Here is a 57,671-nt window from a genome sequence, read left to right as displayed (position 1 = left end):
TATAAAAAGTGACTAACGATGCAATATTGAGCCAATTAGCAGAAGCCATTGTAGATCTCAATGAGAACGATGGTCTTAAACTGATTGAGCAGGGTCTGGCAGCAGGCCTTGATCCCGTTATAATAATCGAAAAAGGCCTGTCAATAGGAATGCTGGAAGTAGGCAACCGTTTTGAAGATGGTGAGATCTTCCTCCCACAGGTAATGATGGCATCATCCCTGATGACCAAACTCGTGGCAAAGGTACAGGAGCATATCCCCGCAGGACAAAAAGCCGCAAGTACCGGAAAAGTTGTTATCGGAACTGTTGAGGGAGACGTGCATGACATTGGTAAGAACATTGTTAAAGTCCTCCTTCAGGCAAACGGTTTTGAAGTATTCGATCTGGGCAGGGATGCGCCTCTTACTTCTTTTGTAGATAAGGCCAAGGAAATTGATGCAAATGTGGTTGCATCCTCTGCTTTGATGACCGGAACCATGCAGTTTCAGGCCACACTTGAACAAATGCTTAAAGATGCAGGGCTGCGCTGCAAGGTCAAGACAATGGTCGGAGGAGCACCATGCACCGAGCACTGGAGAGAGAAGATCGGAGCAGATGCATACGCCGAAAATGCCAGTGAAGCCGTCCAGAAAGTCCGTCAACTGGTGAGCAACTAATCCCTGAGAGGTTATAGCGATGTCAAAGATCTATACTAGAATGGGTGACGGCAGGCGTGTTGAAATGACACGTGAAGAGCTGAGAGTTGAAATCGAGGATGGCGCCAACAACGGTGCAACCAAAGGAAAGGTGCCCGGCCTTACTGATGATGAACTTGACCATCTTCTGGACATATTTGTTACTCCTGAAAGAGTTGTAAGTGTCAGTCCTGAGGATCTTATTGTTATGAGCACAGATGTAGCACCTGATACCATCATAATGAACTTTAGCGAATATGGTGGTGTGGGAGTTCCTGCAGACACTGTAACAGCAAATATGATAGCAGAAAGGGTTACTGGTCTTGATTGTGTCCAGAATGCGTTCCGTGGAGGAAATGCAAAAGGGCAAAGCGTTTCAGCAATGCAGATCCAGCAGGAAATAGAATCACTATTGATGAACTCCATCAACCCGCTCTTTTATATCGTTATGCCAAACTTCGGTGCATACTACAAACCTGATGGTCCTTTCGAGAATTGTGGTGACCTCATGGCAGCTGGGAAAATAGAGGAAGCAAGACAAACCTACGAGAATATAGTCCCAAGTTCAATCAAAGACATCACTTTTGTAGCTAGAAATGCGGCAACGGTTGGAGCAGATGCCCTTAACATCGATACAACTGCAGCCGCTGGAGATGCGGAGTTTCTTGCTGTGCTTAAGGCAACTGAGAAAATAAAAGAAGAAACTGATATGGGAGTGGCAATTAACATGGCAAACCATTTTGTTCTAGGTATGCACGGAGAACTTGAGTATGATGGTAAAATACTTGCCGGAATGATGCCTCACGATCAGGTAAAGGTTACAGAAAAGGCCGGAGCAAGCATTTGTGGTCCTGTTGTGAATACCAGCACCAAGAAATCTGTCGCATGGAACGTAGCAAAGACAGTGGCTGTCATGAAGGAGTGCTCCAAACAGTCAAATATTCCAATACACCCCAACCTCGGTATGGGTGTATGTGGTGCACCAATGGTAGAGATACCACCTATCGATGCGGTTTCCAGAGCAGCAAAGGCCCTTGTAGAAGTTGGCCGTGCTGATGGTATATAGTGCGGGCTTGGAGACCCAGTGGGTTTCCTCATAACCAATGAGATGTCTGTCGGAATGCACGGAATAAGAACTGCTGGTGACCTTGTAATGAGGATGCAGCTCAAAGGTATGCGCCTGAAGGAAGCAAAAGAATACGTAGCCAAGAAGCTTGGAACGGATGTATTCACGCTTTCAGACGAATATGCAATGAAAGAAATCAGGGAGGAACTTGGCATTGGAACAATCAATGCTGTCCCTGGTCAGCCAAAGGGCCTCAAGGCTAAAGCAAAGATTGCTGAACTGCTCGACATCAAGATTCCTAGTGTCGACTTGCTTAGGTAAACCGGAGGTTAACCTAACTCAATATTGTCTGATATAATGAATAATGCCGTGATTCGGGGAATATGCACATCTTTCCATACTCCACACTTCCCTAACATAAAACCACCTCCTGTGTCTGGATATGCACGTTCTCCGGATTACGACCGATTTTGAATGAGGTAATTATTATGGTAAACTTGAATGAACTTATCCAAAAAGAAAGTAAGAACAGAATCAAATGGGGTTTCCTTATAGGAATAATCTGTGCTGTTCTTTGGGGACTGGCATACGTAGCTTTAACGGTAGTGTGGATGGTACCTCCTTTTGATACTATGTCGGCATTTCCGGAAGGTGCAATGGGTATGCTGGTGGCAGCCGCTGCAATGATGACAGTTCAGATAACGATCGCATTTATTATATTGAGTCTATTCTACCTTGGTGGAACTGGTAAACTTGCAGATCTCCCAAGAACAATTCGCACTACTAAGATTTCCAAATGGTATGCTTTTGCAGGAGCTCTTGGTGGACCATTTGCGATTTATGGTAGTGTATTGGCTGTAGGATATGTTGGTGCAGCATTTTCAGCTTCTGCCGCACTTCTTACAGCTGTAGTCGGTGCTTTTGTTGCCAAGCTATGGTATGGCGAAAATATCACCAAGAGGGCATGGATGGGTATTGGAATCATGGTTATTGGTGGTATTTTTATACTGAATCCTATCCAGACCCTTGCAGAGATCACAAACCCATCAGCTCCTGAAGGAATGTGGCTCGGTTATTTCGGTGCTTTTGCAGCGACAATCGGATGGGGCCTTGAAGGAGCAATTGCCGGTCGCGTTATTGATCTTACAGATTCAGATACAGGCCTGCATACTCGTTTCGTAGGTGAGGTTCTTGTATGGAGCGTTGTCATCTGGCCTATCTACATGTTGCTTCTTGGTCCGGGTGTAGTAATTACGGCCCTTGCTGCAACCATATCAAGTCCTTCCTTCCTCATATGGGCTGCAATTATCGGCCTGACTGCTAATTTTTCATATGTGTTCATGTGGAAGACCTATCCTTTAATTGGTGTTGGACGTGGAATGAGCATTTCTACACTTTATGTGCTCTTTGCCATCATCGGATTGTACGTTTTCATGGGAATTCCAACTGCATGGTGGATCATCGTTGGTGCAGGTCTTGCAATGGCTGGAATATTTGTTATGTATGGCGACAGTGGTGAATCACTGATGGAGTCTACCCGTTAAGATTGAAATTAGAATATTTAAAGAGGTGATAATGTGACAACTCTACCTATGAAAACAAGGCTTATTCAACTTCTTAATGAAGGCGGCGAGTCATGGGACTATGAACTCATAGATAAACTTCTTGCAGAGTACGGCAAGTCTGGCGACTACTGGAAATGGATGGTTCGCTTCTGGATGGTTGAGCTTTCCTGCGGCGGTATATTCAATATCGTTAAAGCGGAAGCAGACGATGGCAGTCACTTTGCAAAAGGTAAGGTGCTGTACAGATACGATATAAGTGACTTTGGAAAGGCACGTATTGAAGAATTACTGGAGGCCTGAACTATGTTCCATATTGAAGGCATATGGGCATTTGCAGGAGCTGACTACGTATATCTCGTACTGATTCTGTTACTTGACCTGCTGGCTCTCTACATCGGACGTACTTTTACAAAAAAGATATGACTGGAGTTGGAGGATGAACTCAAATTCATTCTCTATATTTTGGAGGTAGAAAGTATGGTCGATAATATAGAGGAAATTATAAGAAGTGAGAACAAAAGCCGTGTAAAATGGGGCTTTATCTGGGCATTTACCTGTGCAGTGCTCTGGGGTCTTGGATATGTGGCAATTTCGATGTTATGGATTGTTCCACCGATCGGTGATTTTTCGATTTTCCCCGACGGAAGTGCAGGATTCCTCGTTGCAACCATCTGCATAACTACTGCAATGGCCATAGCATTCAGCATAGTTCTTGCAATTGTATGGTCCGGAAGTCTGGGTAAACTCGCAGATATTCCACGGACGCTTCGAGCTTATAAGATATCCAAATGGTATGTTTTTGCTGCTGCTTTTGGTGGCCCGATAGCAATATTTGGTTCTACTCTTGCAGTTGGCTACATCGGTGCTGCTTTTTCAGCATCTGCTGCTCTGCTCTGTAGTGTTGTGGGTGCCTTTGCTGCAAAAGTTTGGTATAGCGAGAACATCACGAGGAGGGTCTGGATAGGTATCGGATTGATCCTTTTTGGTGGTATCTTCATCTGGAATCCTTCACAGATGATGGCTGAGATAATGAACCCTGCATCTCCAGATGGAGTATGGCTTGGCTACCTTGGAGGTATCATGTCTGCCATAGGTTGGGGTCTTGAAGGTGCTATTGCTGCTCGTGTGCTGGACATGACTGATGCAGACACAGGTCTTGTTGTGAGGTTCATATCCGAGGCACTGATCTGGTCCCTTATACTTGTTCCTGTTTCGATGTTCTTATTTGGCTTTGATGTGATGACAACAGCATTGGTGGGCACATTTACAAGTCCTTCTTTCCTTATATGGTTGACAATTGCGGCTTTGTCACTTGGTGTTTGTTATATAGCTTTGTACAAGGCTTATCCCCTCATTGGAGTAGGACGTGGCCTGAGCATTGGTACACTCTACGTTGTCTTTGCAATCCTCAGTCTATCTATTTTCATGGGAGTTCCCATTGGGTGGGGAATTATCGTTGGTGCAAGCATTGCGGTTATTGGTACATTTGTCATGTATTGGGATAGCGGATGCGATTCCGCGATGGAATGTACTCGTGACTGTGCGCCGGCTGTTGAAGGAATTGGAAGGGTGGATTAATAGCAATTCAAATTTATGGACGGGATTTACGGTGGAGTATGAAAAACACGCTCCACTTTCAACGTAAACAGTCTGAAGGCTGAAATCAAGTTGATAGCTCGGCATTATCCGGGCTTATCGTTGCTTAGCATTAGCTGAGTACATATTTAAAAAACTTAAAACAATAGAGGTGAAAATTTGACTAATGGAATTAAATTCGAACTCTTCGACAAAGAGGACATTGAAGCCATTCATCAGACAACACTTAAAGTGCTGGCTGATCCAGGAATTAGGATTTCGCACGACTATGCGAGGAAAGTTCTCAAGGAAAATGGCTGTGACGTGAACGAAGAGACAAGAGTTGTCAGGTTCCCGGAAGAACTTGTGATGAAAGCAATAAAAACAGCTCCTTCATCATACACTATTTATGGCCGTGACGAAAAATATAATGCTACTCTGACAAGCGACGGAAAAGAAGTAAGATGGACTAATTTTGGTATCGGAACCAAAGTGGCTGATTATAGAGGACCTAATGATTATCATGTAAGGGACAGCACTCTACAGGATCTTGCAAATATCTCTAAAGTTGTGGACTGGGCACCTAATATAAGTTATCTTTGCTCTCCTGTCTCTGCAATAGATATAGCCACCCAGCCGGTCTCCAGGACCATGCATGAAGTGCTGGCAGTTATGGAGAATTGTTCAAAACATATTATGGTAGACCCTGAGCCCGAGAAAATGCCATATTACTTTGAATTAGTCAAGGCTGTCTATGGTGGAGATGAGGAAGAGGCCGTGAAAAAGCCACTGCTTACAGTCGGTTCTTGTCCAACAAGTCCTCTGGAACTGGACTATGCTATATGTGAGATGGCGCTCCAGGCTACGAAGTATGGTATACCAATGATGGTTCTGAGCATGGCTATGAGTGCGGCATCATCTCCAGTACACATAGCAGGAACACTTGTGACCCATAATGCCGAAGTGCTTGCCGGTGTGGTTTTGACCCAACTTTTCAAACCTGGGCATCCCACTCAATATGGCAGTTCCACAACTGCATTTGACATAAAAGGCGGTACAGCCCCTGTAGGTTCTCCAGAACTTGCAATGATAAGCGCAGGGGTTGCAAAGCTGGCACAGTATTATGGTCTGCCTTGCATTGTAGCAGGCTCGTAGGCAGACTCGAAGCTACCTGATGCCCAGGCTGGACATGAGAAAACCATTACCGGCCTTATTCCCGCATATGCAGGTGCCAGTGTGATATATGGTGCAGGTATGCTTGAGCTCGGTATGACCTTTTCGCTTGAACAGCTTGTGATGGACAATGATTTCATAGGTATGATAATGAAATCCAGGGACGGTGTCCCTGTGACAGAAGACACACTTGCCTACAAGGCTATCAGGGATACAGGATTTGGCGGCCACTTCCTTGCGCACAAGACGACACTGAAGAACATCAGTCTCCCCTCCCATCCCTCTGTAATTAACAGGCAGATGATCGGGGACTGGCAGAGAGCGGGTTCAAAGGATCTGGCAAGTGCGGCGCATGACAAAGTAACAGACATACTGCAGAACCATCAGGTCAAGCCTATAGATGCTGATATCCTCAAGGATATGAAGGCTATCGTTAAGAAAATAGACAAAATGGTTGCAGGAAACTAACGGATCGTTAACTGGTAAAACGAGGTAATATTATGGTTACAAAAGAAGAGATCATTGCGAAAGCAAAAGAAGCGATTATGGAATTTGATGATGAAATGGCAACAGAGGTTGCTGAGGAAGCACTTGCTGCGGGAATTAATCCTGCCGAGCTCATAGAGGAAGGTTTCACAGCAGCAATGACGGATGTTGGTGAGAGGTTCGGGGCAGGAGGGCTGTTTCTCCCTCACGTTATTGCAGCAGCTGATGCAATGCAGGCAGCGATTACCATTCTAACACCTGAACTTGAGAAAACCAGTGCTCAAACTAAGTCCAGGGGTACAATTGTCATTGGAACAATTGAAGGTGATATACACTCCATTGGAAAGGACATTGTGGCAACAATGCTCAAGATAGCAGGATTCAAGATTGTGGACCTTGGAAGGGATGTCCCGATAAAATCCTATGTCGAGAAGGCAAAGGAAACTAAAGCAGATGTTGTAGCTTCATCAGCACTCATGACAACCACTATGGTCAGTCAGATACAGATCGAAGAACAGCTGAAAGAGGCAGGCTTCCGCTACAATGTCAAGACCATGGTTGGCGGTGCACCTGTGACCCAGGACTGGGCAAAGAAGATCGGTGCAGACATCTATGCTGAGAACGCAGGGGATGCTGTGAACAAGATCAATGCATTGTTTGCATAAGACACTTGTTCGGAATGCTAAACACCTTTTTGAGGGGTAAATCTACCCCTCTCCTCCTCTGTCAAAGTGGCGAAACTAACATATTTAAATTAACGGCCTGATTAAAGGAGTGTAAAATGGTTCTGATCGAATCTACGGAGTTACTTGAGAATTTGTCCTTCTTGCTAAAAGTATCACAGGAGTTCAAGCTCCATGAAACATCCAAAGCTTATGAGGATATCATTCGCCATATAAGGAGTATGGAAAACGAGATTCTTCTGGAAGAAGGATGTTTTGAGCACTTCCGTTCACCTAAAAAATGCAAATGCATGGCGGATTAGTTTGTGGTAATTGGGGGTGGGGATTTGCTGTTTCATTTAAAAGGCCACTTTCGTCTTCCTTCTAAGATTATTATTTTCAGTGTTAATAGCTCTTTCCACTAGTTTTACTCCTTATAATTGATTCTTTTCCAACCATAGAAAAATAAATCGTTGACTCTGTTCGCACTGTTTCTTGTCAGAGGTCGTAGGTGTTGAGTGAGATAGGAAATACGAGGCTGTGGAGCGGTGTGGATGTCATGATGCCAGAAAAAACGACATATTTTTGATAAAATGGGCACTACATGAAACTCATATGTATGTAACTATGGTGGATTGAATTAAAAAAGGGCACCCAAAGCAGAGCCGTAATGAAATTATAACTATTTTCTTGCCACGAATTAAGATGAAGATGTGAATGAAGTTCAGAGAAATTTCTGATGAGAAATGGCAGGTTATGTTGAGGGGTGCAGTTTTAAAACAACTCATCAAAAAACAGAGTCTAGCGAGGACTATCTAAAGTTTTTAAGTGGGCCTAACCGGATTCGAACCGGTGACCGCTCGGTTATGAGCCGAGCGCTCTAACCTGGCTAAGCTACAGGCCCGTTATGAAAAAAGATTTAGAGCGCCGCAAACAGGGCTCGAACCTGTGACATTCTGGTTAACAGCCAGACACTCTACCAACTGAGTTATTGCGGCTTTTCGGTGGCGCCAACGCGCGAATCCTCTTAATGCACTTATTGTTTTTAAAGGTTTTGATTGATGGCATGTTTTTCCTGTTTTTTCAGGCACATTCTCGCAATACCCTGCAATAAATGCTGACTGTCACATCATGATAATGATGATAATCATATATCTTACAGAATATATGTTCCACCGGAAACAAAGGGGTATGGCTGAAAGTAACTATTTTATCCTGTAACAGGTGACATTGTAATTTCTGTCAAACTGGACATTATCAACATGTTTTTGCATCGCCTGCATCCTCTTCAAAGATGCATATGTCCTTTCCGCAATTAGGACAGGCCTTGTCATCTGTGATATTGTACTCTTCCATGTCGAACACACCTCTTTTTATCAGCAGCTGGTTGCACTCAGGACAGAAAGTGCTCTCCTTCCCACTGCCCGGCACATTACCGATGTAGATATAGTGCAGTCCCTCCTCCTTTGCAATATCATATGCCATCTCAAGGGTTTTCAATGGGGTTGGAGGCACGTCGGTGAGCTGGTAGTACGGATGGAAGCGCGTGAAGTGTATGGGTGTATCAGCTCCGAGGTTCTCGTAAATCCATCTTGACATAGCCCGAAGCTCCCCGGGGTCATCATTGTGGGTGGGTATCACAAGGTTGACCACTTCAATATGCATCCCCAGCCCGTGCGCCATCTTTGTAGCCTCAAGCACTGGCTCAAGCCTAGCACTGGCCATCTTCCTGTAGAACTCATTGTTAAAAGCCTTGAAATCCACCCTGAAGGCATCCAGGTATGGCGATATCTTCTCCAGCGCTTCGGGTGTGATATAGCCGTTCGTAACATAGATCGTGGCAAGCCCGGCTTCCTTTGCAAGTCTCGCACAGTCGTAGGTGTACTCGTACCATATGGTCGGCTCATTGTACGTCCAGGCGATGGACCTTGCTCCGTACTGCAGCGCCCTTGACACTGCGGTCTCAGGGCTCATTTCCACAGAGCGGGACGTATCTATCTCTACCTGGGATATGGTCCAGTTCTGGCAGTGCCTGCACCTGAAATTGCAGCCAATGCTCCCAAGGGAATAGACCGCAGAACCCGGATAGAAATGGAAGAGTGGTTTTTTCTCGATGGGATCAAGAGCCTCGCTGGAAACAACATTGTAGTTCAGGGTGTATAAAGTACCGTCCCTGTTCTCCCTGACCCTGCAGAATCCTCTCTTCCCCGGAGAGATCGTGCAGCTCTGGGCACACACTTTGCAGTGGACCTTCTTATCGTCCAGCTTCTCATAAAGCATTGCTTCTCTGATCATTAAATCCCCAATGAGAAGATAGGCCCACATGTATAAGGGACTGTTGGAAGGGGAGGCGGCCCCACTCTGTCTGCCAGTATTCTTTCAATCTCCCTGCACCCATCGGAGTCTCGATGTTCACAAGAGGTCCGTGGAGCTGAAGGTCGTAGGCAGGGAGTTCCCTCCTTGGCTTTACAATACCCGATATCCTTTTCTTGATATCGGCATAGAACGAGTTGTCCTTCAATGTAGCTTCTACTTCTGTAAGCTCTTTGTCCCATACTAGTGCAACCACTGTGCCGGATGCGGTATGTTCATATCGTGGCTCATTAATTATTATGAAGTATGTTATATAAAAATAAGTGAACCTTTATGCAAGGGACATGACCGGAACAGAAAAGTGAAAAGAAGGCCGGAAATAAGTAAAAAAGGAGACCCGTAAAACTCAGTCGGGTCCTTTCAGTTTCCCGAAATGCTCTTCATATCTGTCCTTCATCTTTTCCCAGGATGGCAGGTCTGTCTGGCAGCCAATGCTCTGCACTGCAAAGGAGGCCACAGTTGCACCTATCCTGCCGCAGGTCTCAAGAGGGAAGTTGCGGGTGAAGGCCAGCAGAAAACCAGCCCTGTATGCATCGCCGGCCCCTGTCGGATCTAGTGCCTTCACAGGAACTATCGGAATGTTGATCACTTCTCCTGCATGATGTATCACACTGCCCCTGGCATCATATGTCACAACCACGGTATCTATCATGCAAAGTATCTCCTCGAATGACTTCCCTGTCATATCGCATACACGCTGTATCTCATGCCTGTTGGTGAAAAGGATATTCGTGTTCTCCAGGATGCTCTCAAGTTTCTCCCTGGAATAGGTTATAAGGTCCTGGCCGGGATCGAAGGAAACGAATCTTGCCTTTTTCGCAACTCTTGCATTGAATGTCGAGTCTGACGTTGCGAGGTGAACGAAATCGATCGTCGGGGCTTCCAGTTCCTGCAGGTGCACGGATGCGCCCCAGTCGAAGTATGTGCTCTGGCGGTGTTCCCTGTCAGTGAACACAAAGGCCCTTGTGCATTTCTCATCCGGATACCGGTACAGGAGCGAGAGATCTACCCTGTGGTCCTGCAATTCCTTTTCATAGCCGCTTGATGAGAAATCCCCTCCCACTGCAGCTATGAGCTGGCAGCTCCCGCCAAGTCTTGCTATCCCTATGGCAATGTTGGCAGCGCCTCCGCCAAAATACTCGTGGTACTCTGTTATGGGCTGTGATTCGTCGTGCACAGCGATGTTCTCCACATCGAAGAGAAGGTCTATGGCTGCGTGTCCGACGATGGTGATAACACTTTCCATTTTTTGGCCTGCCCCTTATTCGAACTCTTCAACATCAACAACATCGAGGGGCACATCACGTAATGCCCTGCCGATGACGGATTTAGCTATCCTTGCTGCATGCTCCTTACTTTCCGCATCGAATACTTTCATCTCAAGGACAAGTCCCACAATGGCTGTGTTGGCTGCAACGAAAACGCTGCTGAAAGGTTCATTGCACGAGGGGCAGAATGTGGTGCCGATGTCCACTTCCACATAATCCAGTTTAGGGTTCAGGCGCTTGCCTGCCTCGGAAATTGCAACACCGATGGCATCATCACCGGATTTTACGTCTCTTACCAACCAGGCAGCTTCAAGCGTAACATGATAATTCGTCATAGTTTCTCTCCGATTCACGTCTCTTCTTCTTCAGTTATTAATCGATACTAATCGTTCAAATGGTAAATAGGACATCGTCGTCCACATTGAACAGGCCAAGCCGTGCACCGGCATCCAGCCAGGCATGCCCGTAGCTGAAACATACCAGTGCGTTCACCGGATCGTCATTTTCCATGAAATGCAGCCCGTCATTGTAGTACGATGCAGCCATGGTGCGGTAGTCCGTAGCCACAGTGTACATGTGGGACCTGTCAATGGGCGCGATAACGGCTTTCTCAAGCGCAGCCCTCAATAGTCCCTCATATCTCTTAACCTTTTCATTCAGTTCCGCAGCCATCTCATATCGCCAGATATCTTTATTTCATTTACCGCTGCCGAATATTCTTGTGAACAGTTTGCCTCCCTCATTCCTTGGAGGGCGTGAGGGCTGTCTCTTCGGGGGCGGGCTGGTAGGTTGTTCCTGCTCCTGGACAGGCGGAGCTTCCACTTGCACCGGGGGCTTTGCAGTAACAGGTGTCGTCGGCACATGGGTTGTTGGCACGTGGGTCTCCCGGGCCTTGGCGACCGGGACCTTTGTTGCAACTTCGGGCGCTGGTGCCGGGCCTTTTGCCTTCGCCGCCTTGAGCACGTTCACGGATTCTCCTCCATGCTTTGACTTCCTTATCCTGATATCGACAAGTATGGGTCTCTCGATGTCATTGCTCACAAGCATGGCAACACCCGGGGGAAGCCGCATAAGCTCGTCCTCCACATATGAGCTCACGCCCTCGAGACCCTTACTGATGGCCTTGAGGTCGTTGGGGTTTGTGACCTTCATGATGATCTGGGTGCCGCACTGGGAGAGGACGTTCTTGTCGACCCTTGCAGGGCGCTGGGATATCACCATCATGCCAAGACCGAATTTCCTGCCCTCGGATGCAATGGTCCTGAGGATATCGGTACTGGCAGTCTTGCTGAAACCCTTTTCAGGCGCATAGTTGTGGGCTTCCTCCACAACCAGCATTCCGGGGGGCACGCGGTCCAGTTTTCTTGCCTCGAACAGTGCCGAGCAGATCTGGGACACTATCATGCTCTGCATGTCCGGAGGCACTCCCTTGAAGTCAAGTATGGCAGCCCTGCCCTTTCGTACAAGCGCCTCTATTGGTGTGGGATTTGGCGAGAGGATGCCTGTCTCGTTAATGCTCTCAAGCATGCTGATGACATTCCACCTAGCCTTGCTCTTGTCGTTGCTTACCGCGAAGATGATGTCTTCAAGCGTGTAGGTTTCCATCTCGGCCCGCAGCTTCTGTATAGCCTCGTAGAGTATTCCGGTATGTGTGGTGTTGAAGTTCTCCGGGAAGATGGAGGTCAGGTCCTTTACTGTGAGGTTGATGCCATTGAGCCTGAAAAGCTCATCAGCACCGGGGTTTATTGCCTTGCTGGCGGGGGTGTACACTGTAACTCTGTCAGCATAGGACTTCGAGGTCACGCCGAACTTCTTGAAAGCTTCTGCATCCTCGGGCGCTTCGACCTTGAGGGACGCATATTCGCTGTGCGGGTCTAATATAAGGAGTGGTATGTCACGGTCAAGCAGCTCTTCCAGCAGCACGGCGGCAGTATAGGACTTACCGCTTCCTGTCTTGGCAAGTATGCTGCAGTGTTTCTGCACAAGGCTGTTGACGCTTAACTGGACTCTGATGCTAGTGCCTTCCAGCAGGCCGATGTTCATATCCTCGCCCGAGAGTCCCAGTACTGAGCGTATGAGCCCCTCGTCGGCAACATATATAAGGTCGCCGGGGCTGAAAGGAATAACAGGGGACCTGAGCATGCCTTCGCTGTCACGGGTGCCGATAACCGTGGCCTCTGCCACTATCCTGTCATCGCTCTTGTCCTTACGCTGTCCGCTCTTTGCTTCCTCCAGTGTGAAGGAATCGCTTGAACGTGTGATAGATAACACCTGCGCGAGTACCCAGCCGTCGGTCTCGTGCCAGGCTTTGATATATGCGCCTCTGTGGACCGCTGTACTGTCTGAGACAAGCAACTTGAAATCAAGGGTTCCTGTCTCTCCAAAGATAACGCCTACTGAACCTCGAACCATTTTTCATCCCTCATTCTTGGTCTTTATTATATGATTCACACGTATTATTATATTTTCCCCGGATGCAGGGTTCATGTTCTTCCATAAGCTCTGCTTCTCAGTCATTGCTCTCTTCCATTAGCGAAGAGGGAGCACCTGCAAGCTTGACAAGGGCTTCTGCTTCGATAAAATGCAGTGACGCAGGAATAACAAGTATATGCAGCGGACTGCCGAAATCGCTCTCCCTGAGCATTTGTGCGTAGCCAGCCTTCACTACTGGCCCTGGGGAGCCTGCCCTGGCGATACCTACCGCAAGTGCATTGTTCATTACTCCTTCCTTTCTTTTGTCCTCCACCTTCAATAACAGCTCAAGTGCCTGGTTCACTGTCATGTACCCTTTTTCCTTATCGATGTCCAGGAATACCAATGTATGAAGATTATGCTGCTTGTTGAGCTTTATTGTCTCATAGGGTGTTTCGGAAATGACTGTAACGCCTCTGCTGCTGGTATATGGATGGGGTATGGTCGAAGCTTTCCCGAAGCGATAATTCTGCAGCCCGGAAAGCCCGCAGATAGCTGATGTGATGGATGCCCCATGGATGAGCCTGGTGGTGATGCCTTTGTCCTGTGCCCTCAGGCGCAGGTCAACGTGGGTGGTCGATACCATGGTGTCACCGCCTGTAAGGAACACGACATCCTGCTCCTGTGCCTGGTCAAGCCAGTGAGGATCCTGCTCCACTTCTTCCCTCAAGAGGACATGGACCTTCTTCCCGTAGAGCTTCTCAAGTTTTTCCACGGTGGCGCCCATGAGCACAGAGGTGTAGAACTCCGCAAAAACAATGTCTGCCTGTTCTATGGCCTCGAGACCTTTTAGAGAGATATCCTTTTCATCGAAAAGACCCAGTCCTATGAAAGTAAGCATGGTCTGGATAACAACCATTTATATGTTAAATGTTTTGAATTCCCTGCGATATGATAAGTAGCCGAAACATTTTTATAGAACCACATACAGTTAGTTTCACTCATAGATTACGTAATTACGATCATATCAATTCTGTTGATTGGAGGTTTGGAAGCATGGCAGGACAATATGGCGGTCAGCCCGTTATTATCATAGATCCAAGTAAAGAGCGCACCACTGGGAAAGATGCATTATCAGTCAATATCGCATCAGCTAAAGCCGTTGCAAGCATAGTCAAATCGACCCTTGGCCCGAAAGGCATGGACAAGATGCTTGTCAATGTGATAGGCGACATCACTCTCACCAACGATGGCGCAACCATCTTGCAGGAAATGGACATCGAGCATCCCACGGCAAAAATGATCGTGGAAGTAGCCAGCACCCAGGAGAAGTCAGCCGGGGACGGTACGACCAGTGCAGTGGTCATGGCAGGCGCCCTGCTTGAAAAAGCGCAGGAGCTTGTAGGTCTGGGAGTTCACCCGACGGTTATTGTCAAAGGGTTCAGCATGGCATCAGAAAAGTCTTTGCAGGTCCTCAAGGACTATGCCATCAAGGTAGATAGGAATGACAGGGAGGCGCTGAAGAGAATCGCAATGACATCCATCACCGGTAAGGCATCCGAGATGGCAAATGATCACCTTGCAGGCATATGCGTGGATGCCATACTTGCAATAGAGCAGGATGGCAAGGTCAACATAGATGATGACATTGTGATCGCAAAGGAAGTGGGCGGTACCATCGATGACACCGAGCTCATAAACGGCATATCCATAAGGCAGGAGGCACTCCATCCCGAGATGCCCCACCGCATAGAGAATGCGAAGATCGCGCTTATCGACACCGAGCTTAATTTCGGCAAGACCTCGACCAAGTCCAAGCTTATGGTTGACCGGGCTGAACAGCTCCAGGAATTCAAGGAGCAGGAGAGGGCCAATTTCAGGAACACTATACAGAAGATCATTGATACCGGCGCCAACGTCGTGTTCTGTTCCAAGGCCATGGACGATTATGCACTGCACTTCTTCAAGGAAGCAGGCGTGTACGCCACGAGACGTGTCAGGGAAGAGGATATGCTCAAACTCACACGCTCAACAGGTGCATCCCTTGTGAGGAATGTCCAGGAAATGACCGCTGATGACCTCGGATATGCCGAACTTGTGGAGCAGGAGGATCTGTATGAGGAAAAGACCTATATCAAGGGCTTCAGGGATGCAAAGACCATGACCATCCTCATCAAAGGCGGCTCCGAGCATGTGACCGACAATATCGAGCGTGTCTTTGACGATGCACTGCGTGTTGTAAAATGCGTTTTCGAGGACGGTACAATAGTCCCCGGCGGAGGAGCATCCGAGATAGAGGTTGCACAGAAGCTGCGCGCATACGCTTCAAGCGTGGAGGGCCGCGAGCAGATGGCCATCAACGCCTTCGCATCAGCCGTGGAGGAGATCCCAAGGACCATAGCAGAGAACTGTGGCTTTGATGCGATCGATATCCTGCTTAAGCTGCGTGCCAGTCACGGCTCAATGAAGCATGCAGGCCTCAATGTGGAGACCGGCGACGCTTCCAACATGTACGAAATGGGCATCACCGACCCTCTCAGGGTGAAGACCCAGGCCATCAAGTCAGCTACCGAAGTGGCAACCATGGTCCTGCGCGTCGACGACATGCTCCGTGCCAGGGAAAAGGCCATGATGGATGTAGCTCCCGAGCACAACATCCACAATTACGATATGAGCGGAATGGGAATGTAAGAGGCGTGGCCTCTTATCATTTCCTGTCCCTTCCAACTTGTTTTTTCATGAACATTTCCAGGTTATCCTGCATGCCGTAGAAGTTCCTGTAATCCCTGATGACGTTCTCTGCCTGTTTTGGGTAACGTCCGAACATGAACCTGATGAACTCCTCCTTGGATATGCACTCCTTAACGATATCTATGAGTTCAGATGCATGCAGTTTTGAGAGGGAATTATCCTTCTGTATCTCAAATGTCAGGCACAGGGCCTGCGGCGGGAAGTATTTCCTGCGGATAAAGGGGCCCACGGAGCCCAGCAGCACGTCATGGTCCAGCCTGCTGAAAGGGGGCACACCCGAGATATTCAGCCTGTCAGGATCGGTAAGGGCTGCGAGGTTCTTTGCAGAGTATGAATGCAGCTCGATATAAATACAGGGGCGCAGCCCTTCAACTGCTTCTATGATCGGCTGGCCGATGCCTGTAAAATACGTGTCGTCCAGGGTTGACACGTAGTTGCCTTTGCTTACTACAGGGATCACTGCCAGAGTCCCTTCCTTCGGCGCCCGGATATTTTCAAGTATGTCAGATGTATCCTTCCATTCGCTGCCATGGAGGCCGGCTACAAGAAGTCTTACCGGCTCTCCATTTCCAAGTATCCTGTATGTCATGCTCCTCTTCAGGTATCCGTTTTCTCGGCTATGATGTAGATCTCCATCTGCTCCGGGTCTATTACTTCGAGTATCCTGAACCCGCCAGCCCCCACCATCTCAATGAAAGGCCCACTGTCTTCCTTGTCCGATATCTTGATGACCAGCAGGAGCTTACCGCCGATTTTGAGCAGGGGTGATACTCTCTCCAGGGCCTGGACCGAATCAAGGGGCTCGAGTGTCATATCAATAAGCAGGACATCCACCTGATCCGGGGAGAGTTCCCTTAGTGGAGCCCGGAACACGTCTGCAAATACGATAGAAACGTTTTCTCTCTCATGTTCTATCTTTTTGAGCTCGGTCCTGAAATCCCTGCTGAACTCAACGCCCCGCACCCTGGCAGCTATCTCCGAGGCAAAGGTAACAAATCCTCCGGCACTTGATCCAAGATCAAGCACGCTGTCTCCCTCACTGATGATCCCGGTGGCCTCCTGTATCCTTTTGAGCTTGAAGTATCCCTTTGGCATGTCCAGGCCTTCCTCTACAAGGACGACTTCACCGGCACTTATGTCCTTTGAGGGTTTTTTTACAATAGTGCCGCCTACGCAGACATTTCCTTCAAGTATCGCGGCCTTTGCCCTTGCACGGGATTTGAAATGCCCGGTCTCCACAAGATATGCATCCAGTCTCATAAGAAAAGTAATATGGGAATCTAGTATTTTAGACTTTACTATTTATATTATGACATCATGATGTCCCTGAAACGCGATAAACTACAGCCGGGGATAAACAAGTGCTAAAAGCAGTCATATTTGACATGGACGGAGTATTGACCGACTCAATGCCATACCACGCACGGGCGATGGAAAATGTGTTCAATGAGCTTGGTATTTCCATCGATCCGCAGGACATCTACGAGAGGGAAGGCGAAAAGACCGGGGATGTTGTCAGGTTCCTGCTGGAAAAGGAGACTAACGAACCCTCAAAATATGACGTCGGCTCTATTGTAGAAAAGTACGTAGGAGAGTTCAGGCGCATTGCAGAGCTCAGGGTGTTCGGGGGAATGGAGGCTTGCCTCCACCAACTTAAGAAGAAGTTCCTGCTTGCTGTGGTATCGGGTTCGGATAAGCCTATAGTTTACGATATAATGGAGAGTAAGTTCCCGGGGGTCTTTGATGTAATTGTCACAGGAGATGACGTGAGGCACGGCAAGCCTGCTCCTGATCCATATCTCAAAGCTGTCGCTATGCTGAAAATAGGCAAGGATGAGTGCTTCGTTGTGGAAAATGCGCCAATGGGCGTGGATTCGGCCTTAAGTGCCGGACTCTGCTGTGTCGGAGTACCTACTTACCTGGAATCCGGGAAGCTTAAAAGAGCAGATCTCCTCTTCCGGGACCACCGGGAGCTGGTGGACCGTCTCATGAGACTTGAGCCGGAAGACAATATCTGCATTCAGGCTTAAGCCTCAGTCTTTGAAGTATTTGCATCTGATGCCGCTGCTGTCCGAGCATAGGTTACATGAAACGCATTTTGCCTTTTCGGTCTGCCCGTTCTTCAGCTTTATAACCAGATCCGGCTCAGCGATGAAAGGTCTGCTCAGGGATACCATATCAGCGTATTCCTGTTCAAGCAGCATCTCCATGACTGCCCTGGACCTGATGCCACCTACAAGTATCACAGGGATATCCACCGCTTCCTTAAGCATCCTGGAATATTCCCTGTAGTAAGCTTCTTCATCCGGCGAACTTATTTTAGTCCTGAACATCTCGTCCCCTGCATCTGCAATACCCCCGCTGACCTCGATGGCGCAAACACCGCCTTCTGCAAGTATCTTTGCTATCTCTACAGATTCGGGGACATCAAGGGAATTGCCCCTGGATCCTTTTGGAAAGTCGTCGGTGACATTCAGTTTTATCATTATCGGATAGTTTCCTGCCAATTCCCTGGCTCTGTTGATGATATCAAGGATCACCTGTGTGCGCTTTACAGTGCTGCCTCCCCATCTGTCCTTCCTGCGGTTGGTGTATGGCGAGATGAAATTGCTCAGCAGGAACCCGTGTGCACAATGCAGTTGCACGGCATCGAACCCTGCTTCTTTTGCTCTCCTTACTGCCTGTGCGAAGTCTTCTATTGTTTCCAGGATATCATGCTCGCTCATTTCTTCAGGTGTGATTCCGGTTCCTTTCACAGTAACAGCAGAAGGGGCAAGAGCATAGGGATTTTCGGCGCCTATCATAGTCTGCCTGCCGCCGTGGACCACCTGGAGCACTATCCTGCCGCCCTGTGCATGGACCCTGGAAACAATGTCCCTGTAAGGCCCGATGAACCTGTCGTCATATATTCCCTGCTGGAAATTGTCGCTCTTTCCTTTTGGGTTTACATATGCGTAGCCTGTGATGATAAGACCCGTCTCGTTCCTGGCAAGCTCTTCATACATGTCGCCTATCCTGGGGGTGGGCGTCCCGTCAGCTTCGGCCATCCATTCGTGGGTCGCAGAGCGTACAAAATGATTGCGGGTCCCGAATCCGCATAAGTTCATCGGTTCGAACAACATGACGAGGTATTGAAGCCAGTGATTTATATCTTTTTCTTCAGACGCACCGGATGATATCCTGCATGTATACGCGGCTATTCATACTGTGCCCGCAACTCTTCCCGGAGTTCCTCATTGCGGACCCTGTATGCAAGCAGTGTGACAAAGAGCATGAAGAACGCAAGAATGTTAACAAGCAGGGTCAACTGGAGACTTGTACCTTCAAGCCCTCCTCCGGAGCCTCCATATGCAGAGGAGCCGAACATCAATGGGTGTGTGGAGCGCCAGAGGCGGATGGAAAGGAAGCTCAGTGGCACGGAAACAAAACCGGCTATGCCGAAAACAGCGGCAAGCCTGGCTCTCTTCTCAGGCTCCCCGATAGCCTGGCGCAGCATCAGGTACGCGAGATAGACCAGCAGAAGCACAAGGGAGGTGGTAAGCCTGGGCTCCCAGACCCAGTACCAGCCCCAGGTCGCCTTTGCCCAGATGGAACCTGTGAGCAATACCAGAAAGGCGAAAACGACACCGACCTCCGCGGCGGAGAGTGCTGTCATGTCCCATCTGCTGCTGTTCTGGCTGAGCTGCATGATGCTTGCAATGAACACGATAATGAAAGAGAAGTATGCCATGAATGCGATGGGAAGATGGAAATAGAATATATTGAAGCTGCTGTCCAGCACCTGGCCCGTGCCGCTTCTCATTTCCGGCAGGTAGAATAATATCATCCCCACAGCAAGTGCCATAAGGGCTGCAGTGGCGATTGCAAGTGCTTTCTCTGTATTCTTTCTTAAGAACATGCTGTCTCCTGTGAAATTACCGATACCCTACCTTTTATATAAAGGCTTTTGAATTGCCTGTTCTTTCAGTCCTGTATGGTGAACTCGAATACAAGATGGCCCACTGTAAAGAAGATCAGGTCGTAGACTATCAGGAGCTGCAGTTCATTATATATGTCGCCGATATCGCTGCCAGTGAGAAGTTTTCCGGTTGCCGTCACGACCGGGATAAGGACCGGTATCACCAGGGGCAGCAGCATTATCGGGAGCATGATCTCCCTTGCGCGGGTGTTGACAGTCAGGGCGGAGAGCAGCGTTCCGACCACTATGAACCCAAGGGTTCCAAGAACTATCACCAGTGAAAGGCCTGCAAGACCGCTGATATCGTAATTGAACAAGACCACAAATACCGGGATTGTCACTGCCTCGACAAGGAACATGATGATCGCACTTGAGATAGTTTTACCCGTGTAGATGACCCCACGGTCCACAGGGCACAGTTTCAGTCCTTCCAGGCAACCGTTGTCCATTTCAGAGCCGAAGGCCCGTGAAAGCCCCACGGTCCCGGCAAAAATGAAGGATACCCAGAGCACTGCAGGAGCAAGCCTGTCAATGATATCGGTCCGGCTAAGCAGATCTCCGAGGGCTATACTGAATATCACTATCACAAGCAGGGAGAATATGAACATGGAATTGATCATCTGTTTGGTCCTGAACTCTGACCTCAGATCCTTCGCTGCTATATGGATGCTTTTGATCATTCATATCTCCTGTATCACTGGAGGTTGGTAATTCCCTCAGCATCCGTATCCCCGCATACGAGCGACATATAGGTGTGCCTGAAATCCTCTGTTCCTGAGAACACCGTACTCGGGGAATCGTGCACGATCTTTCCGTTGTCCATTATGATAGCCCGGTCGCTGAGCTGCAGGGCCCTTTCAATATTATGGGACACCATTACCTTTGTTACCTGATCCGTATCCAGACGACCCATCACGCTCTCAAAAGTTTCTGCAGCCTTCTGGTCAAGCCCGGTATAGGGCTCATCCATCAGCAGTACGGAAGGCTTGTGCATCAGTGCCCTTGCAATGGACAGGCGCTGTTTCATGCCCCGTGAGAAGGAGCCCACCCTGTCGTCCCCGCGCTTAAGAAGGTCCACATTGGCCAGCAGCTCATCCGTACGCTCTTCAAGTTCGCCTTTTGCAAGGCCGTACATCCTGCCAAAGAATCTCAGGTTCTCCCTTGCCGTGAGTTCATCATAAAGATAGCTCTCGTGCGAGATCACGCCTATCATTCGTCTGACCTCTGCAGGTTTCTTCTTGATGTCGATACCGTCCATGATCACAGTGCCCCCTGTGGGCATCATGACAGTGGACAGTATCTTCAGAAAAGTTGTCTTGCCGGCTCCGTTGGGGCCGAAAATGACCACGGACTGCCCCCTTTTCACTTCAAGGTCGATACTCTTCAATGCCACGCGGTCACCAAAGCTCTTCCTTAATCCGCTGGCTGATATGATAGGGTCCATCGGGAGTATATTGACCATAGTATAAATTAACGTTTTGTTATGGGGCCAATTAACAGGAAAGAGTCGGTTAATATAATAAAGGGTAAGGCCGCACTTAGTTTGCTCATTTGATGTTTGCCAGTATCTCCAGGCCTTTTTCTGTCAGGAAATACTTGCCTTCCAGCATGCTCAGAAGGTCGCCGTTTATAAGGAATTCCGTGTGGTACCTGAACACCTTCTCGTCAACATCCACAGCCTTCAGGATATCATCTTTTGTTGCACCGAAGGCGCCTATCTCCCTTACGATCTGCCGGCGGATAGGGTGAGAAGCAGCTTTATGCATATACTCATGCTCCATTTTCACACGTTCGCGCTCTGAGGGCTTTCCTGTAAGCAAACTGTCTAGGTCGTCATTTTCCAGCATGTTCCACTCCTTTTCCCGGGAGATCGTTTGATTCCCATTACTATTTAGGTATCTTTGTTATTTAAGCTGTACCAGTCCCATTGCCTGGGGAGACCTGCATTAAAAAGATGTTGGGAAGAAATAATATAAATGTTGGCATTGTGAAAGCAAACTTATTATCGTTTGTATAGGATTGTTGTACATTATATCTGAGGGGAGTATTGTCTGCCAACATTTATATTAATGTGATAGAACCATCGGCAGAAGCATTTGAAGCTTCGTTTTAGATGGTTGTATAATCATCGTTCTGATCTGACTGTAACGGATAATTACGGTGAACACATATATAAGCAATCTGTGATGTTTTGTCCGAGTATGTACATGAAAAGTTATTTCATGCGGGTTACACAGGATGTTGTGTCCATCGTCTAAGCCATCCTCTCAAACCCGCATTTGATCTTCAGTATTTGCCAAGGGAACGTGCAACGAATCGATGGAATCCATGCATGCTTGCGCCTTTCCCGAGGTACATCATCGGACACCGTCCGGTTATTATACTAAGTTCCGGATCAGCCGTCAGATGCTCCACGTCACAGGTATCAGTCTTCCAGTGCACCCAGAAATTCCTTATGCCCTTGGATGCAAGCTTTTCAATGATCCTTGCAGGCTCGGTCTTTGTGACACCAATGATGGCATTCTCTGCGCCTCCCGGTAATTGGGCGACATCCTTGAATGTGTCTTGGGCTGGCTTGTCAGAGAGGTCAACTACATGCACTTTCTTTCCTCTTTTTTTCAGTTCGTCAATGGTCCATTTCATAGCCGGTTTTGTGCCATCGGTAACGACTACGAAATTATCTTTCTTCCAGTATTCTTCCTGTTTGGTAACCATGCTTTTCCTCTTTTGATCCTCTTATATGAATCAAATCCTTGTTCGTTTATATCACTTTCTAAATATGCTGGTGGCTCTATTCTCTGAAAGCTGCATAATGGCAGTACGGATTTAAAGATTAAGACCAGAGATGGATATATGTCCATTATCTCAAAGTACGACCGCTTCTCTCATGTGTACGACCTTATGGAAACACCTATGGAACTGATGAGATATGGCGACTGGAGGCGGGAAGTTTTCGCCGGCCTGAAGGGAAGGGTGCTTGAGGTAGGCGTGGGAACCGGAAAGAACATCCCTTATTATCCGGACGACTGCGAGATGGTGGGGATTGACATAAGCAGTAAAATGCTCGCCCGTGCAAAAAGGAGGGCGGCAGGAAAAAAGAACGTTTCCCTTCTCTTAATGGATGCTGAGCATCTGGGGTTTATAGATGACTGCTTTGACTACGTCATAACCACATTCGTACTGTGTTCCATTCCTGATCCTGCTGCTGCCTTAAAGGAAATGGGGCGTGTATGCAAGCCTCAAGGCACTGTCATCACTCTGGAGCACATGAGAAGCCGTAACAAAATAATAGCATCAGTTGAAGACCTTCTCAATCCTGTCACCACTGGCCTGACAGGAGTCAACATCAACCGTGAAACAGTTGAAAACATCAGGAAAGCAGGTCTTACTGTTGCTGAAGAAAAGAACCTTGCCCTGAAGGATGTTTTCAGACTGATAAGGTCAAAACCATAGTCCAGGGACTTGTCTGTTTGGCGCCCGGCTGTGAGAAAATTCATTCGAATATCTTCATGAGATCATCAATTCCGATTCTGACATCAAAGTCTTTCAGTTTAAAGAACTTCTTTGCTCTCATGTCATTGTCCTCAAGCCGGAGGTCACTTTCAACAAATCCCGCATTCTCCAGCCGTTTCAGGTGCAACTGTACGACCTGGCGCGAAAGGTTAAGGTCCTTTGCCAGGTCGTATACATACCTCTCTCTCTCTGAGAGCAGGTATAGCAACTTTAAACGGACAGGGTGCGATATAGCCTCGCCTATATCCGTGATCTGCTGAAGCGTCTTTGTCATCGTGCCACTTTTCCGGATCAATGAAGACAGCTCAGATCTCATCGAGCTTTTCCTTTATGGCCTGCACTGTCCTCTTGATCTCGTCCACATCTTTTTCAAGCCTTGCCAGCCGTTCGTTATTCCCGGAACTTACGAACTCGGACCTGTTCAATAGCAGGACCACTATTCCTACGATTAATAGAATGACGAAGATATTCACTAGTATGCCCCAGAAGGAATATGCACCATACATGCCGCTGCCCATCATAAAGTTCACCTCTCATAAACTATTTTTAAAAAGGTATATGGTGGAGGTCCATATTATATTTGCTATTGTTCGCTATAGAATCTGATGCCTATTGCTTTATCTGTTATAATATGCACCGCAGTATCCGCCACCATATCCGCCGCCACGCATCATCCCACGGCCATTCTGGTACTGTCCCTGGTTTGCGGAGCCTGCATAGAAGTCCTCTATGACCTCACCTGTATATGCGTCGATACGTCCCTGCTTGATGGTGCCTTCATCATCCGCATAGCTGAACACCCACCATCTTCCCATCTGGTAGACGTTATCTTCCGAGATGTCCTGGCCGGTCTCTGCCTCTGCGACTGTTATGGCTTCTTCGATCGTTGAAACCTCAAGCTCAACTGTATTGTTGCCATCGTTCACATAGGACTGGTAGAACGGGCATCCGCCGTAACCATACTGGTTCATCCTGTTGGCCGCCCACTGGTGCATGGAACCAAAGTAACCTGAATTGCCTGTCTGTCCGTTAGCTGCGGCCACGATTCCCACTCCTGCTGTAACTGCAATAAGCATTCCTGCAAGGAGTATTGCTGTTATTTTCTTCACTTTTACACCTTCCTTGTTTGCAGGATTCTTTCATACCTGCATATGTAGTGTCTACACTACATATGTAGTGTGCTTCTATATTTAAACCTTAGCTTGTACTTCTGTTTTCGCCAGGTTTTATGCAGTACTCTAATATTCTACTACTGTTGCACAATGTGCCTGCTCCTCTTGGACACAGGCTTAGTCCTTTGGTACCCAGTTCCCCTTCGAGTCCTTTTCGTACTCGTTCTTCACGGCACTCCATGCAACCCTGTGAGCAGTCTCTTCCCTGGAAGTGCCTTCCCTTCTTTCCGAAGGGTCCTTGTATTGTTCCCATGCACTGTTAAAGGCTTTCCTGTAGATATCCTGACCATGCTCGGGAACCTTATCCCTGACTGTTTCCGGCAATTCTGAGTTCTTACTGTATGGCATTGTTCTCCCCAATTTAATAGTATGGGCTCGTTTTTTAAAACCCTTTTGAAGAAATATCCGCAGCAGTGAATAAGAAAGAGCCTGCCATAAGCGAAAAGTCTTTTACATATCCGATTCCATCATATCATTGTAACAGGTCATCCAGAAGGTCACAAGTATGAGGGAAAAGAGAACATATGGCGTTCCGGCACTGCTGTCATTTTTCGTACCCGGGCTGGGGCAGATCGTAAAAGGCCAGGTTATTAAAGCCATACTGATATGGATAGCACTTGGCGTCAGCTGGCTCCTCCAGTTCGTCCTGATAGGATTCATACTGCTGCCTATTATATGGCTATGGCAGATATACGATGCCTATAATAACTGATCTGAGTTTACACTTGCTATTTTCATTCAGATCCATGTTTTCTCAATCTTCTTTGCGATACGGATCTGCGCGGATGAACACGGATTTAAGGAGTACTGGGTTCAGGAACCAGTCTGATATCCTCTGATTGAAGAAGGTCCCGGAAACATTCCTCGATAACGGTTTTTACAGGACGGACGACAACAAATAAAGGTACGTTTCCACAACGAAACCCGAAAAGACCGGGATCGCAAGGTTATCGTCGATGTGAACGAACAGGGTTTCAACTAATGTTGCAGTAAGTGCCATCAGTATCGCAAGAGGCAGGCTTGAGAGGAAGATGTAGCCTATGAAAAGGTCCACAATGAACTCAGCAGCGCATCCTTCCAGTGATTTTGCACCACCGGCTACCTTAGTTTTACCCATCTTCCGGCCAACAAGTGCTGCACTCATGTCGCCGAAGGTGGTCATCAGAAGAGCGGCATAAGCCACATCCTCACTGAACACTGCCACTGCAGCAAGTGCTCCAAGTGTGAAGAATACATGGGACCCTACAGCTGAAAGCTCTTTCTGGCGGAAGAGACAATTAACAAAAGGAAGCTTCAGGCCCCTGTCAAGTCGCATGTGCTCGATCACCAGTATGATCACAAGGTAGGTGATAAGCAGAGCAAGCACAGCCTGTTTGCCAAAGAGTGCGTAAACCAGCACTATGATTATGGAAGTAAGATGAATGCCTTTGCGCAGAATCTCATTGACAAAGGAGTAGTAGGCCATGCAGGCTATAATGCACTCCGGATATATATAAAATAATCATAGGAACAATGTCCCATGTGAAAGCCTTAAATCTTGAGATAGCCATTTACTGCCAGAACAGCACTACTTCTAGAAGCACGGAGATCTTAATTTACCTCTAATGATAGTCATATCCGGGGCAATGAGCACATCCAGGTGTGCATTGCCATTATTTTGCTTTTCAGGGGATGTTTGATACGACAACCAAGATAGATTACTCCTTACTTGAAGGAATGGACTTCACGTGCCTGGAAAACTGCGGCTTTTGCTGTACTTTCCCGGCTGAGGTGAGAGAATGCGAGCCCAGTTTCAAAGAAATACTGAATATTGACAGTAACGGCCTTAAAAAATGGGAAACGGACGACCCATATTTCTGTAATGTCTACACGATGAGACAGCATCAGGACAGGGGAGCCTGCATGTTCCTGAAAGATGACCGAAGATGCGGGATCTATACCGTGCGCTCGCTCTTGTGCAGGATATTCCCGATAAAGATCTTCTTCGGGCACAGGGTCCAGCTCTATACCAGCCAGATATGCAGGGGCTTTTCGCATGATGCTGATTCGGGCCTGCGCCGCACCGGAGAAGAAATAATGCAGCAGCTGCCAGCTCAGATGAAGGAGGAAATGATGAACAAGGGCAGGGAGATGTATGGTTCATTGCCGGGGAAGCTGCTCGACTACATACCACCCGGGATCCTGCAGGCCAAGCTGCTTGACCATGTAAATGCTATGGACCTGAGTAATGCATCGATCTCTGAGAAGAGCAAGGCTGCTTTCATATCCCAGCTCTCGTCAGAGGAGTTCATCGACCTGCCCACCTACCTCACAGAAGACATGCAGTGGCTTGTTTTCAGGCTGGACGAAGGGATTGTGGAGAGGATGAGACTGGAGCGCACAGGTGAGGTCGGGATTACGGCCAGTATTGACTGGCCGGGCTTCCACACAAGGCCTCTGGCGGAGGATAGCATCGAGGTACTGAGGGACTATCTTAGAAAGATAGTTCAAAGGGACCATTTTGCAGGTGTTGCATACCTGCGTGCACTGAACCCTGAAAATAAGAAGCCTCTTATCGGACTGGCACTTGAATATCTGGAAGATATAGCTGCATCGCTCCTGCTGAGGGCAAACCTGCTGGCATCGTTCGAAGAAGTCGAACGCATCGATGCCCGTATTATCATGGAGACCATCATCTTCTCTGACGGGTACCTGGCAACAGAGCCGAGTTATGGACTTATATTGTAAGCAAAAGATAATCTAAAGCTGTTGAAATCCCATGGACAGAAAATATTCTTCTGACAGACTGACCGAAGGACCGATAATGAGGTCGCTTATCGCATTGGCGGTCCCGATCATATTTGCAAACGTGCTTCAGACAGCCTATCAGCTTGTGGACACCTTCTGGGTAGGGAGGCTTGGACATGAGGCAGTGGCTGCGGTCTCTTTGAGCTTCCCCTTCATATTCCTCCTTATATCACTTGGCGGAGGGCTCGCGATAGCGGGGACGATACTTGTGGCCCAGTATCAAGGAAAAGGAGAGAAGAAGAGTGTGGACCACATTGCATCGCAGACCTTGTTGATGATGTTCATCGTATCATTGCTACTATCCGTGATCGGGTACTACCTGTCCCCCGGCCTGATGACACTCATGGGAGCGGAACCGGATGTGTTCGATGATGCGGTTTCCTACCTTCAGATATCTTTCCTGGGGCTTGTGTTCATGTTCGCATATTTTGTGTACCAGTCCCTCATGAGAGGCGTCGGGGATGTGAAGACTCCCATGTACCTGGTGCTGTGCACTGTGCTGCTGAACCTTATATTTGACCCTCTTTTTATATTCGGATACGGCCCCATTCCAGGCTATGGGGTCACAGGTGCCGCCATAGCCACCATCGGAACCCAGGGAATAGCTTCAGTTATCGGAGTCTCGATGCTGATAAGTGGCAGGTATGGCGTCCAGGTCCATACAAAGGACCTGAAGCCTGATGCAGAGCTTATCAGAAAGATGTTCAGGCTGGGTCTTCCGTCCTCAGTAGAACAGTCCACCCGCTCCCTGGGGATAGCAGTACTTACCCTGCTTGTAGCAAGCTTTGGCACTATCACTGTCGCAGCATATGGTATCGGAAGCAGGGTGCTCAGTTTCGTCATAATTCCTGCCCTTGGCCTGTCCATGGCCACCTCTACGCTGGTGGGACAGAACATAGGTGCGGGAAAGACAGAGAGGGCTGTGAGGATTACTAAAATGAGTACCCGGATAGGCTTTATCTCACTCACGCTGGCAGGTATCGTTATCTTCTTCCTGGCTGAGCCGCTTTCTGCGTTCTTTATTCCTGGAGAGACAGAAGCTATCCGGTCCAGTGCGACGTTCATCAGGATAATGGCCCTTACATTCGGTTTCATGGGTATGCAGCAGGTGCTCACGGGAGCATTCAGGGGAGCCGGCGACACTTTTGTAGCCATGGTGCTCGCTATTGTCACACTCTGGATGCTGCAGTTCCCCCTCTCCTATGTCCTGTCAAAGCACACTACGCTCGCCGAGAATGGAATATGGTGGGCTTTCCCTGTGACAAATATCATTGCAGCAGCCATATCTGTTGCATACTTCCACAAGGGCGGCTGGAAAGAGCGCAGTATGACCGAGGAGATCAGGATCACAGAACAGATAACCGAGGAATCGATCATAGAAGAAGGCATTATGTGATGCTGGAGCCAACCTGAAAAATATAAAATAGGATAATTCCCATTAAATCCTTTATCTCAGGGGAATAACATTGCTAAAGAAAAACAATTTCAGGAACCTCGAGCTACAAAAAGCAGCCAGTTATCTCGTACCGATAGCCATTTTTGCGCTTTCACTGGCTTTCCTTAGCAGTCAGTTGCAATTGGTGCACCTGCAGGAAGTGCCATCTGTTTTTACAGAACTTGCATCCGGGAGCATACTGCTGGCACTTTTATTCACTTTCCTGAGCTATATGGCATTGATGGGCTATGATTTCCTGGCAATGCGCTACATAGGACAGTCGGTCTCCTACAGGGAAATCGCAAAATCCTCTTTCACGAGCACATCTATAAGTAATAATATCGGTTTTCATCTTTCCACAGGAGGCTATCTCCGCTACAGGTCATACTCGGCCTATGGGCTTACAGCGATACAGATCGGGAAGGTCATAACTTTCTGCAGTATCACCTTCTGGGCCGGCATATGCTTTGTTGGGGGATTGCTGCTTGCCTTCTATCCGGCAGGTCTTCCCTCTGCCCCTTTCCTAAGTCCTCTCCTCTTGAAGATACTTGGAGGCAGCCTGCTAGTAGCACTGTCTTTTTATCTTGCTCTTTGCCTGAAGAAGAAGGTCTTTGTCATAAAGGGGGAGGAAGTGAAGTTCCCGGATATCAGGACTGCACTGCTCCAGATACTTATATCATCTCTTGATTCCATCTTTGCAGGAAGCGCACTCTATTTCCTTCTCTCCCAGTATGGGGAGGTCTCTTTCACATATCTGCTTGCAATGTTCCTTGTGGCGCAGACAGTTGCCTATGCAAGTACTGTGCCTGGAGGCATCGGTGTATTTGAGGCTATCATGCTCTTCACCCTTGCCCCTTATGCAGGAGTATCAGATGTCATTGTATCGCTTCTAGTGTTCAGGGCAGTATACTATCTTACTCCGCTGCTTGTCGGAATTGCTATCCTCTCATATACTGAGTTCAATGCGAGGAAAAAGGTCCTGATAAGGCTGCATAAGAAGACGCTGAAACTATCGGCTTTCACTCCCCAGGTATTTTCCGTGCTCGTCTTCTTTGCAGGAGTAATACTGCTCTTTTCTGAGGCCCTCCCTCCCCAGATAGAAAGTATCCGCATCCTTACAAGGATAATTCCCCTGTCGCTAGTGGAGTGGTCAAGTCTCCTGAGCAGCATTATAGGCGTCATGCTCCTGATACTTGCCAACGGGCTCTGGAAGAGAGTTGACGGTGCTTACCTGCTATCGGTCTCGATACTTCTCCTGGGAAGCATACTTTCGATCCTTAAAGGCTTCGATTATACCGAGTCCATTATCCTGTTCATTATTTTCCTGCTGTTGCTGCCTAACAGGAAATACTTCTACAGGAAATCGTCCCTTCTGGACCAGTCCTTTAGCAGCGACAATATCATTGCGATAGCCGTGGTGGTCATCAGTTTTATCTGGATCGGGCTCTTTGCGCACGAACATATCGAATATTCACAAAGCCTTTTGTGGCAGTTCGGCACCGACCTGCATGTGCCAAGATTCCTGAGATCAGTTGTGGCCGCCCTTTTCATACTGTCTGTAATAGGACTCATGAAACTGCTGGGTGGCTCCAGCAAGAGCCTTGAACTACCGGATGAAGACGAAATGGCCAGAGCAAAAGCGATATCTCAAGACAGCAAGGATACAAACGGCTACCTGGCACTGCTGAAGGACAAGTACCTGATGTTCAACGAGCCCGGGAGTGCATTCCTCATGTACGGAGTTTCAGGCAAGAGCTGGATATGTATGGGCGATCCTATTGGGAAATGTGAGCGCATGAAGGAGCTTATATGGGATTTCCATGAAATGGCAAACCTGCATCAGGGATGGACCGTTTTCTATGAGATCAGTGAAAAGTTCATTCCATATTATCTGGACATTGGCCTGACCCTTATTAAGATAGGAGAGGAAGGCAAGGTCCCGCTCTCATCCTTTTCCCTCGAAGGGAGTGCAGGAAAGGATTTTCGCTATTCTGTGAAGCGAATGGAGGAGAAGGAAGGCTACCACTTTGAGATAATTCAGCCAGAAGATGTGGCAAAGCATGAGGGTGAGCTGAAAAGCATATCTGATGCCTGGCTGGAGACTAAAAACACCAAGGAAAAAGGCTTCTCTATGGGTTCCTTCGATATAGGATACCTGAGTCATTTCCCTCTAGCAGTTGTAAAAAAGGGAGAGCAGATAGCAGCTTTTGCAAATATATGGATCGGAGCTGAAAAAGAAGAGCTCGCCATTGACCTTATGCGCTTCGACCCCGGAATATCAAACACAACGATGGAATATCTCTTCGTGAAGCTGATGCTCTGGGGCAAGGAGAACGGCTACAGGTACTTCTCCCTTGGCATGTCGCCGCTGTCCGGCCTGGAGAACAGGACTCTGGCACCCCTCTGGAACAAGATCGGGGCAACTATATTCACTCACGGGGAATATTTCTACAATTTCAAGGGGCTGCGCGCCTATAAAGAGAAGTTCAACCCCGTCTGGGAGCCCAGGTATATAGCCTTGCCAAAAGGTTTCAAGCAGATGTTCGTGCTCAAGGACGTGGCGCTGCTCATAGCGGGCGGGACGAAGGAAATATTCTCAAAGTAAGCCTGCTATCTTCATGACATCGATGGAAACATTTAATTTGTAACATTGCCTGGGAAAGTCTTCATGAGCACAATATTCGCTGACAGGATGGAGAATACCCGCAAGTCCTTCATCAGGGAGATACTGAAAGTCACCCAGCAGCCGGAGGTCATATCCTTTGCAGGCGGACTGCCAAACCCCGGTCTTTTCCCGGTGGATGAGGTAGCAGCGGCCGCTGCGAAGGTCCTGTCAGAGGAGGGAAGGAATGCCCTTCAGTACAGTACCACTGAGGGATACCTGCCTTTGAGAGAGTTCATCGCACAAAGATATCTCCTAAAAAGCGGGCTGAAGATCGACCCTGATGAGATTCTTATAACGAACGGCTCCCAGCAGAGCATCGACCTTATCGGAAAGGTCTTCCTGAATAAAGGAGACAGGGTTGTCATTGAAAGTCCCGGTTATCTTGGAGCGATCCAGGCGTTTTCCATCTTCGAGCCGGAATTTGTGGAAGTTCCCCTGCTGGAAGACGGTATAGACACCGACCAGCTTGACAGGATCCTGGCCGGAAGCAGTGGAAAGCTTTTCTATACGGTCCCCACCTTCCAGAACCCATCCGGCATTACGTACTCCAGGCAGAAAAGAGAAGAGACAGCCAAGATCCTCCAAAGGCATAACATTGTCTGTGTAGAGGATAATGCATACTGGGAACTGAGATTCGCAGGCGAGGATCTGCCCACAATCAGGAACTTTTCCGATAACACTATCCTGCTGGGCTCATTTTCAAAGATAATAGCTCCCGGGATCAGAATGGGATGGATATGCGCCCAGGGAGAGACCATGGAGAAACTGCTCATAGCAAAACAGGCTGCTGACCTGCATTCAAATTATCTTTCCCAGCGCATCATCTACCAATACCTCCTGGATAACGATATCGATGAACATATACTGAAAATAAAGGACGCCTATGGAAAACGCCGTGACCTGATGATCGGGCTGATGGAAGAGCATTTTCCGGAGGGCATCGGCTACACAAAGCCAGAAGGCGGGATGTTTGTATGGGTGACGCTGCCTGAAGGGATATCGTCAATGGATCTGTTCGAGCTTGCAATTAAGGAAAATGTTGCCTTTGTCCCAGGCAGTCCATTCTATACCCGGGACGGTATGGGAATCAACACGCTACGGCTGAACTTTTCCAACTCGGACTTCGATAAGATAGAAGAAGGAATCAAAAGGCTGGCGGGATGCCTGCGGGAACTTAATTCGGATTAAACTACTGGTTGCAGGATACGGAAATCAACTAAAAAGGAAAAAAGAAAGATGGTCCGATAAAGATCATCACTTTTTTGCCGGATTTTCGAGTAAGATCTTTCACATGCGGCTGTTTCTACCCATCAGATATACTGCTGCCATTAGCCCTATAACTGCAGCAATACCTTCAAACCCCGGAGTCTGTTGCTCATCGGTTTCATTAGCCCCGGTTTCTGACGGGGCCTCTGTAGTTTGCGGTCGGTCTGCAGGGTCTCCCGGTAAGGTCAGGGCATTGATTTCCTCTATATTCGTGAATCCATCTTCATCTGAGTCAAGTGCCTCAATTGATGAAAAGTCTCTTCCGCTTTCTGAATAGTCACTTGCATAAGAGTTAATTGATTCTTTCTCGGTATCTGTATGACAGATATTGCATGAATCAAGCCTGGTGCCGTTGGTATCGTACTGCTGGTTGAAAGACTCCAGGTAACTGGGTATGGCTGATACCACAGATATCCCAGGCACAATAAGCAGTACTGAAAGCACCATCAAAAATAATCTATATTTCATATCATCACCCGACTCCCATTAAGTAATAGCTGTTGACCAGATATTTAAACACTGCAAATCAGAATTCAGTATAAATGTTACATCTGGGCATTTTAAAGATAAATACTGCAGACAAATGATCGTTGTCAGGGGATTCCCTGTGGAAACTTCAAAGGCAGGACAAAGCGAATCTATTGCCCTTATCCAGTCCACTCTCCCCGGATGTGACCTTCCTGCGCATTGCTGCAATTTTTATGATAATGAACAGGCCAGGACCGTTTTTCCAGAGGTGACCGGCCTTATCCTGCAAGGAGCGGGTTACACGGCGTAAAAGCCCCTGAATTGCTGATGGTGAGCAGCCTGGATAGTCCTGTAAACAGACATGAACAGGCGGACTCAGAAAGGTTGAACCCGGTGAAGGAAATGAGACTGATCACCGATGTAGCTCATCCCTTCAAGGAACCAGGCACATCAGAAAGGTAATCAGACTCGGTAAATGATTCGGCAAGTATCCGGAGCTATTGGACAATAATATCTCTGGCTGTTGAGTTTAGTTGATCTTATTACTAATTATACGGGTTTTTATTATTATGCCTTCTCTTTCGTCAACACGGATAAGAAATTCCCTGCCGGGTCTTTGAACCATGCGATATCAGGACCCTCTTCAGCAGATTTACTGCGGGCTATGCCTTTTTCATCGGTCTGCAGCTTGCCCCCATACTTCTCAAAAACGACACCGCGGGCTTTCAATTCGTCTACCGCCCTGTCGATGTCGTCAACCAGGAAGTTCAAAATCGTAAACGTTGCCGGTTGGTGGTCTTCTTTTGGATAGACGAAGATCCACATACCGCCTGCAATGTGAAGTTTCAGTCCCATGCCCATTTCTTCGGTCACTTCAAGGCCAAGCGTTTCACCATAAAAGGCTTTAGCTTTTGCCAAGTCGTCAACAGAAAAACTGCTGAATGCTTTCGTGTCTTTAAACATAGCTTCTCCTTCCTTTCTCGTTCTATCAATCATCATGTTTTTCTGTTTTAATATCTTGGAATAGTGATGAGGTCCGCATCTGTGGATGAAGTGTGATCCTGCTTTACCATGTGTCACTCACCCTTTTTGGTCAACTGTATATCCATCCAAGGCACCCAGGCAGAATTGCCATTGAGCCTCTCCCAGGTGCCCGTTAAAGTTTTACCATCACTGCCGAACATGCCCGTAAACCGCTCCGTTCTCCCCCAAATATTCCATCTTTTGTCCTGCAGGGTGGCCCGGTAAATGAGAAAGTTTCCCTTGCTATCAAAAGTCTGTGTCAGGTAAGTCTGACCCGAGGGATCATATCCAATTATTTCAATACCCTCAGAGTTGTCACCGTCCATCTGCGCTTCCCAGCGATGAAGGAGGAAAAAGCCTCCCCGGAGCCACTCGTAAGTGTCTGCAGCACTCAGCCGGGCTATAACCAGACCGGAGGCATCTTTTATTTCTCCCTCTGTGATCCATTTGCCCACGAATATGTCCAGGGCTTTGAGCGCAGGATCAGGTTCAATCGCTGCAACATTTTCGGCATTCATGAAAGTCGCTTTCAAGGGCAGGCGTCAATGTATGTTTCATAGTCTGTGCACAGTCTTTACCATAACAACTGTCATCCAGATATTACCCACATTACCTTTTTGGAAAGGCACCACAATTTTAGTCGGGGATTATGAAATAAATATTTGTCGAATTATGGGAACTTGATCCAGAATTCATTTTATGTGAATGGTATTCCGGACGTGTAATATGTTCCCTTATTCAAACCTAACGCAACAAAGAAATACACTCAGCAGCTCCATGAAATATTGCCGGAACTGGAAGACAGGTTCAAGGTTAGGTCTCTTGCTGTTTTCGGTTCTTATGTAAGGGGAGAGCAGACAGATGCCAGTGATCTTGATGTATTGATCGAGTTCAATGAAGCCCCTGGCCTTCTTGAATTCATCGGACTTGAGAATTATCTTTCTGACACTTTGGAAATCAAGGTGGATCTGGTGTTAAAAGTGCCTTGAAGCCCAATATGGGAAAAACATACTGAATGAGCAGTACCGGTATGAATAATGAAAATAAGATTTAGAAAGTGAAGATGAACTTCACTTCTCGACAACCTTCTTGTACAATCTTGCCTGGAAGCCATGATACTTCGCATAGCCCTCGGCGTCCTTCTGGTTGAGGATGGCGCTGTCGAAGGATACCATGTCCTCGGAGTAGAGGGCACAGGGGGAGCTGCGGGCGAGGATTGTCACGCTGCCTTTGTAGAGTTTGACGGTGACAGCGCCTGTGACACGTTCCTGGGTCTTGTTGATGAAAGCGTTCAGGTCGTGGTAGAGGGGCTCGTCGACCAGGCCGGAATAGGCAAGCTCGGACCACTGCTCATCGACTATCTTCTTGAACTTGAGCTCGGCGCGGCTTAAGACCAGCTTCTCCAGGTCTTTGTGGGCTGCAAGCAGTACCGTGGCTGCGGGGTGCTCGTAGTTCTCGCGTGCCTTGAGGCCGAGAACGCGGTCCTCGATCATGTCGGTGCGGCCGACTCCGTGGGAGCCTGCAATCTTGTTGAGCTTATTGATAAGCTCCACACCACCCATTTTCTTGCCATCAAGAGAGACCGGGACACCTTTCTCGAAACCGATAACAATGGTCTGCGCCTCCGGTGCATTTGCCGGAGAGACAGTCCACTGGTATATCTCCTCAGGAGGGATGAAGCCCGGGTCTTCCAGCCGGCCACCCTCGATGCTGCGGCTCCATATGTTCTCGTCAACACTCCAGGGCTTGGCGCTGGTAGCTGCCACGGGGATGCCATGTTTCCTGGCGTAATCTATCTCCCATTCACGGGTGAGGTTCATATCTCTCATGGGTGCGACAACGTCCAGGTCGGTGAGCCTGAAAACAGCCTCGAACCTGAGCTGGTCGTTGCCCTTGCCGGTACAGCCATGGGCCAGTGCAACTGCGCCCTCCTTGTCCGCGATCTCCACGACTTTCCTTGCGATCAGGGGACGGGCTACGGAAGTGCCCATCACGTAACCTTCATAGTCGCCGTTGGCCTTGATGAGCGGGAAGATGTAATCCTTCACGAACTCTTCCTTTGCATCAATGGTGTAGTGTCCGTCACTGATCTTCTTGGCCTTCTGCTCGGCTTCCTGCACTTCCTGCGGGGGCTGGCCTACATCCACAGAAACAGTAATGACCTTGTCGTAACCGTATTTTTCCTTAAGCAGCGGGATGCACACGGATGTGTCAAGTCCGCCCGAGTAAGCAAGTACTACTTTCTTTGACATGTTATCCTATCCTGGTCCTGAAACTGATCAATTGTTGGTGGCTATCTCTTTATGGTATTCGTTGATGGACTTTACAGTTCCCTCGCCCATCTTCATTGCAGTTATTGCAGAGGCTGCTGCCAGTGCCGCCTGGATCGTCGTGATATAGGGGACCTTGAAGTCCACAGCCGCACGGCGGATCCTGGAGCCGTCCTTCCGAGCCTGCTTGTTGGTCGGCGTGTTGATCACAAGGGCGACCTCGTCCCTGCGCATCATATCGATGACATTGGGGCTGCCGTCGTGCACTTTCTTGATGATGCCCATCTCGATGCCGTTCTTCTCAAGGAACTCTGCGGTACCCTTGGTGCCTACCAGTTCAATTCCTGCATCCTTGAGCTTGCGTGCGACCTCTAGCAGCTGCTCTTCGTCCACATTCCTTATGGACATGAACACCTTGCCCGTAAGCGGCAGTATGTTATCGGCACTTAGCTGGGCCTTGAAGAAAGCGCGCCCGTAATCGTAATCAATCCCCATTACCTCTCCGGTACTCTTCATCTCAGGGCCGAGAACCGGATCTGCACCCGGCAGCTTATCGAACGGGAGCAGTACTTCCTTCACGGATACATGCTTCACGGTCGGCTCTTTCTCCAGGTTGTAGCCAAGTTCCTTCAGGCTCTTGCCTATGATGACCTGCGCGGCGATCTTTGCCAGCGGCAGTCCAACGGCCTTGGATACGAAGGGTATGGTCCTGCTTGAGCGCGGGTTCGCCTCAAGCACATATACAGTATCGCCCTTCTTTGCCATCTGGAGATTTATGAGTCCCTTTACGTTCAGTGCCAGTGCTATCCTGCGTGTATAGTCGCGCACGATCGCCAGGGTCTCCTCAGAGAGGGACTGCGGAGGAATAACACATGCAGAGTCACCGGAGTGGACACCTGCTTCTTCGATGTGCTCCATGATGGCGCCTATAAGCACATCCTTGCCGTCACATACGGCATCAACATCGATCTCCACTGCGCTCTCAAGGAAGTCGTCGATGAGGATAGGATGCTCCGGGGACACCTTCACAGCCTCGCGCATGTAGCGCTCGAGATCGTTCCTGTCGTAGACGATCTCCATTGCCCTGCCTCCCAGCACATAGGAGGGCCTGACAAGCACAGGATATCCGATACGTGCAGCTATCTCAATGGCCTGGGCCTGTGACTTAGCATAACCCGCATCAGGCTGCTTGATATCCAGCTTCTGCATGAGCAGGTTGAACTTCTCGCGGTCCTCTGCAACGTCTATGTCCGACGGTGAGGTTCCGAGTATCACAGTATTGAGGTCCTCACGCCTCTTGAGCTCCTTTTCAAGCGGCAGAGCGAGGTTTATGGATGTCTGTCCTCCGAACTGCACAAGCACACCATAGGGTTTCTCGCGCTCGATGACATTCATTACATCCTCAAGGGTAAGCGGTTCGAAGAAGAGCTTGTCAGAGGTGTCATAGTCAGTGGAAACGGTCTCAGGGTTGTTGTTGATGATCTGGGCCTCTATGCCTGCTTCCCTGATGGCCGACACCGCATGCACGGTACAATAGTCAAACTCAATACCCTGGCCTATCCTTATTGGGCCTGAGCCCAGGATAACGATCTTCTTGCGGTCCGAGGGCTTTGTTTCGCACATCGTCTCATAACAAGAGTAATAGTAGGGAGTTGCTGCCGCAAATTCCGCTGCACAGGTGTCCACCATCTTGTAGGTTGCATTTATACCTGCCTTGCGCCTGAGATCATTTATCTCCTCACGGGTCCTGCCGGTATGTTTTGCGATCTTGGAGTCGGTGAAGCCCATGCGCTTGCTGCGGCGCAGGAGATCTGCTGACATCTCTCCTGCTTTTGCACTTTCCTCAAGGGCATTTTCCATGTCCACGATGTTCTTGATCTTCTTGATGAAGAAGACATCTATTGATGTCAGCTGGGAGATCTCCTCAGGCGTGAAACCATTGCGAAGGGCATAATAGATAACGAACAGCCTCTCGCTTGTTGGAGTCTGCAGAAGGGTCCTGACCTCGCTGCTGTTCCACTCATCGGACCCAAGGTCCATCTTGATATCAAGGGAGCGGATAGCCTTCTGCAGTGATTCCTCGATGGTACGGCCGATAGCCATTACCTCTCCCGTGCTCTTCATTGCGGTGGTCAGGGTCTTGTCGGCGTTAACGAACTTGTCGAAAGGCCATCTTGGGATCTTGGTAACAACATAGTCAATGGTAGGTTCAAAGGAAGCCGGGGTCTGCTTTGTGACGTTATTGAGGATCTCGTCAAGCCTCATTCCAAGAGCAATCTTTGCGGTCACCCTGGCAATAGGGTAACCGGTGGCCTTTGAAGCAAGTGCGGATGAACGGGACACACGGGGGTTGACCTCGACTATCCTGTAATCACCATCCTTGAGGGCGAACTGGATATTACATCCGCCTTCGATACCGAAAGCGCGTATGATCTTGATTGCGGCTGTCCTGAGCATCTGGTGCTCCTGATCATTGAGGGTCTGGGACGGGGTGACCACCATGGATTCACCGGTATGGACTCCCATGGCGTCAAGGTTCTCCATGTTACAGATGACTATGCAGGTATCGTTTGCGTCACGCATGACCTCGTACTCGAACTCTTTCCAGCCGAGCACGCTCTCCTCTATCAGTACCTGATGGATGCGGCTGCGCCTGAGTCCCCTCTCACATATCTCGAGAAGCTCTTCCCTTGAGTGGGCAATGCCGCCTCCTGCGCCTCCAAGCGTGTAGGCCGGGCGAATGATCAGCGGAAGGCCGAGTTCATCAATAACCTCCTCTGCCTCCTTCAGGGATGACACTGCCCTGCTGCGCGGGACCTTCTCTCCTATTCTCTGCATGGTCTGCTTGAACAGTTCGCGGTCCTCGGTGTTCTTGATAGCGTCAAGGGGAGTGCCGAGCAGTTTCACTCCATACTTGTCCAGGATGCCGTGCTCTGCAAGCTCACTGGTCACGTTCAGTCCTGTCTGGCCGCCAATACCGGCGATTATGCCGTCAGGCCTTTCCTTTGCTATTATCTTCTCAACGGACCTGTAATCCAGGGGCTCTATGTAGACAGCATCCGCCATCTCAGGATCTGTCATGATGGTCGCAGGGTTGGAGTTCACGAGTACTACTTCGATCCCTTCCTCTTTGAGGGACCGGCATGCCTGGCTTCCGGAAAAGTCGAACTCCGCCGCCTGGCCGATCATTATCGGGCCTGAGCCGATCAAAAGTACCTTTTTAATATCTTCACGTTTTGGCATTGCTTACTTCCTCCCTGCAATCTTACGTACCTTGTCAAAGAAGGGCTTTTCCGTGTCAAGAGGGCCCGGATGTGCATCAGGATGATACTGCACGCTGAACATGTCAAGATACTTGTGGCATACGCCTTCCACGGTCTTGTCGTTAGCGTTGACCTGTGTGACCTGAACATTCTCCTCTTCAAATGAATGGGGGTCCACAGCGAATCCATGGTTCTGGGATGTAATGTGCACTATACCTGTCTCGAAGTCCTTCACCGGCTGGTTTGCACCCCTGTGACCGAACTTGAGCTTGTATGTCTCTCCGCCAAGGGCCAGTGATATTATCTGGTGGCCAAGACAGATGCCTACTATGGGAAGTTCGCCTGCAAGTTCCTTTACGGCCTTTATGCCTCCCTTTGCACTGAGCGGGTCTCCGGGACCGTTTGACAGGAAGAGCATATCTGGCTCATATGCGCTTATTTCTGCAGGACTTGTGTTTGCAGGCACCACAGTGACATCCATGCCACGGGCCAGCAGGCTCTTCTCTATGCTCAGTTTCCTTCCGAAATCCATCAGCACCACGTTTATCGGGTTACTGGGGTCGCGCAGCGGGCTCTCTATCCTGAAGGGCTGCGGACAGGTTACCTTTGATATGAGGTCCATATCAGAGATGCTTGGCAGTTCCCTGGCAAGCCTCACAGCTTCTTCCCCGTCATCGCTCCCATTGATGAGGGCTGCGCGCATAGTACCATACTCACGGCTCTTTATTGTGAGCATGCGCGTGTCGATACCTGAGATGCCTGGTTTTCCCGCATCTTCCATTAACTTGAAGATACTTTTCTTTGAGAGATAATGGGAGGGCTCAGGGCATTCCTCCCTAATGACAAGGCCTTCTGCCTTGACACCGTCTGATTCAAAACAGTTTTCGCTGACACCGTAATTGCCTATCAGCGGGTAAGTGAACATAAGGATCTGACCCTTGTAGGAAGGGTCGGTCAAAGCCTCCTCATAACCTGTGTACTGAGTGGTGAAAACAAGTTCCCCCGTAACGATACCTTCGGCACCGAAACCAGTGCCCTTAACGATTGTCCCATCTTCTAATCCTAATACTGCATTCATTGTAAGAACCTGCGTTTACATGTAAGGAATAGGCTATAAGTATTGCGATGGGATTGCGGGATTTGCTCCCCACATCAGATAAAAATGAAGGACTTATCGGATCTTCCTTAAGAAAGAGTAGACTATACCCGACACTACAACAAAAGATATTAATAAGACCGATATGATGAACTTCTTAGGGTCATTCATTGCAAATGACCTTACGCTGTGCACATAGGGGTTTACTTCAACTTCCTTTTCTTCCGGCGCATAAGTTACCGTGGAAACCTGATCGGTGCTCTCCATCCTCATTCTTAAGGCCCACATATTGAATTCTCCGGCAGAATTGGATATATAGGCTATCCAGTTCCCGTCAGGGCTCCAGACAGGCGCTCTTTCGCTTGACCTGTCCATAGTGAGCTTTTTCATATGCGTGCCGTCTGCATGCATGATCCAGAGATCATAACTGCCATCCCTGTCCGATGAAAAGACGATCATATCGCCATCAGGACTGTATGAAGGCTCAATGTTATTGAATCCATCGTCCGTCAGGCGCACTGCCTTGGCAGCATCCGGTTCCTGGGTATATATGTCTCCTGCAAAAGAGTAAATCAGCCGGGTCCCGTCAGGGCTCCAGGAAGGAGAGGATTCATCACCCTTGCTGTCCGTGACCTGTACACTTTTCCTGGTGTTGACATCCATCACCCATATGTCATAATTGCCTGCAAGCTTGGAAAGATATGCTATGCTGCGCCCGTCAGGGCTTACCGACGGGTCTCTGCAGTCAGACGTACCCGTAAGTTTTACATTATCACTTCCATCGGCATTCATTACATGAAGACTGACATAACGTGCCGAATAGGTGGTCTTGCTTTCAGTGGCATAATATATCTTAGTGCCTGAAGGATCAAATACAGGCTCTCCTATCCACGAAAGTGTGCTGTAGAGCTTGGTTGCACCCGATCCGTCCGGGTTTATCATCCATATGCCCTGGTCATAGGCATAGACCAGTTTCCTGCCATCAGGGCTCCACGAAGGATGGTTACAGTTACTTCCCCGTGTCAGTTGAAGTTCCTCGTCAACAATAATGTCCCCTGCTCCGTACGCCAGGGGCACCAGTGCTGCTACTGCCAAAACCAGGAAGCTGATATATACTGCATTTCTTGCATGCCTTGAACAAGAATCCACACACATTAAAAATATAATATTATCTACTATGGATATTAATCTTTTGTTTTAAGGCTTCACTAAGCACCTTCCCGTCAACCTTGCCCCTGAATTCTGCCATGACGATCCCCATAAGGGGGCCGACTGCGGCAGGGCCTTTTTCCTTTACGAAGTCGATGCGATCCCTGATGACCTGGTCAATGAACTTTTCGACGAGGTCCATATCGATGCCGTCCATTCCCAGCTTTACTGCCGCATCCTTCGCACACATGCAGGGCTCCGCAGCTATTGTCCTCAGTATGCTGTCTATGGCCTCCTTTGTTATCCCGCCTTCGGCCACCAGTCCGAACACATCCATAAAATGGCAGTCTTCCAGCCTGTCAACATCCACGCCGTCACGCTTGAGCTCGGGCAGCATGCCTGTGAGCGTCCTGACCACAAGGGTGGCGCTGACAACAGGATTTTCTGCAAATCTCCTCATCATTTCCTCGAACAGTGGAAGGTATTGGGAGTACACGATCTTCTCGGAAAGTTCCCTGTGAAGGCCGTAATCTGACTCAAAACGTTTTGCGCGTTCTGTGAGAAGTTCCGGAGTCTCTATGGAGTTGAAATAATCCGCAGAGACCTCCACCTGAGGCACATCGGTCTCCGGATACATCCTGGCGGCTCCCGGAAGAGGCCTGAGGTAGGAACTGTTGCCGTCCGGCAGTGCACGGCGGGTTTCCTCGGGCACTCCCTCAAGGACTTCTTTTGCCCGGATGATGACACTTTCCATGGCCCCTCTTGCGCGCACTTCAAGGTCTGCCACCATCACCACGGCGTCACCCTCAGCCGCACCTACGGCCTCGCGCAGCATGGTGACCTCCTCGGGTGTGATACCGTAATTGGGAAGTTCGTCCGTATGGAAGATGCCTCCGACACCGGAGGTCTTGGCCCGGTCGGAGAACTCAGTGCCTATGCGCCTTCCTGGCTGCACCTCCCTGCCTGTGAATCCTGCAAAGCCTGGCAGCAGGACTGCAAGCACCTTTCCTTTCTTCAGGGCATTAACAATGACCTTTGACCTTGTCCCCTTGAAAACACCAGTGACATCAAATATGGTATCGCATGCCGAAGCACCCTTTGCCAGGAGTTCGTCCCTTATAGCAAGCAGGTTCACCTGCCGTTCGACTTCGCGCTCCACGATGGTCTCTATCATGTCCAGTGCCTGTACACCCTTAAGCTCAACGCGGGCACCCCTGGCTATGGATATATTGACATCCTGGCGAATGGTGCCAAGGCCGCGCTTGACCTTGCCTGTAGAGCGCAGTAACATCCCTATCTGCTGAGCTGTTTCCTTTGCATGGGCAGGAGATATGATGTCAGGCTCCGTCCCTATCTCGACAAGAGGTATCCCCAGGCGGTCCAGTGAATATATTATTGAGTCGCCCTTGTCCTCTATTTTCTGGCATGCCTCTTCTTCCAGACAGAGCACGCCAACGCCTACCGGCCCTGCAGAGGTGTCAATGTGCCCGTCCTTTGCAAGAAAAGCCGTCCGCTGGAAACCTGATGTATTGGAGCCGTCCACTACTATTTTACGCATGACGTGCACCTGGTCAACAGGTTTCATGTGCAGCAGTTTAGTGATTCCCAGCGCGATATCAAGAGCCTCCTGGTTAACCCCTGTTGGCGGCTCGTCATCGTTCTCCACGAGGCATGTGCTGTCATAGCCCTTATATATATACTTACGCCTGAGCTTGGACTGCTCAAGAGCCGCCCTGTCGGTCTCGCCCATCTCGCTTGCCGTGGGGCGCAGGTAACGGAAGAATTCATAAGTGGATTCAGTGATGTCCCTTATCCGGGTGGGGCATCTGCAAAAGAGCTTCTGTCTGGAGTCAAGCTGCTGATGGATCTCAAGACCACATTTCAGCCCCAGTCCGGCATAATCGAATTTGTCACTCATGAATATCTCACCAGGTAATTATCAGGGTACTTATAAGATAAACGCAGAACATGCACATCTTACATACATGTCGAACATACGTCGGTTCACTCATGAAACAGCCTCAGGATGTATAAAGGTATTGTCTATCCGCCAGGTCCGCAGCGAGGATCTGTAATGAATGGAGGCAAGGAACGGAATAAATGAATAGTTCTGACTCGAAAGGTTTATAATCTACAATCATTTACAATGGAATAAGCAGTCTAGCCAGGCCCTATATAAGGTTGTGGAAGGCACCTGCAGGAAACTGCTGCATTTAGGCTTCCATGCCTGATGACCTGGAAAAACAGGGGCTTATCAGTGGCTTATAATTCAGGCTGCTATGGTCAGTTCCCAATATCGGATGTCCGGAACTGTTTTTGCTCTGCGGGGCTTTGGTGACCATCACGAATATTTGGGAGGCTGAAATATTATAAGGATAATTCATGATAGATGCGAAGCATTTATAAGTGATAATCATGTACAATATCTTGTTGAAAACTAACTGTTAATCGTTAAGGATAGGAGTTTGCAAGATGTCGTCAAATATCGAACGCTGCTACCAGTGTGGGCAATGCACAGCCGCCTGCCCGATGGCTGAGCAGGAACAGGCCTACAAGATCAGAAGGTTCCTGCAGATGGAGAAGCTTGGCCTTAAAAGTGAAGAGCCAATGGCTATCCCGTTCATATTCTATTGCACGACCTGCTATAAGTGCCAGGACAACTGCCCTCAGGGTGTAAAGATAGTCGATGGCCTGCTTAGCATAAGGGAAGCTGCTGTGCGCAATGGTAACATACTGCCTGCTCACAGGAAGATCGGGCAGATGCTCATGGACAGCGGCCACGCAGTCCCGGGCAACGAGGATGCAAAGAAGAGGCGTCTGCAGCTGGGACTCACGGAGATGCCACCCACCGTTGCAAGCTCAGAGAAGCAGCTTAACGATATCAAGATACTGTTGAACCTGTCTGGTTTTGACCAGATAGTTGCCGAGGAGAAGGCATGACAGAGCTCTCGCTGTTCCTGGGTTGTGTCGCACCTAACAGGTATCCGGGAATAGAAGTTGCTGCCAAGAAAGTATTCTCAAGACTGGGTGTTGAACTTGCCGATCTTGAAGGAGCCTCCTGCTGCCCTGCACCAGGGGTCTTCAAGTCCCTCGATAAGGTCACCTGGCTGACCCTTGCGTCAAGGAACATCACCCTCTCCGAAAAGAAAAGTGATGATATTCTCACTATCTGTAACGGATGCTTCAGTACCCTTAAGGATGCAAACGACATCCTCAAGGAGGATGCCACCCTCAAGAAAGAGGTCAATTCCAAGCTCGCAGAGATAGGACACGAGTACAGAGGTACCCAGGATGTCAGGCATGTCATTGAGTATCTTTATCGGGAAGTAGGGACTGACAGGGTAAGGGAGGCGGTCACAAGGCCGCTGAACCTCAGGGTTGCCGTACACTATGGTTGCCATCTCATTCAGCCACTTAAGGATTCAAACCTGGAGATCGCTGATGAGCCCACTTTCTTTGACGAGCTTGTTGAGGCAACTGGAGCTACCAGTGTGGACTACGAGGATAAGATGAGCTGCTGCGGCGCCGGAGGCGGAGCCAGGACCGCGGTCCTTGACGCAACCCTGAAGATAGCTAACAAGAAGCTCGAACACATGAAAGAGGCAGGAGCAGATTGCATTGTCGACGCCTGTCCGTTCTGTCACCTGCAGTTCGACATGGGACAGTCGGAGATCAACCAGAAGTTCGGAACGAACTATGACCTGCCGGTCCTGCATTATACACAGCTTCTGGGACTTGCCATGGGCTTCTCGCCGGAAGAGCTGGGCATAGCCATGAACGCTGTTGATACCTCCAGGTTTATCGAAAAGGTAAAGACGGAAACCTTAGAGAACGAAGTCTGCACCAGTGTATGAATTCTCATTCACTGTGCTTTTTAAATTTATACACTTTAACCTATAGACCTATCTAAACTAAAATATAGCCTCTGCTGGTAAACACGCCCTCATACGTGATTGCAGGAGCTGTGCTATTGTACCAGCCTGGAAGATCAAATATGGCTCAAGAAGAATCAATCACTGAGACTGAAGAATTCATTGAAACTGAAGAAGCAAGTGACCCCAGGATAGGGGTTTTTGTATGCGAGTGTGGCGTGAACATAGGCGGCGTTGTGAACTGCAGGGCTGTGGCGGACTATGCTGCCACGCTGCCTGGAGTTGTGCATTCCACTGTTAACAAGTATACATGCAGTGATGCAGGACAGTCAGAGATCAAGCAGGCGATAATGGAATATGATCTTAACCGCGTCCTTGTGGCATCATGCACACCCAAGACACATGAATCCATATTCAGGGCATGTGTGGAGGAAGGAGGCCTGAACCCTTACCTTTTCGAATTTGTCAACATACGGGAGCACTGCAGCTGGATACACATGCAGGACAAGGAGAGTGCTACAATGAAAGCCAGTGAGCTTGTGCGCATGGGTATTTCCAGGGCAAGGCTCCTTGAACCTCTCCAGTCCACAGAGGTTCCCGTCACAAACAGGGCGCTTGTCATCGGAGCCGGCGTTGCGGGCATGCAGGCGGCCCTGGATATAGCCGACATGGGATACAAGGTCTACCTGGTGGAAAAGAACCCCTCCATAGGAGGCAAGATGGCACAGCTTGACAAGACTTTCCCGACCAATGACTGCAGCATCTGTATCCTTGGTCCCAAGATGGTGGAAGTGTCAAGGAACAGGAATATCGAACTAATGACATATTCCGAAGTGGAGGAAGTGAATGGTTACGTAGGCAACTTTAAGGCAAAGGTCAGGCATAAGCCCCGCTTCGTGGATATCACCACCTGTACAGGATGCGGATTATGTGTCCAGAAATGCCCTATAGAGGTTCCGGACTTTGAGTTCAATGAGGGCATTGGTACAAGGAAGGCCATCTACGTTCCGTTCCCACAGGCAGTGCCGCTCAGGGCAGTCGTGGACAGGTCTGTGTGCATAGACTGCGGAGCCTGCAGTAAAGCCTGTGAGAGCCATTCCATTAATATGGAGCAGGAAGAGACGTTCTCCGACCTTGAAGTAGGGGTGATTGTTGTCACCACCGGGTACGATGTATATAATCCGGAACCGACACATGACTTTGGCTACGGCCTCTACGACAATGTCATTACCGGAATGGAGCTTGAGCGCCTGCTCAACGCCAGCGGCCCCACCATGGGCAAGCTTGTCAGGCCCAGCGATGTCAGGCCTCCGAAGAGGATAGGTTTTATCCAGTGCGTGGGCAGCAGGGACAAGAAACGCAACAGGTACTGCTCAGGCTTCTGCTGCATGTATGCGCTTAAAGATGCACAGCTCATCAGGGAAAAGTATCCCGACTCCGAAGTATATATCATGTACATGGACATCAGGGCGCCCTTCAGGAACTATGAGGAGTTCTATGACAGGGCAAGGGACATGGGCATCAAGTTCATCCGCGGAAAGCCGGGCCGGGTGACCGAAGACAAGGATAGCAACATCACGGTCCGCGTGGAAGACACCCTGACAAACAATATCTATAACCTTGAGCTTGACCTGCTGGTGCTCAGCGTGGGCGCAGTTGCCAGTGAGAGCTCGGAGCGCGTCAGGCAGCTGCTCAAGGTCAGCAGGGCGGCGGATGGCTTCATGATGGAAGCACATCCCAAGCTCAAGCCGGTGGACACTACCCTTGACGGCATCTTCATCGGTGGCGTGACCCAGGGGCCAAAGGACATACCGTACTCGGTATCCCAGGGAAGCGCCTGCGCTGCGAGGGCTACGCGCTACCTGGCCCAGGGCAAGGCTAGCACTGAAGGCATTACCGTTGACGTAGATCGCGATACCTGCGTGGGATGCGGTATCTGCGTGCCCATGTGTCCTTTCCAGGCATTATCCATGACAGACGGAAAACTGGAGATAATCAAGGCACTCTGCAAGGGCTGCGGTACCTGCGCCGTAGCATGTCCCACAGGAGCCCTGCAGCAGGATCATTTCAAGAATAACCAGATTCTTGCCCAGGTAAGGAGCGCTTTCATATTCGAGGGAGAATAAAAATGACAGACAATGAATGGGAACCAAAGATAGTGGCCTTCTGCTGCAACTGGTGCAGCTACGGCGGTGCAGATACGGCAGGCATGGGCAGGTTCCAGCAACCCTCGTCCCTGAGGATCATCAGGGTCATGTGTTCGGGACGTATCGACCCGATGCATGTGCTCAATGCATTCCTTGAAGGTGCAGATGCAGTGCTTGTGACAGGATGCCATATCGGTGACTGTCACTATGTTAACGGCAACTACAAAGCCGAGGTGAGGTACCGTTTCCTTGAGGAAATGGTCAGGGAGCTCGGACTGGAACCGGAGCGACTCCAGCTCAACTGGATAAGCGCCAGTGAGGGAGAGAAGTTCGCGAATTTCGTGAGGGATGTCACCGCACAGGTAAAGCAGCTGGGACCAAGTCCCCTGAAACCTGAGGGGGTGAACTGATGGTCAGGGTAGGGGACAAACTGATTGGATACGCGACCGATCCGGATGTTCGGAGCAGGGGAGCATCCGGTGGGTTAGTCACCGCAGTCCTGGCCGCAGCCCTTGAGAAAGGACTTGTGGAAGGCGTGGTCGTGCTCAAGCGCATAGATGAGTACGAAGCCATACCAGTGATCACAGACGATGTGCAGGAAGTGCTGGCATCCGGAGGCAGCATGCATGCAGTGCCCGTGAACCTGGCAAAATATGCCGCGGGCAGGAAGATAGCCATGCCGGGCAAACCATGCGATGTCAGGGGTGTCATCGAGCAGGCCAAGCGTAATGGGGTCGATCTTGAGAGCACATACATCGTGGGACTCAACTGCGGAGGGACGATGCATCCCGTGGTCACCAGGGAGATGCTCGTCAGGATGTATGAGACAGACCCGGAGGATGTAGCCGGTGAGGAGATCGAGAAGGGCAAGCTCATCTTCAGGACAAAGGACGGGGAAGAGAAAGCCATATCCATAGACGAGCTCGAGGACGCAGGCTATGGAAGGCGTGAGAACTGCCGCTACTGCACCGTGAAGATACCCACAAGTGCCGACCTTGCATGCGGTAACTGGGGAGTCATCGGTGAGGTGGCAGGAAGTGCCACCTTCTGCGAGGTCATGAACGAGAAGGGTAAACGCCTGCTTGATAATGCCATTGATGTCGGATTTGTGGAAGTCCGGCCTGCTGACGGGAAAGCTATAGCTATCAGGGAAAAGGTCAACAGCGCCATGCTCAAGCTGGGAGACGAATGGAAAGAAAGGGTCTTTACCGGGATACCCGACCAGGAGCGTCTCACATATTACATGGAGCAGTTCGCTGACTGTATCCACTGCGGGGCCTGCAAGGAGGTCTGCCCTGTATGCACATGCGGCGAAGATTCCAAATGCACCATGTTCCACAGTCTTGCAGACAACTACCGGATGAGCATGTACCATATGGTCCGCCTGCTCCATCTTTCCGACAGCTGTATCGGCTGTGGACAATGTTCAGATGTATGCCCGGTGGATATCCCGGTAACCAGCATCTTCAGGCGCTTTGCGGATCCTGCCCAGAAGAAGCGCAACTATGAGCCGGGCATGGATCTCACCAGGCCGCCTTTCCTGGAGGTGATGCTGAAATGAAAGAGAGCATATACACTACAGTATGCCCAGGATGCAGCATCGGCTGCGGCCTTTACATCAGGGAGAGTGACAAGGGTGCTGTCAGTGTCGACTTTTTGAAAAGCAGTCCGGTTAACCTGGGAAAACTCTGCAGGTTCGGGATGAGACTGCCTCACTACTATTCCAGGCTTGTCTCAGGCAAAGCTGAGGGCCAGGATTGCGGCACTGAGGATGCAGTCAGGGCAGCCGCTTCAAGGCTCAAGGGTGCCGGAAAGATAGCCATGCTCTCAGTAGGTAACACTACCTGCGAGGAGCACATAGCATTCATGAAGCTCGCAGAGACCCTGGGTACTGTAGTGCACACCGGCATCCCGGTCTACGCCCAACTGCCGCCCGAGTGCCATCCTCATCTTGAGGGCATGCCGTTCATCGACATAGAGAACGCAGAAAAGATCGTCCTCTTCATAGACCCCTATGTGCAGTATCCGCTGCTGGTCAGGAGGTTGCTGGCTGCAAAGCGCAACGGCGCATATATCATATCCGCAGGTAGAACTGAACTGCATCTTGCTCATGAGAACAGGAAACTGAGCCCTGAGCAGTGTGCAGAACTGGACCTTGACAGCGGTTCCCTCATAATAACGGATGTGCACCCCCATACCGATCCCTGCCACATACAGCAACTGCTCAACATTGCACTTGATACCGGAGCAAGGTTGCAGGTCATGAAGCCTTTCGTGAACAGCGAAGGCGCGGACAGGCTTGCAAAGAGCAGGGCCGGGATGATGGGTATCTCACAGATAATGAGCGGGATCGAGAGAGGAGATATCAGGACACTTGTACTGCTTGACAGTGATCCCGTCGAACTGATGCCCGATACCAGCAGGGCAGTCGAAGTGCTCAAGAAGCTTGAGGATCTGATCGTGATAAGCTCTCGGGACAGCCCTGTTAATGCGATAGCCGATGTGGTCATAGCCACCGAGCCCCTTTACCGAAAGAAAGGTACATTCATCAATGCAGAAGGGAAGCTCCAAGAGAACAGCGGGCAGGGCATTGACGGCATAGATGCAATATCCATGCTGAGCAGAGAGCTGGGGGCGGACGGCTTCGATCACAGGCAAGTGCATGGCTACCTGCATGAGCGAATGATAGAGACCCTGGCCAGTGAGAACCGGAAGCCGGAATACTGCAGGATGGAGTGCGGAACTGTCCCTGCACAGCAGAATGGTGCCTGCACGCTGGAATATATGTATAACCCCTTCATGTGGTTCAGCCAGCCTGATGACAACGGCTTTGTGCTTCTTGACAGGGGCATGGTCAAAAGCCTCAGACTGAAAAAAGGCGGCACTGTAAGGCTGGATTCGGAGAAAGGCAGCATGGATATGCGATACAAGGTGGAAAAGGTGCCTGAAGGCACTATACTCACTGGCAGGAAACTGCCCATCGCAACGGCGACTGTCACTAAGATCAAAGCGGAGGGATGCTGATGGCCGAGCTTGAAAAGGAACAGCAGAAAGCCTTTGTGGATGAGATGATGGAGGCCAACGGGCTCAAAGGAGCATCCAAGAAAAGGCTCATAGTGTTCCTGGCCGAACGCTACAACTGGGACAAACAGAAGGTGCAGCACAGGCTCAGAAGAGCCACGCTTGCCCAGAGGTATGCTGAAAGCCACTGATATTAAAGTAAGCCGTGCGGGACCCTGATATCCACCGGGGACCGCTTAGGCTTTATTTTTGTATTTCTTTTGTAATTTGCAGCCTGATCGCGCTTTATTGTTTCTCTGCACCTGATTCCTTTACTTTCGCCTCTACATCTTTCCTGAACTTAGGACTGCTGAGCAGCGAGCTTGCCTTTTCCAGGCGCTTCTTTGCAGCTTCCAGATGGGAAGGGTCGATATCAGGCAGTTCCACTTCAATATGCTCCCGTGGAAGCTCTTTTTCTACGGATAGTGTTCTTGAGATGTCAGGATAGTTGCGCTTTCCGGTCTTTATGAAGTCCACTGCGTCCCGCCACTGGCCCGCCCATGGCGAATCGGGGATGCCTGTATGGGAAACCCCGGTACGTGAGACCTTCATTACATCCTTGGGACAGGCATTTACACATGCGCCGCAGTAAATGCAGTAATCCTCCTTTATCGCGATGTTGTTCTTGCCATCCCCAGGCACGTACCACAGATGCGAGGGGCAGACATTGAAGCATCCGTGGCAGCCCTGAGGGTCACATTTGCCGATGTTGGCGTCAATGAGAGTAAGCTCGCCCTCAAAAGGTTTTTTGATATCGACTGCCTCGTAGGGACATACTGCCTGGCACCATGTGCATCTGGTGCATTTGTCATCATCCACCACAAGCCTTCCTTCGATTTTCGGAGCCTCACCGCGTTTTTCCCCTATTACGCGGATGGCATCCTCGGGACAGAGGTCCTGGCAGAGCACGCAGTAATCGCACTTGTCCTCATCCACAAGCAGGAGCTCGAATGGGTTCGGGTCTGTGGGCGTTGGTTCCTTTTCCACAAGGAGGAAGGCGTCGCAGAACTCTGCGCAAAGGCCGCAGAAGTTACATTTGTCCGTATCGATCTCTATCTCGCCTTCGGCATCCCCTCCTGACCTATCCCTGAACGGAGCTATCTCTTCCTTTTTCCTGAAGGTGAATTCCACATCGATCGCATCTTCCGGGCAGGCTGCCCTGCAGATAGCACAGGGAAGACACTTCTCATTCATGCGGACATGCGTGTCCAGTTCCGGGAAATTCTCCTGCTCAGGAAGATCCCCTTCCTGGCTCATCCTGAAAGCATCCACCGGGCAGAAGCTTGCGCACATGGAACAAAAGGTGCACTTATCAAGGTCCATCATCACCGGTGGCGCATCGAGGCCGGTGGCTATCTCCTTTATTGGCCCGAGCTCCAAGGCTTTCGTGGGACAGAGCCCCACACAGATACCGCATCCCATACAGCGCTTGTAATCGTAATCAAGGAGCTTAACCGATCTGTCAGTGATCAGACGGTAAATGAAACGGGAGCCATCCACATCCATTTCCCTGCTTACAGAGAGAGACTCTTCCTCCTTTGAGCCTTCCGGTCCCGTCACTGCGGCCCCTCCTGCAGTTCCGAACCTATCGGACCAATCTTTTCCAGCTCTTCCACGAAGGTCCGGATGGAGTTTGCAAACCTTTCACCTTCTGCTGCGGATATCCACTCGACCCGAAGGCGCTGCGGAGCTATACCGATATCATCCAGCACTTTCTGCAGGGATTCCATCCTGTGCTTAGCATGATAGTTCGCAAATACGTAGTGGCACTCTCCCAGCCGGCAACCGGCAACCAGCACGCCGTCGGCCCCGCGCTCGAAAGACTCAAGCACGAATGCGGGGTCCACGCGTCCGGCGCAGGAGACCCTGATGGGCCTGATATTGGTGGGGTACTGTATCCTTGACGTACCTGCAAGGTCTGCGCATGTGTAGCTGCACCAGTTGCACAGGAACGCTATTATAAGCGGGAACTCCGACCTTACCTCGGTGGCTGCCTGGATCTGCGCCATAATCTGCTCATCGGTGCTGTTGCGCATGGTTATTGCATCCGAGGGGCATGAGGCGCTGCATGCACCACAGCCCATGCAGGACAGCTCTTCCACAACCGCCTTGCGGTCAACCATGCTTATCTTATTGAACTTGCACACATCCTCACAGATGCCACATCCTATACATGCATCGGCTTCCACGTGGGCGCTGAGAGGATCGGACTCCAGCTCACCCTTTGAAAGTAGCTGCATTGCCTTGGAGGCTGCAGCACTGCCCTGAGCTATGGAGACCTGTATCTCCTTGGGTCCCGAGGCGCAGCCTGCTATGTAAATACCCTTTACATGGGAATCCACCGGCTTCATCTTGGGATGGGCTATTGAGAAGAACCGGTCCGGACGACGGGAAAGGTTGAACACGCGTGATATCCGGTCTGCATCAGGGACATTCTCCAGGCCGGTCGCCAGTACAACAAGGTCATAGGGCTCCTCATGGACCTCGCCTGCCAGGGTGTCCTCATAGCGCAGGTAGAGCCTGCCGGCGGCATCAGGCATCACTTCCGCCACCCTGCCCCGGATGAAATCTATACCCATGGACTGGGTCCTTGCGTAATATTCCTCGTACATCTCCCCGGATGCACGGACATCAATATAGTGGATACTGATCTCAATATCGGGATAGCGTTCCTTAAGCAGCTGTGCATTCTTCATGCTGGCCATGCAGCAGACCCTGGAACAGTATGGGTTGCCGACCTTCTCGTCCCTTGAACCCACGCACTGGATGAAGGCCACCTTTCCGGGTATCTGGCCTGTGGAAGGGACCACCACTTTCCCTCTTGTGGGACCGGCTGCATTGAGCAGTCGCTCGAGCTCCATATTTGTTATCACGTCCGGATACAAACCATATCCGTACTCAGTCTTGCGTGCCGCATCGAAGAGACTGTATCCTGTTGCAAGGATGATGGCCCCGACAGTGAATTCAAGACTTTCCTCCTGCTGAGTATAATCAATGGCATCTGCAGGGCATGCCTGTTTACAGAGACCGCATCCCACACAGTACTTACTATCGATATAGACCACCTGCGGGACCGCTTGGGGTATGGGCATGTTGATGGCCTTTGTCTTCCCGAGACCGGAGTCGAAGGGATTGGCCATCTCCACAGGGCACACGCGTCCGCACTCTTCCACACAGCCCTTGCATTTGTCCTCATCCACATACCTTGGCCTGCGCTTCACGGTAACGTGGAAATTGCCCACGGACCCCGTGACCTCGCTAACCTCTGCCATAGTGATGAGATCGATGTTCGGATGGTTCTGCACATCGGTCATCTTGGGCGCCAGCACGCATATAGAGCAGTCGTTGGTTGGGAAGACCTCGTTGAGCAGGGCCATCTTACCGCCGATGGTGGGCTCCTTTTCGACCATGACCACATGGTAGCCGGAATCCGCCAGGGTCAGCGCGGCCTCGATGCCTGCAACACCTCCCCCGATGACAAGCACATCTTTGGTGACCGGTACTTTCTGGACCTGGAGGGGATCAAGCAACCGCAGCCTGGCGACTCCCATCCTTATAAGGTCGAAGGCCTTTTGCGTGGCCATCTGAGGCTCTTCCTGATGCACCCATGAACACTGCTCCCTGATGTTGGCCATTTCAAGCATGAACGGATTGAGCCCGGCCTTTGTGAGCACTCTCTTGAAGGTAGGCTCGTGCAGGTGTGGAGAGCATGCAGCCACCAGTATGCGGTCAAGCTTGTTCTCCTTGATGTCCTCGATAATAGCATCCTGCCCTGAATCGGAGCACATGAACTGGATATCCCTGACAACTGCAACATCCTCTAAGCTGCCTGCCTTCTCCTGAAGGGATCTGACGTTGATTACATGAGCTATGTTCAGCCCGCAGTGACAGATGTAGACACCGATCCGCATTTTAGTGGCTTCCTTTTGCAGAGAAGATTATAATTAAGTCATCCTATCTGCAAAACTTATTATCAAGATAGATAAATATATAAATAACTCTATTGGTGATTGTATGATAGATTATGAGCAACTAATTGATAAATGGATTGCTGATGATGTAAAATATAAAAAAGGGGACTGGCGAATTGGAAAGAAATTGTTGCCTGAACAAAGAGAAACATTAGGAAGATATTCTAGAAACTGCAGGCGAAATAGAAAACACTCATTTAAGACTATTTATAATACAATTAATGTGCTACACAGACTGTCTTTATCAATCCAAAAACCATATGAAGAGATGACTGCTCATGAATTGGAAGATTATCTATTAAGCAGGAAAATATCTGATTCTGCCCTTAATACTGAAAAAATGATTGTACAAACCTTTTTCAAGTATATCTATAGCACAGATTATAAGCCAGAGCCGGTCAAGTGGATCAAATGCAAGACGGAACCAAGAAAATACACATCTGATGATGTGCTGACAATCGAAGAGATCGATTTGATGATCTCTAAATGTAAAAGTACACGTGATAAAACACTTGTTGCAATGTTCTATGATACTGGTGGAAGAATCGGAGAGCTGATAGAGAATAGCAATTATGGTGATCTAAAACAAGATAACAGGGGTATGTATATCCGTGTTAGAGGCAAGACAGGTGAGAGACCAATAAGGCTAAAGGATTCTGTTGTCTATCTGAATGATTACCTTGATGACCATCCTTCTAAAAAGCCATCTGATCCTTTGTTTGTTTCAAATGATGTTAAGAGATTAAGCACTCGACAAGCATACCGTATTGTAAAGAATGCCGCAAGAGACGCAAAAATTGAAAAAAATGTTTTCCCACATCTCTTCAGGCACACCAAGATCACGCATATGGCTCCACTAGTATCTGATCAGATACTGAAAAAACAGTTTGGATGGAAACCAAGCAGCAGGATGACAGAGAATTATGTACATGTATCCGAAGATATGCAGGACCGAGCCATCTGTGAAGCATATGGCATTAAGATTACTGAAGAAGAAGACGTGAAAAATGAGTTGAGAACTATTAAGTGTAACAACTGCCAGACAGTAAATCCATATAGCTATGCAAAATGTTCCAATTGCAAGCTTTTCTTGCATCAAGACGATAACCAGTTAGTTGAAACACCTGAAGAGATCACCCGTAAATCAGTCATACAAGTGCTGGATGAATTTGGAATCAGTGCAACAGAACTAAAAATAATGGCATACCAAAAAGCCAAACAGAAGAAATTGAAGGCGCAACAGGAAGATGAGGAGGAGTATTTCAAATATGGCGGTGGGAATATGGATGATTACAAATGGATGGAGAAAATGAATGAAGAGGGAAACTTCTAAATTATCTTCATATTTACAATCAACTAGGTATAAAGTGATAAAACAGTTAACGTTAATCCAAGTAATCTTATAGCTATATATTCAATTCTGATTAAGCTTAAGAGTATCGAACTTATGCCAAAACTATAGATAACGTTTTCATGATGGTATTATAGTGATAGGAATGAAATTCAGAGAACTCTCTCACGAACAATGGAGGTTGATTAAACCATATTTATCATTGCAACTTGTTTTCTGGAGAGAATATTACACTTCCGAATAGGTGAGAAACGGATTTCTGCAAATAACTTTAACACTATTATGATGACACCTTTTCTTGACACATTGTCTAATGACACTACTTTTTTGCTTAAGTCACTGTGATTCATAGCAGGTTTTTGCTATTGCTTATTGTCAGGCGTTTGTGCCTTCGGCACGGTCACGGTGACGAATGAACATAAAGCATGGAGGTGATGGTGCACTGAGATGATAATTGATGTTAGATCAATGACTGTTTAGCAAAAAAAGTGAGAGAAGATAATCAGAATGCACTGGATACTGTGAGCATTCTATCAGGTTACACGAAGGCTGACAATATCAGATATCAGTTGTGTTATATCTGTCTTGGTAACAGGCTGCAGATGGATTAGAAGTAGATATGAAAGACTCAATGTTAACAATGTTTAAAGGATTCTTGACATTGCATGTTCCATTGTTTTAGAAAATAAGTTAACAATGTGCTAGAGTTTTTGTTAATTCCACATAATTCTCCTGTAAGTCTATCTTCAGTGTAACCAGATATTCCATGCCTACATGTACAAAAGCCCACAAACGAATTATATGGATTTACTAAGGCCATCATTAAGTGTCCTCGGCGGAATAAAATTCCCGTTTTCAGCAGTTTGAAAATCCCTATATCCTGATTCTTGAGAAAAACTCAAGGATTAAGGATCATGTTGAGAATGGAGGTGCGACAAGAAGCTGAATTATGGATTGCTATTTGTTATCTTATTTGCTCAGGTTATCCCTTCTGCAGCATGCATTTTTTGGTTACAGATCTGTGTGGAGCCTGTAAGGATTATCTGAATCTTTTCCACACAAAGTTCGATTCCCGTTGGGATGGGTTAAAAGTTTTCCTGCTCAATCTATCTCAATTAGAATTGCCCGGATAGAATCCCTTAAACCAATCAGACGATTGCCAACAACATCCCACACAATCTCATAATCGATTCCGAAATA

General features: G+C 49.0%; 54 protein-coding genes, 2 tRNA genes and 2 pseudogenes. 26 read left to right on the top strand and 32 right to left on the bottom strand.

What is annotated here, in order from left to right; translation table 11 throughout:
* Positions 1–8: 8 nt before the first annotated feature.
* From PV02_RS12310 to PV02_RS12275, 8 genes and pseudogenes are all read left to right on the top strand, one after another.
* Entirely contained in the window at positions 9–656 is a 648-nt protein-coding gene (locus PV02_RS12310; protein WP_256623710.1) for a methyltransferase cognate corrinoid protein, read from the top strand.
* A gap of 19 nt (positions 657–675) precedes the next feature.
* A pseudogene (gene mtbB / locus PV02_RS12305) lies at positions 676–2,061 on the top strand ([dimethylamine--corrinoid protein] Co-methyltransferase).
* 167 nt (positions 2,062–2,228) lie between these two features.
* Positions 2,229–3,284: a hypothetical protein gene (locus PV02_RS12300; protein ID WP_256623709.1), complete on the top strand. Its 1,056-nt coding sequence runs from the start codon at positions 2,229–2,231 to the stop codon at positions 3,282–3,284.
* A gap of 33 nt (positions 3,285–3,317) precedes the next feature.
* The gene (locus tag PV02_RS12295) at positions 3,318–3,605 is read left to right on the top strand and encodes a hypothetical protein (protein ID WP_256623708.1); all 288 of its coding nucleotides are present in this window, start codon (positions 3,318–3,320) and stop codon (positions 3,603–3,605) included.
* Positions 3,606–3,782: 177 nt separating this feature from the next.
* On the top strand, positions 3,783–4,883 hold the full coding sequence (locus PV02_RS12290) for a DMT family transporter (protein WP_256623707.1): 1,101 nt from the start codon (positions 3,783–3,785) through the stop codon (positions 4,881–4,883).
* Positions 4,884–5,060: 177 nt separating this feature from the next.
* Positions 5,061–6,521, top strand: a pseudogene (mttB, locus tag PV02_RS12285) ([trimethylamine--corrinoid protein] Co-methyltransferase).
* 32 nt (positions 6,522–6,553) lie between these two features.
* Complete coding sequence (locus PV02_RS12280) at positions 6,554–7,204, top strand: methyltransferase cognate corrinoid protein (protein WP_256623706.1); 651 nt, start codon at positions 6,554–6,556, stop codon at positions 7,202–7,204.
* Positions 7,205–7,320: 116 nt separating this feature from the next.
* Positions 7,321–7,524 carry a hypothetical protein gene (locus tag PV02_RS12275; RefSeq protein WP_256623705.1) on the top strand — a complete coding sequence of 68 codons (204 nt, stop codon included), beginning with the start codon at positions 7,321–7,323 and terminating at the stop codon, positions 7,522–7,524.
* Between the two features lie 506 nt (positions 7,525–8,030).
* Here PV02_RS12275 and PV02_RS12270 read toward each other — a convergent pair.
* The 9 genes from PV02_RS12270 to dph5 all read right to left on the bottom strand — a co-directional run bounded on the left by PV02_RS12270 (position 8,031) and on the right by dph5 (position 14,155).
* Positions 8,031–8,105 (bottom strand) — tRNA-Ile (locus PV02_RS12270).
* Positions 8,106–8,126: 21 nt separating this feature from the next.
* A tRNA-Asn gene (locus tag PV02_RS12265) sits at positions 8,127–8,199 on the bottom strand.
* Positions 8,200–8,458: 259 nt separating this feature from the next.
* The gene (amrS, locus tag PV02_RS12260) at positions 8,459–9,496 is read right to left on the bottom strand and encodes an AmmeMemoRadiSam system radical SAM enzyme (protein ID WP_256623704.1); all 1,038 of its coding nucleotides are present in this window, start codon (positions 9,494–9,496) and stop codon (positions 8,459–8,461) included.
* Entirely contained in the window at positions 9,471–9,770 is a 300-nt protein-coding gene (locus PV02_RS12255; protein ID WP_256623703.1) for a hypothetical protein, read from the bottom strand. Before PV02_RS12255 ends, amrS begins: the two co-directional genes overlap by 26 nt.
* Positions 9,771–9,920: 150 nt before the next feature.
* Complete coding sequence (locus PV02_RS12250; RefSeq protein ID WP_256623702.1) at positions 9,921–10,820, bottom strand: carbohydrate kinase family protein; 900 nt, start codon at positions 10,818–10,820, stop codon at positions 9,921–9,923.
* 15 nt (positions 10,821–10,835) lie between these two features.
* Positions 10,836–11,177: a DUF555 domain-containing protein gene (locus PV02_RS12245; protein ID WP_256623701.1), complete on the bottom strand. Its 342-nt coding sequence runs from the start codon at positions 11,175–11,177 to the stop codon at positions 10,836–10,838.
* Between the two features lie 55 nt (positions 11,178–11,232).
* A complete protein-coding gene (locus PV02_RS12240) occupies positions 11,233–11,514 on the bottom strand; it encodes a DUF357 domain-containing protein (protein ID WP_256623700.1) in 282 nt (93 codons plus the stop codon).
* Positions 11,515–11,538: 24 nt separating this feature from the next.
* Positions 11,539–13,254: an ATP-binding protein gene (locus PV02_RS12235; protein ID WP_256623699.1), complete on the bottom strand. Its 1,716-nt coding sequence runs from the start codon at positions 13,252–13,254 to the stop codon at positions 11,539–11,541.
* Positions 13,255–13,351: 97 nt separating this feature from the next.
* Positions 13,352–14,155 carry a diphthine synthase gene (dph5, locus tag PV02_RS12230; protein ID WP_256623698.1) on the bottom strand — a complete coding sequence of 268 codons (804 nt, stop codon included), beginning with the start codon at positions 14,153–14,155 and terminating at the stop codon, positions 13,352–13,354.
* A gap of 155 nt (positions 14,156–14,310) precedes the next feature.
* Between dph5 and thsA the strand changes: the two genes are divergently transcribed.
* Positions 14,311–15,945 (top strand): thermosome subunit alpha, encoded by a 1,635-nt coding sequence (gene thsA / locus PV02_RS12225; protein WP_256623697.1) that lies wholly within the window; start codon positions 14,311–14,313, stop codon positions 15,943–15,945.
* 16 nt (positions 15,946–15,961) lie between these two features.
* On the opposite strand, the gene PV02_RS12220 is transcribed toward thsA, so the two are convergent.
* Complete coding sequence (locus tag PV02_RS12220; protein WP_256623696.1) at positions 15,962–16,594, bottom strand: DUF2119 domain-containing protein; 633 nt, start codon at positions 16,592–16,594, stop codon at positions 15,962–15,964.
* Between the two features lie 8 nt (positions 16,595–16,602).
* Complete coding sequence (locus PV02_RS12215; protein WP_256623695.1) at positions 16,603–17,265, bottom strand: SAM-dependent methyltransferase; 663 nt, start codon at positions 17,263–17,265, stop codon at positions 16,603–16,605.
* Between the two features lie 101 nt (positions 17,266–17,366).
* Here PV02_RS12215 and PV02_RS12210 point away from each other — a divergent pair, with 101 nt between their 5' ends.
* Positions 17,367–18,035, top strand: a complete 669-nt coding sequence (locus PV02_RS12210; protein ID WP_256623694.1) for an HAD family hydrolase — start codon at positions 17,367–17,369, stop codon at positions 18,033–18,035.
* A 3-nt stretch (positions 18,036–18,038) separates the two neighbouring features.
* Here PV02_RS12210 and PV02_RS12205 read toward each other — a convergent pair whose 3' ends face one another.
* The 6 genes from PV02_RS12205 to PV02_RS12180 form a co-directional block, all read right to left on the bottom strand.
* Positions 18,039–19,127: an NADH:flavin oxidoreductase gene (locus PV02_RS12205; protein ID WP_256623693.1), complete on the bottom strand. Its 1,089-nt coding sequence runs from the start codon at positions 19,125–19,127 to the stop codon at positions 18,039–18,041.
* A gap of 74 nt (positions 19,128–19,201) precedes the next feature.
* A complete protein-coding gene (locus PV02_RS12200; protein ID WP_256623692.1) occupies positions 19,202–19,903 on the bottom strand; it encodes a cytochrome c biogenesis protein in 702 nt (233 codons plus the stop codon).
* Between the two features lie 65 nt (positions 19,904–19,968).
* Entirely contained in the window at positions 19,969–20,643 is a 675-nt protein-coding gene (locus PV02_RS12195) for a heme exporter protein CcmB (protein WP_256623691.1), read from the bottom strand.
* Positions 20,644–20,657: 14 nt separating this feature from the next.
* Positions 20,658–21,425 (bottom strand): ABC transporter ATP-binding protein, encoded by a 768-nt coding sequence (locus tag PV02_RS12190; protein ID WP_256623690.1) that lies wholly within the window; start codon positions 21,423–21,425, stop codon positions 20,658–20,660.
* Between the two features lie 85 nt (positions 21,426–21,510).
* Complete coding sequence (locus PV02_RS12185) at positions 21,511–21,810, bottom strand: winged helix-turn-helix domain-containing protein (RefSeq protein ID WP_256623689.1); 300 nt, start codon at positions 21,808–21,810, stop codon at positions 21,511–21,513.
* A gap of 439 nt (positions 21,811–22,249) precedes the next feature.
* Positions 22,250–22,678, bottom strand: a complete 429-nt coding sequence (locus PV02_RS12180; protein WP_256623688.1) for a hypothetical protein — start codon at positions 22,676–22,678, stop codon at positions 22,250–22,252.
* Between the two features lie 138 nt (positions 22,679–22,816).
* Between PV02_RS12180 and PV02_RS12175 the strand changes: the two genes are divergently transcribed.
* Positions 22,817–23,416: a class I SAM-dependent methyltransferase gene (locus PV02_RS12175; protein WP_256623687.1), complete on the top strand. Its 600-nt coding sequence runs from the start codon at positions 22,817–22,819 to the stop codon at positions 23,414–23,416.
* A gap of 40 nt (positions 23,417–23,456) precedes the next feature.
* On the opposite strand, the gene PV02_RS12170 is transcribed toward PV02_RS12175, so the two are convergent.
* The 4 genes from PV02_RS12170 to PV02_RS12155 form a co-directional block, all read right to left on the bottom strand.
* Positions 23,457–23,750, bottom strand: coding sequence for an ArsR/SmtB family transcription factor (locus PV02_RS12170; protein WP_256623724.1), 294 nt, complete (start codon positions 23,748–23,750; stop codon positions 23,457–23,459).
* Between the two features lie 31 nt (positions 23,751–23,781).
* Positions 23,782–23,997, bottom strand: a complete 216-nt coding sequence (locus PV02_RS12165; RefSeq protein ID WP_256623686.1) for a hypothetical protein — start codon at positions 23,995–23,997, stop codon at positions 23,782–23,784.
* 96 nt (positions 23,998–24,093) lie between these two features.
* Positions 24,094–24,585 carry a PepSY domain-containing protein gene (locus tag PV02_RS12160; protein WP_256623685.1) on the bottom strand — a complete coding sequence of 164 codons (492 nt, stop codon included), beginning with the start codon at positions 24,583–24,585 and terminating at the stop codon, positions 24,094–24,096.
* Between the two features lie 180 nt (positions 24,586–24,765).
* Complete coding sequence (locus PV02_RS12155) at positions 24,766–24,996, bottom strand: ChaB family protein (RefSeq protein WP_256623684.1); 231 nt, start codon at positions 24,994–24,996, stop codon at positions 24,766–24,768.
* Positions 24,997–25,153: 157 nt separating this feature from the next.
* Between PV02_RS12155 and PV02_RS12150 the strand changes: the two genes are divergently transcribed.
* The gene (locus PV02_RS12150) at positions 25,154–25,360 is read left to right on the top strand and encodes a hypothetical protein (RefSeq protein ID WP_256623683.1); all 207 of its coding nucleotides are present in this window, start codon (positions 25,154–25,156) and stop codon (positions 25,358–25,360) included.
* 165 nt (positions 25,361–25,525) lie between these two features.
* Here the strand turns inward: PV02_RS12150 and PV02_RS12145 are convergent, their stop codons facing one another.
* A complete protein-coding gene (locus tag PV02_RS12145; protein WP_256623682.1) occupies positions 25,526–26,113 on the bottom strand; it encodes a diacylglycerol/polyprenol kinase family protein in 588 nt (195 codons plus the stop codon).
* 206 nt (positions 26,114–26,319) lie between these two features.
* On the opposite strand from PV02_RS12145, the gene PV02_RS12140 reads away from it, so the two are divergent.
* The 4 genes from PV02_RS12140 (at position 26,320) to PV02_RS12125 (ending at position 32,723) form a co-directional block, all read left to right on the top strand.
* Entirely contained in the window at positions 26,320–27,375 is a 1,056-nt protein-coding gene (locus PV02_RS12140; protein WP_256623681.1) for a YkgJ family cysteine cluster protein, read from the top strand.
* Between the two features lie 31 nt (positions 27,376–27,406).
* Positions 27,407–28,831, top strand: a complete 1,425-nt coding sequence (locus tag PV02_RS12135; RefSeq protein ID WP_256623680.1) for an MATE family efflux transporter — start codon at positions 27,407–27,409, stop codon at positions 28,829–28,831.
* A gap of 70 nt (positions 28,832–28,901) precedes the next feature.
* Complete coding sequence (mprF, locus tag PV02_RS12130; RefSeq protein WP_256623679.1) at positions 28,902–31,475, top strand: bifunctional lysylphosphatidylglycerol flippase/synthetase MprF; 2,574 nt, start codon at positions 28,902–28,904, stop codon at positions 31,473–31,475.
* A gap of 63 nt (positions 31,476–31,538) precedes the next feature.
* A complete protein-coding gene (locus PV02_RS12125) occupies positions 31,539–32,723 on the top strand; it encodes an aminotransferase-like domain-containing protein (protein WP_256623678.1) in 1,185 nt (394 codons plus the stop codon).
* Positions 32,724–32,822: 99 nt separating this feature from the next.
* Here the strand turns inward: PV02_RS12125 and PV02_RS12120 are convergent, their stop codons facing one another.
* On the bottom strand, positions 32,823–33,269 hold the full coding sequence (locus PV02_RS12120) for a PGF-CTERM sorting domain-containing protein (RefSeq protein ID WP_256623677.1): 447 nt from the start codon (positions 33,267–33,269) through the stop codon (positions 32,823–32,825).
* 139 nt (positions 33,270–33,408) lie between these two features.
* Here PV02_RS12120 and PV02_RS12115 point away from each other — a divergent pair, with 139 nt between their 5' ends.
* Complete coding sequence (locus PV02_RS12115) at positions 33,409–33,579, top strand: hypothetical protein (RefSeq protein WP_256623676.1); 171 nt, start codon at positions 33,409–33,411, stop codon at positions 33,577–33,579.
* Between the two features lie 257 nt (positions 33,580–33,836).
* Here PV02_RS12115 and PV02_RS12110 read toward each other — a convergent pair whose 3' ends face one another.
* Positions 33,837–34,232: a VOC family protein gene (locus PV02_RS12110; protein WP_256623675.1), complete on the bottom strand. Its 396-nt coding sequence runs from the start codon at positions 34,230–34,232 to the stop codon at positions 33,837–33,839.
* Positions 34,233–34,345: 113 nt separating this feature from the next.
* Entirely contained in the window at positions 34,346–34,810 is a 465-nt protein-coding gene (locus tag PV02_RS12105) for a DUF1579 family protein (protein ID WP_256623674.1), read from the bottom strand.
* Positions 34,811–35,077: 267 nt separating this feature from the next.
* On the opposite strand from PV02_RS12105, the gene PV02_RS12100 reads away from it, so the two are divergent.
* Positions 35,078–35,281, top strand: coding sequence for a nucleotidyltransferase family protein (locus PV02_RS12100; protein ID WP_342765647.1), 204 nt, complete (start codon positions 35,078–35,080; stop codon positions 35,279–35,281).
* A gap of 81 nt (positions 35,282–35,362) precedes the next feature.
* Here PV02_RS12100 and PV02_RS12095 read toward each other — a convergent pair whose 3' ends face one another.
* The 5 genes from PV02_RS12095 to gatE form a co-directional block, all read right to left on the bottom strand.
* Positions 35,363–36,544, bottom strand: a complete 1,182-nt coding sequence (locus tag PV02_RS12095) for an argininosuccinate synthase (protein ID WP_256623673.1) — start codon at positions 36,542–36,544, stop codon at positions 35,363–35,365.
* Between the two features lie 27 nt (positions 36,545–36,571).
* Complete coding sequence (gene carB / locus PV02_RS12090) at positions 36,572–39,805, bottom strand: carbamoyl-phosphate synthase large subunit (protein ID WP_256623672.1); 3,234 nt, start codon at positions 39,803–39,805, stop codon at positions 36,572–36,574.
* 3 nt (positions 39,806–39,808) lie between these two features.
* A complete protein-coding gene (gene carA / locus PV02_RS12085; RefSeq protein ID WP_256623671.1) occupies positions 39,809–40,903 on the bottom strand; it encodes a glutamine-hydrolyzing carbamoyl-phosphate synthase small subunit in 1,095 nt (364 codons plus the stop codon).
* A gap of 93 nt (positions 40,904–40,996) precedes the next feature.
* The gene (locus tag PV02_RS12080; protein WP_256623670.1) at positions 40,997–42,016 is read right to left on the bottom strand and encodes a TolB family protein; all 1,020 of its coding nucleotides are present in this window, start codon (positions 42,014–42,016) and stop codon (positions 40,997–40,999) included.
* Positions 42,017–42,089: 73 nt separating this feature from the next.
* The gene (gene gatE, locus PV02_RS12075) at positions 42,090–43,988 is read right to left on the bottom strand and encodes a Glu-tRNA(Gln) amidotransferase subunit GatE (protein ID WP_256623669.1); all 1,899 of its coding nucleotides are present in this window, start codon (positions 43,986–43,988) and stop codon (positions 42,090–42,092) included.
* A 554-nt stretch (positions 43,989–44,542) separates the two neighbouring features.
* Between gatE and PV02_RS12070 the strand changes: the two genes are divergently transcribed.
* The 7 genes from PV02_RS12070 (at position 44,543) to PV02_RS12040 (ending at position 51,301) form a co-directional block, all read left to right on the top strand.
* Positions 44,543–45,010, top strand: coding sequence for a 4Fe-4S dicluster domain-containing protein (locus PV02_RS12070; RefSeq protein ID WP_256623668.1), 468 nt, complete (start codon positions 44,543–44,545; stop codon positions 45,008–45,010).
* The gene (gene hdrB, locus PV02_RS12065; protein ID WP_256623667.1) at positions 45,007–45,924 is read left to right on the top strand and encodes a CoB--CoM heterodisulfide reductase subunit B; all 918 of its coding nucleotides are present in this window, start codon (positions 45,007–45,009) and stop codon (positions 45,922–45,924) included. The genes PV02_RS12070 and hdrB overlap by 4 nt, the downstream gene beginning before the upstream one ends.
* Positions 45,925–46,064: 140 nt before the next feature.
* Entirely contained in the window at positions 46,065–48,068 is a 2,004-nt protein-coding gene (locus PV02_RS12060; protein WP_256623666.1) for a CoB--CoM heterodisulfide reductase iron-sulfur subunit A family protein, read from the top strand.
* A 2-nt stretch (positions 48,069–48,070) separates the two neighbouring features.
* A complete protein-coding gene (locus PV02_RS12055) occupies positions 48,071–48,499 on the top strand; it encodes a hydrogenase iron-sulfur subunit (RefSeq protein WP_256623665.1) in 429 nt (142 codons plus the stop codon).
* Entirely contained in the window at positions 48,499–49,650 is a 1,152-nt protein-coding gene (locus PV02_RS12050; protein WP_256623664.1) for a Coenzyme F420 hydrogenase/dehydrogenase, beta subunit C-terminal domain, read from the top strand. Before PV02_RS12055 ends, PV02_RS12050 begins: the two co-directional genes overlap by 1 nt.
* The gene (locus PV02_RS12045) at positions 49,647–51,113 is read left to right on the top strand and encodes a molybdopterin-binding domain-containing protein (RefSeq protein WP_256623663.1); all 1,467 of its coding nucleotides are present in this window, start codon (positions 49,647–49,649) and stop codon (positions 51,111–51,113) included. The genes PV02_RS12050 and PV02_RS12045 overlap by 4 nt, the downstream gene beginning before the upstream one ends.
* On the top strand, positions 51,113–51,301 hold the full coding sequence (locus PV02_RS12040; RefSeq protein ID WP_256623662.1) for a hypothetical protein: 189 nt from the start codon (positions 51,113–51,115) through the stop codon (positions 51,299–51,301). Before PV02_RS12045 ends, PV02_RS12040 begins: the two co-directional genes overlap by 1 nt.
* Before the next feature lie 94 nt (positions 51,302–51,395).
* On the opposite strand, the gene PV02_RS12035 is transcribed toward PV02_RS12040, so the two are convergent.
* Positions 51,396–52,709 (bottom strand): 4Fe-4S binding protein, encoded by a 1,314-nt coding sequence (locus PV02_RS12035; protein ID WP_342765646.1) that lies wholly within the window; start codon positions 52,707–52,709, stop codon positions 51,396–51,398.
* Complete coding sequence (hdrA2, locus tag PV02_RS12030) at positions 52,706–55,060, bottom strand: CoB-CoM heterodisulfide reductase HdrA2 (RefSeq protein ID WP_256623661.1); 2,355 nt, start codon at positions 55,058–55,060, stop codon at positions 52,706–52,708. Before hdrA2 ends, PV02_RS12035 begins: the two co-directional genes overlap by 4 nt.
* Before the next feature lie 103 nt (positions 55,061–55,163).
* On the opposite strand from hdrA2, the gene PV02_RS12025 reads away from it, so the two are divergent.
* Entirely contained in the window at positions 55,164–56,453 is a 1,290-nt protein-coding gene (locus PV02_RS12025) for a tyrosine-type recombinase/integrase (protein WP_256623660.1), read from the top strand.
* Positions 56,454–57,671: the final 1,218 nt, after the last annotated feature.

Origin of the sequence: Methanolobus chelungpuianus (assembly GCF_024500045.1) — an archaeon.
In the GTDB taxonomy this organism is placed as follows: domain Archaea; phylum Halobacteriota; class Methanosarcinia; order Methanosarcinales; family Methanosarcinaceae; genus Methanolobus; species Methanolobus chelungpuianus.
The sequence above is the reverse complement of the archived record's forward strand: the minus strand, read 5'-3'. Positions and strand labels throughout refer to the sequence as shown.

What these genes read in the sequence shown, in the direction of transcription:
- carA (WP_256623671.1), bottom strand. Translation starts at nt 40,903, where the DNA reads ATGAATGCAGTATTAGGATTAGAAGATGGGACAATCGTTAAGGGCACT.
- PV02_RS12120 (WP_256623677.1), bottom strand. Translation starts at nt 33,269, where the DNA reads ATGAAATATAGATTATTTTTGATGGTGCTTTCAGTACTGCTTATTGTG.
- PV02_RS12110 (WP_256623675.1), bottom strand. Translation starts at nt 34,232, where the DNA reads ATGTTTAAAGACACGAAAGCATTCAGCAGTTTTTCTGTTGACGACTTG.
- PV02_RS12150 (WP_256623683.1), top strand. Translation starts at nt 25,154, where the DNA reads ATGAGGGAAAAGAGAACATATGGCGTTCCGGCACTGCTGTCATTTTTC.
- PV02_RS12300 (WP_256623709.1), top strand. Translation starts at nt 2,229, where the DNA reads ATGGTAAACTTGAATGAACTTATCCAAAAAGAAAGTAAGAACAGAATC.
- PV02_RS12235 (WP_256623699.1), bottom strand. Translation starts at nt 13,254, where the DNA reads ATGGTTCGAGGTTCAGTAGGCGTTATCTTTGGAGAGACAGGAACCCTT.
- PV02_RS12240 (WP_256623700.1), bottom strand. Translation starts at nt 11,514, where the DNA reads ATGGCTGCGGAACTGAATGAAAAGGTTAAGAGATATGAGGGACTATTG.
- carB (WP_256623672.1), bottom strand. Translation starts at nt 39,805, where the DNA reads ATGCCAAAACGTGAAGATATTAAAAAGGTACTTTTGATCGGCTCAGGC.
- PV02_RS12220 (WP_256623696.1), bottom strand. Translation starts at nt 16,594, where the DNA reads ATGACATACAGGATACTTGGAAATGGAGAGCCGGTAAGACTTCTTGTA.
- PV02_RS12200 (WP_256623692.1), bottom strand. Translation starts at nt 19,903, where the DNA reads ATGTTCTTAAGAAAGAATACAGAGAAAGCACTTGCAATCGCCACTGCA.
- PV02_RS12195 (WP_256623691.1), bottom strand. Translation starts at nt 20,643, where the DNA reads ATGATCAAAAGCATCCATATAGCAGCGAAGGATCTGAGGTCAGAGTTC.
- dph5 (WP_256623698.1), bottom strand. Translation starts at nt 14,155, where the DNA reads ATGCTTACTTTCATAGGACTGGGTCTTTTCGATGAAAAGGATATCTCT.
- PV02_RS12050 (WP_256623664.1), top strand. Translation starts at nt 48,499, where the DNA reads ATGGTCAGGGTAGGGGACAAACTGATTGGATACGCGACCGATCCGGAT.
- PV02_RS12070 (WP_256623668.1), top strand. Translation starts at nt 44,543, where the DNA reads ATGTCGTCAAATATCGAACGCTGCTACCAGTGTGGGCAATGCACAGCC.
- PV02_RS12165 (WP_256623686.1), bottom strand. Translation starts at nt 23,997, where the DNA reads ATGATGGGCAGCGGCATGTATGGTGCATATTCCTTCTGGGGCATACTA.
- PV02_RS12155 (WP_256623684.1), bottom strand. Translation starts at nt 24,996, where the DNA reads ATGCCATACAGTAAGAACTCAGAATTGCCGGAAACAGTCAGGGATAAG.
- gatE (WP_256623669.1), bottom strand. Translation starts at nt 43,988, where the DNA reads ATGAGTGACAAATTCGATTATGCCGGACTGGGGCTGAAATGTGGTCTT.
- hdrB (WP_256623667.1), top strand. Translation starts at nt 45,007, where the DNA reads ATGACAGAGCTCTCGCTGTTCCTGGGTTGTGTCGCACCTAACAGGTAT.
- PV02_RS12105 (WP_256623674.1), bottom strand. Translation starts at nt 34,810, where the DNA reads ATGAATGCCGAAAATGTTGCAGCGATTGAACCTGATCCTGCGCTCAAA.
- PV02_RS12145 (WP_256623682.1), bottom strand. Translation starts at nt 26,113, where the DNA reads ATGGCCTACTACTCCTTTGTCAATGAGATTCTGCGCAAAGGCATTCAT.
- PV02_RS12140 (WP_256623681.1), top strand. Translation starts at nt 26,320, where the DNA reads ATGTTTGATACGACAACCAAGATAGATTACTCCTTACTTGAAGGAATG.
- PV02_RS12245 (WP_256623701.1), bottom strand. Translation starts at nt 11,177, where the DNA reads ATGACGAATTATCATGTTACGCTTGAAGCTGCCTGGTTGGTAAGAGAC.
- PV02_RS12040 (WP_256623662.1), top strand. Translation starts at nt 51,113, where the DNA reads ATGGCCGAGCTTGAAAAGGAACAGCAGAAAGCCTTTGTGGATGAGATG.
- PV02_RS12250 (WP_256623702.1), bottom strand. Translation starts at nt 10,820, where the DNA reads ATGGAAAGTGTTATCACCATCGTCGGACACGCAGCCATAGACCTTCTC.
- PV02_RS12045 (WP_256623663.1), top strand. Translation starts at nt 49,647, where the DNA reads ATGAAAGAGAGCATATACACTACAGTATGCCCAGGATGCAGCATCGGC.
- PV02_RS12280 (WP_256623706.1), top strand. Translation starts at nt 6,554, where the DNA reads ATGGTTACAAAAGAAGAGATCATTGCGAAAGCAAAAGAAGCGATTATG.
- PV02_RS12275 (WP_256623705.1), top strand. Translation starts at nt 7,321, where the DNA reads ATGGTTCTGATCGAATCTACGGAGTTACTTGAGAATTTGTCCTTCTTG.
- PV02_RS12175 (WP_256623687.1), top strand. Translation starts at nt 22,817, where the DNA reads ATGTCCATTATCTCAAAGTACGACCGCTTCTCTCATGTGTACGACCTT.
- amrS (WP_256623704.1), bottom strand. Translation starts at nt 9,496, where the DNA reads ATGATCAGAGAAGCAATGCTTTATGAGAAGCTGGACGATAAGAAGGTC.
- PV02_RS12205 (WP_256623693.1), bottom strand. Translation starts at nt 19,127, where the DNA reads ATGTTGTTCGAACCGATGAACTTATGCGGATTCGGGACCCGCAATCAT.
- PV02_RS12135 (WP_256623680.1), top strand. Translation starts at nt 27,407, where the DNA reads ATGGACAGAAAATATTCTTCTGACAGACTGACCGAAGGACCGATAATG.
- PV02_RS12055 (WP_256623665.1), top strand. Translation starts at nt 48,071, where the DNA reads ATGACAGACAATGAATGGGAACCAAAGATAGTGGCCTTCTGCTGCAAC.
- PV02_RS12025 (WP_256623660.1), top strand. Translation starts at nt 55,164, where the DNA reads ATGATAGATTATGAGCAACTAATTGATAAATGGATTGCTGATGATGTA.
- PV02_RS12290 (WP_256623707.1), top strand. Translation starts at nt 3,783, where the DNA reads ATGGTCGATAATATAGAGGAAATTATAAGAAGTGAGAACAAAAGCCGT.
- PV02_RS12180 (WP_256623688.1), bottom strand. Translation starts at nt 22,678, where the DNA reads ATGGTTACCAAACAGGAAGAATACTGGAAGAAAGATAATTTCGTAGTC.
- hdrA2 (WP_256623661.1), bottom strand. Translation starts at nt 55,060, where the DNA reads ATGCGGATCGGTGTCTACATCTGTCACTGCGGGCTGAACATAGCTCAT.
- PV02_RS12125 (WP_256623678.1), top strand. Translation starts at nt 31,539, where the DNA reads ATGAGCACAATATTCGCTGACAGGATGGAGAATACCCGCAAGTCCTTC.
- PV02_RS12170 (WP_256623724.1), bottom strand. Translation starts at nt 23,750, where the DNA reads ATGACAAAGACGCTTCAGCAGATCACGGATATAGGCGAGGCTATATCG.
- PV02_RS12185 (WP_256623689.1), bottom strand. Translation starts at nt 21,810, where the DNA reads ATGCTGGAAAATGACGACCTAGACAGTTTGCTTACAGGAAAGCCCTCA.
- thsA (WP_256623697.1), top strand. Translation starts at nt 14,311, where the DNA reads ATGGCAGGACAATATGGCGGTCAGCCCGTTATTATCATAGATCCAAGT.
- PV02_RS12060 (WP_256623666.1), top strand. Translation starts at nt 46,065, where the DNA reads ATGGCTCAAGAAGAATCAATCACTGAGACTGAAGAATTCATTGAAACT.
- PV02_RS12095 (WP_256623673.1), bottom strand. Translation starts at nt 36,544, where the DNA reads ATGTCAAAGAAAGTAGTACTTGCTTACTCGGGCGGACTTGACACATCC.
- PV02_RS12215 (WP_256623695.1), bottom strand. Translation starts at nt 17,265, where the DNA reads ATGAGACTGGATGCATATCTTGTGGAGACCGGGCATTTCAAATCCCGT.
- PV02_RS12190 (WP_256623690.1), bottom strand. Translation starts at nt 21,425, where the DNA reads ATGGTCAATATACTCCCGATGGACCCTATCATATCAGCCAGCGGATTA.